Source organism: Aquisphaera insulae (assembly GCF_011064615.1).
In the GTDB taxonomy this organism is placed as follows: Bacteria; Planctomycetota; Planctomycetia; order Isosphaerales; family Isosphaeraceae; genus Aquisphaera; species Aquisphaera insulae.
Map to the genome: position 1 here is coordinate 1 of NZ_JAALJH010000064.1, position 53,965 is coordinate 53,965.

Consider the following 53,965-nt stretch of genomic DNA (forward strand, 5'->3'; position numbering starts at 1 on the left):
CCGAGGGAATGATGTCCGAGAACCATGCCGCCGTCATCATCATCGGTTCAGGCTCATCCGGCCTGACCGCCGCCCTGTACGCCGCGAGGGCCAATCTCTCGCCCCTCGTCTTCGAGGGGAAGGAGCCCGGGGGCCAGCTCACCCTGACCACTTCGGTGGACAACTTCCCGGGCTTCCCCGACGGCATCCAGGGGCCCGAGCTGATGGACCTGATGCGCAAGCAGGCCCAGCGATTCGGGGCCCGGACCCGGTGGGAGACGGCCTCCGCCGTGGACCTCTCCCGGCGACCGTTCCGGGTGCAGACCACCGACGACCCCAGCGGTGATCCGTCCAGCGGCACCCTCCGGGACTACACGGCGGACGCCCTGATCGTCGCCACCGGCGCCTCGGCCCGATGGCTCGGGAATGAGGGCCCCTACCGGGGCAACGGCGTCAGCACCTGCGCCACCTGCGACGGGGCCCTCTATCGCGGCAAGGAGATCGCCGTGGTCGGGGGTGGAGACTCCGCGGTGGAGGAGGCCACCTTCCTGACCCGGTTCGCCTCCAAGGTCACGCTGATCCATCGCCGGGACTCGCTCCGGGCCTCCAAGGTCATGCAGGACCGGCTCGAGAGCAACCCGAAGATCGCCTACGCGTGGAACTCGGAAGTGGACGCGATGCTCGGCGAGAAGTTCCAGAACGTGGACCTCCTGAACGGAGTCCGGCTGAAATCCACCAGGGACGGCTCGACCCGTGACCTGAAGATCGACGGGCTGTTCCTGGCCATCGGCCACACCCCGAACACGGCCGTCTTCAAGGGTCAGCTCGCGACCACGCCGGAGGGCTACCTGCTGACCCGGACCGCGCTGGCGTGGAAGGGGATCGAGGCGCCCGCCGGGCTGCACGAGTCGATGCCGAACTACGGCACGGCGACCAGCGTCGAGGGGGTCTTCGCCTGCGGCGACGTCGTGGACACCCACTATCGCCAGGCGATCACCGCGGCCGGCTCCGGGTGCGCCGCGGCGATGGACTGCGAGAAATGGCTGGAGACCCAGGGCACCGGTCATTGACCCTCGCCCGAGGGAGGCGTCGTCTCGGCGGCCGGACGGGCGGCCTGGTGGCGCGGGATCGCCACGGTGAACCTCGAGCCGGATCCCGGCCGGCTCGCCACCGAGACCTGGCCGCGGATCGATGAGACCAGGTGCTTGACGATCGCCAGTCCCAGCCCGGTGCCCCCCAGCTCGCGGCTCCGGGCCTTGTCCACGCGGTAGAATCGCTCGAAGATCCTGGGCAGGTCGTCGCGGGGGATCCCGATCCCCGTGTCCGTGACCTCCACGGCCACGACGCCGTCCCCCTGCGAGCAGGTCATCTGGACCGCGCCGGACTCCGGCGTGTACTTGATGGCGTTGTCCAGCAGGTTGTCGAAGATCTGGCGGATCGCCTCCTCGTCCGCGACCACGAGCACGTCCGGGCCCACCTCGCCGGGCTGGAAGGTGAGCACCAGGCCCTTGGATTCGGCCCGCCCCCGATGCGCGTCCAGGCAGGCCGCGAGGAGGGGGACCAGCGGGACCGGCCGGTGCTCGTAGAATTCCTGGGCGGACTCCAGCCGGGCCAGGCTCAGCATGTCGAGGATGATCTGGTTGAGCCGATCCGCCTGCTCATCGATCCGCTCGAGGTAGCGGCGGTTCACGTCGTCGTCGTGGAGCGCCCAGTCCAGGAGCGTCTCGGCGTAGGCCTTGATCGAGGCCAGCGGCGTCTTCAGCTCGTGGGAGGCGTTGGCCACGAAGTCCTGGCGCATCCGCTCCAGCCGGCGGAGGTCGGTCACGTCGTGGAAGACCAGCACGGCCCCCGCCGCGGCCCCGCCGTGGAGCGGCGTCCCGCGGACCGACAGGGTCCGCACCATGCCCCGGAGCGCCGGGTCGCGGAACGGGAGGGTGACCTCGCCCTGGAACGCGTCCGGCGGCGAGAGCCGGAAGGTCTCCTCGACCGCCTCCTGGATCTGCGGGCTGCGGATCAGCTCCGGGACCAGGCGGCCCGCGGATCCGCCGTCCAGGCCGAACATGGCGTCCGCGCTGGCGTTGGCCAGGAGGAGCCGGCGCCGCGGGTCCACCGCGATCACGGCCTCCGCCATGGCGCCCAGGACGACGCGGAGCTGTTCGCGATCCCCCTCCAGCCGGTCGAGCCGGCCCTGGATCAGCGGCGAGGCGGTATTGAACGAGCGGACCAGCGGCCCGATCGGCCCCCCCACGTCCACCAGGACGGGCCGAGCCCGTCGGCCCTCGCCCAGCAGCTCCACCCCGCGGCGGACCTCCCTGAGCGCGCGCGACCAATGCCAGGCCATGGCGACGCCCGCCAGGGCCGAAACCAGACCGAAGGCGATCAGGAACCCCGCCATCCCCACCCGGACCCCCGCAACGTCGCCTCGTTCCAGCTCGGTCCCCAGTATCGGCGGACGATCATCCGGGGTCAACCTGCGCCCCGGGCCCGCGATTCGCGCCGCCGGTCGTCACGAGAGCCTGAATTCCGCCGCCTTCAGGCGTTCGATCTCCCCGGGATCCGGGAACGATCGCACCCGGTAACGTTCCGGATAGACGTCGATCGGCTCGATCCGATCGCCGACGATGTCCATCATCCGATCCCACGTCACGGAGGCCACCAGGGTCTTCCCATCGGGCTGACTGGCGTCGGCGAAGCAGACGATATCGGTCCGGGGCAGGAGCGAATCGAGCCCGCGGCCCCAGAGGCACGAGCTGGCCAGACGCCCGCTCTCGCGATCCTGCAAGGCCGAGTAACTTGCGACCGAGATCCCCTCTCCGTTCGCCCTGTACAGGCCCTGGAGCAACTCCTGCTGGTCGTGGTAGTCCCGGGCCATCACGCCCAGGATCAGCGACTGGATGGGCCGATGGGCCGGCGAGTCCTCCGGCGGAAGGTACGGGGTCCAGGTCCCGTATTCGAGGCGGAGCGGGAAGGCGTGCAACGGCCGCGGCCGTTCGAGCGCCCCGGCCGCGGCGGCCACCAGGACCATCTGCCCCGACGGATCCTCGGAACCCGTGAGGATCAGCGTGTCTCGGTTGGGGATCAGGACGACGGGATCGCCCTCGACGTCGTGAGCCCCGATGAGATCGGTCAGGAGGATCCGCGACGCGTCGTAGTTGTCACGCCAGGGGGACATCCAGACGCCCGGGGCCAGGGGCTGGAGCCCCTGGCCGCTCAGCCCGGCCAGGTTGAGCATGGCCAGGTCCATGGCCTCCTCCAGGGTGACGCCCCAGCGATCGAGCTGCTGGCCGTTGATCTGCGACATGGCGTGCGGCAGGTCGTAGACGAGCCCGGCCCCGTAGTGCTCCCCGACCACCCGATACGGCCAGTCGAACTCGGCACTCCCGTCGACCCTCGACTGCAGCTTCATGATCTCGAAGGAGGCCCGGTTCCGGACCCCGGGGAGCAGGTCATGCGAGGCGTCGCCGAAGTCCTCGGGGATCCCCTTGCGGCCCTCGATCCAGCTCCGGAGGAACCGGGAGAGCACCATCGGCCGCTCTGACCTGGGGACGGCCAGATACTCCCGGTAGGTATTCCCGAGGTTGATCAGATACCCCGCGTCGCCGACGGAGACTAGGCGGAACTCGCGGGGGTCGTAGCGGAACTCGAGCGGCTCGCCGGCCTTCCGAAGCCCCGCGGCGATGACCCTGGCGAATTGCCGGCGGCGATAGGGGCCCAGGAATCGATCGAGGATGTCCAAGAGAATCCCACCCCACCTCGGCCTACTCGATCACGCGGATGTGCTGCGTCTTGCCCCGGTCGAGCCAGCTCAGGAACGCGTCCTGCTCGTCCGTCAATTCGACGTCCGTCGTGTTCGCCGTGTCGAGCGGCGAGACGAGCTGGAAGACCCCTTCCATCAGCCACCTCGTGACGTCGACGGACGCGATCCAGAACTCGTCGTCGCGCAGCTCCGGCACGCCGTCACGGTCGGTCGGGGACATGAAATAGACGAGCTGAGATCGCAGCCGCGCCGAGATCGGCAGCGGAGGGATCTCGGGATGGTCGACCGATAGCACCTTCAGTTGCGACATGAGATTCGACCCGCCGTAAATCCTGCCGTCCCGCCTCGTCCCGACGAGTATCGAATTCTCCACGAGCGGCGAAGGGGCGTCAAGCCTGCGAGGGCGGGACGCGCCGCTCCTCGCCCCGGCCGATTCAACGCCGGAGCGTGCAGGGCCTCGGTGGCGAGTCGCGAAGGCAGACGATCTCGACGAGGTCCACGGCCCGGGCCGCCTCCGGGAAAAACGGATCCACCAGCCCTGCCGCCGCCGCCTCGCCCCGCGTCGAGCCCGCGGCCGCCGTCCGACTCTTGAGCAGGACGAGGCGATCCGCCCCCAGCCATGCCGCGATCCGCGCCGCGATCGAGTCCGAGGTGACGTCCCAGCTCGCGGGCAGGGGATCCGGGCTCGTGTCCTCGACGACCTTCAGGAAGGAACTCGCGGACACGATCGCCCGCAGGCCATCGGTCTGGCACTCGACCAGCTCGCGAGGGTGCCGCACCGCCCGGGAATCGGCCACCAGGCTCGCGAGGAGCTCCGCCGTGACGTCCATGGACCGGATCGCCAGCCGGTGGGCCGCCTCGTCCCCGAGCCCATGAACGCGGTCGAGCTCCCTCACCACATCCGCGATCGGGCCGCCGCCCGCGATCAGCACGAACGGCCGACCCGATCCGGGCTGAACGGATCGCTGCTCGTCGAGCCAGAGATTCAACCGGGTCGGCAGCTCCGGCCAGGTCAGCAGGCTGCCTCCGACCTTGACCACCGTGAGGCGAGGGTGGGATGAGCCCTCGGCGCGGCGGCCGGCCGCCTCGGGAGGGCGAGGCTCCGGCCGAGCCCCGGGCGGGCCCTGGATCGCCGACGCGGCCTCCTTCCCGGGCTCAGCCACCAGCCTCTCCCTTCTCCGACTCCTGGAGGCCAGGCTCGCCCTCCGAGAGCCCGAGCAAGGCGCAGGCGCAGGCGGCGGTCGAGCCCGCGGGTCCCCAGATCCCCGCCAGGCCGATCCGGGCGGGCCCGCCCCCGAACGCGGCGACCGCGACGCGATCCGCCAGGAATTCTCCGGAGCCCGCGACGACGACGACCTCCGGCGTGCCGATCGTCGAGGCGCACACATGCCGTGCCGCCTCCGAGAGCCGGCCGACAAGCGACGCCTCCGCCGCCCGGGCCATGCCGAGGGCATCCCCGGACGAGAAACCGTCGCGGTCGTCGCCGACCATCCGGGCGAGGCGATCGCGGGCCGCCTCGACCGTGGCGGGGCGGCCGTCCGCGGTCGCCCGGTCCCCCGGATCGGGGCTGATGTCGCCGGTCGTCAGGAAGACGTCCAGGGTCGTCGCGAACAGCTCGGCGGCCAGCCCGATGGGCCCTTCTTCCCCGAGGGCCAGCTCCGCGGCCAGGGCAGAGAGCGGGGTTCGCCGCACGCCGGCGTAGACGAGCTCCCGGGACCTCAGCCGCTGACGATCGCTCCGGCCACGCACGGCGACCCGGCCCCCGTCCAGCGGGATGAGGTCCGTCGTGGTCGACCCGACGTCGATGAGGATCCCGCGGCGTCCCCCGATCAGCCGGGCCGCCACGGTCGCGAGCGCCAGCCAGTTGGACGCGGCCGCCAGCGTCGGCTCGCGGCGGATCGACTCGATGTCGTGGAACCGGCCGTCGGTCCCCCAGGTCCAGACCGGACGCCCGGCCGCCGCCCGCTCGACGGCCGCGATCACCGCGAGCACCCCTTCGAGCCGGGTCCGGTAGCAATCGCAAAGCTCGGCCGTCATCGTGAGCGCAATCCGGCCGAATCCGGGGAAGGTTCCCGCCAGCGACGAGAGGGCCGCCCCGAGCCCCTCCGGGTTCTTCCAGACCTCGAAGGGGACGGTCCGAACCTGGCCCCCCCCATGGGCCGCCTTCAGGTTGGCCCCCCCGACGTCCAGCGCCAGCCAGGCCGAGTCCACGCCGTCCGAGGGCCTATCCATGCTCGACGCTCCCGGGGACCTCGACCAGGTCGACGCGGCCGCTACCATCGAAGTCCGCGCGGATGCCGCCGGGCAGGGCCGCGGCGAGCGTCCCCGCCGGCATCGGCTCGAAGCCCGGCACGCCGCAGGCGGCCAGCCAGGCCCTCGCCAGGCGCCCGGGGGGGAGGAGCCGGCAGAGCCCCACGATCGACGTCGTCGGCCGTGGGTTCAGCTCGACGATGACCGCCTCCTTGCGCCCGGCCTCCAGGAGGAAGTCCACCCCCACCAGGCCGCGAAGGCCGGGGACGGTCTCGACCAGCCGGCGGAGCGAGGGAGCGGCGGCCGGCGCGGGGACCGGGACCGAGCCGCCGCGGTAGACCAGCCGGCCACGGTCCACGACCACGTCCTGGAGCCCGGTCGCGACGAGCTCGGCCCTCCCCCCGCCGACCAGGAAGGTCGCGCTCATGGGGACTCCCGGGTGATAGTCCTGGAGCAGGGCGAGCGGCATGCTCCGTGCGCCCGGCGGCAGGTCATCGGGCCCCTCGAGCCGATACGTGTCGAGCGAGCCCGCGCCGTCGAGCGGCTTCAGGACCGCGGGGAAGCGGGCCTCGCGGGGCAGGCCCCCGGCCGGCATGACGACCTCGGACGCGGGGCTCGCGAAGCCCCGCTCCTCCAGCCAGTGGGCCATCCTCGCCTTGTCGCCGGCCAGCTCGATCCCTCCCGAAGAGCAGCCCAGGGACCGGATACCTTCCGCCTCCAGGGCCCGTGCCAGCGAGGCGAGCACGCCGCCTGTCTCGGGCGCGATCGCCAGCGTATAATCCGCCTCGCGGGCGAGCGCGAGCCAGGCGTCCGGTGCCGAACCGCGAGTTCTGCTCGTGATCCAGGGGCCGGGGTCGTCCCGCAGCCGCTCGTCGAGCGTCACGACGACCCTCACCGAATCGTCCGCCGCCGCGAACTCCCGGCAGAGCGCCCGCCGCATGGCGGCGCCTTCCCGGGCCAGCGACGCCGGCAGCTCCCGGTTCGCCAGGCCGCCGCCGGTGACCCACTCGTGGATCAGGAGCGTTATTCTCCCCGAGGCGCCCATGCCGTCCCATCCGCTCCGCGTGATACCCGTCCTCGACGTGACGTCCGGTCGCGCCGTGCACGCCGTCGGCGGCGACCGTCCTCATTATGCGGACCTCCGCTCCCGTCTGCATCCCTCCACCGACCCGCTGGCGATCGCAGGGGCCTTTCGCGACACACTCGGGCTGACGGAGCCCTACCTCGCCGACCTCGATGCCATCGCCGGCGGTCCCCCCGACCTGACCCTCTACCGCTCGCTCATCGATCGTGGGCTCCGCCCCTGGATCGATGCCGGGATCCGCGACGAGGCCGACCTGGATGCGATGGCCGATCTCGACGGCGCGACCTTCGTCCTCGGGCTGGAGACCCTGGCCGGACCGGCGGAACTGGGGGTCATCCTCGATCGGGTCGATCCGGCACGAGCGATCCTCAGCCTGGACCTGTTCGACGGGATCCCTCGGTTCGCGCCGGGCTCGAACTGGCCGTCGTCGGACCCGAAGGCCCTCGGCCGGTTCGTCGTCAGCCTGGGCGTCCGACGGCTCCTGCTCCTGGACCTGGCCCGGGTCGGCCGCGGGAACGGGACCGGGACGGAAGGCCTGCTCCGGACGCTCCGCGAGGGCCTGCCCGAAGCGGAGCTTGCCGTCGGCGGCGGGGTCGCGACGATCGACGACGTCCTCGCGCTGGGGATCGCGGGGGCCTCGGCCGTCCTGATCGGCTCCGCACTCCACGACGGACGCATCGACGCCTGTTCCCTGACACGGCTCTCGTCGTGAACCCCGCCTCGGCTTGCCGCGGGCCGTGCCCGCGCCTACGATCTCCGTAGCCTCCCCCAACAGTCTCCCTGCGGGCTCGAAGGATGAAGATCGAAGACCAGGCAACCAACTTCTACGGCTTCCACGCCCGTAGCCTGAGCGGCGACGACGTGGACCTCGCACGCTTCGAGGGCAAGGTCGTCCTGGTCGTCAACACGGCCAGCAAGTGCGGATTCACGCCGCAGTACGCCGGGCTCGAGGAGCTCTACAAGAAGTACGGCGGGGACGGGCTCGTCGTGCTGGGATTCCCGTGCAACCAGTTCGGCAACCAGGAGCCGGGGGACGAGTCGTCCATCGAATCGACCTGTCGGGTCAACTACGGCGTGAGCTTCCCGGTCTTCGCAAAGCTGGACGTGAACGGATCGGCCGCACACCCACTGTTTCGGTGGCTGAAGTCCGCGCTGCCCGGGCTGATGGGGGGCTCCATCAAGTGGAACTTCACCAAGTTCCTGCTCGGCCGCGACGGCAAGCCCCTGAAGCGATTCGCCCCGATCACGCCCCCCGCGAAGCTCGAACCGGACATTCGCAAGGCGCTGGGCCTGGGCTGAGGACGATCGTCTCCAGGTCGGAGTCATGCCCGCCACTCGACCTCCGCCGCCTGGCCGAAGCACTCCTCCACCTCCACGCGGAGCACGCGAGGGACCCCGAGCCCGCGGGCCGCCATCGCCTCACGGAGCCGGCCGGCGACGTAATCGGCCAGCAGCTCCGAGGTGGTGTTGGGGACGGGGAGCAGGACGCACTCGTCGCGCGGGAAGCTCCACATCCGGTCGCGATAGGTCACCCGCACGTTGGGTCCGTCGTCGGCGAGGCGAATATACGGGCTCTCGGTCGGCAGGAGCATCCGGTGGTCCAGTTCGTCCACGATCGCCCGGGTCATGTCCCGGAGCGCGATGAAGTCTACGACGTAATGGTTCTCATCGAGGTCCCCTTCCACCTCGACCGCGACCCGGTAATTGTGGCCGTGGATCCGCTCGCAACAATCGCCGTTGAACGTGATGAAATGCCCCGAGGAGAAGACCAGGTAGTCCTTCGTCACCCGGACCTTGTAGCGCGAGCTCGGCATGGGGATTCACGTCTTTCGGAGGAGAATCGGAGCGTCCGCCCGTTCATGGCCCGGACCAGCCCGCCGGCCCGGGATCGCGAGGCAAGGGGATTGTGCCCTCCCGGAGTGCCGCGAACAAGGCGGCCGTGACGATGTCCGCGGTCGCGCCGGGATTCAGCCGCGAGCCCTCGACCCGCAACGAGGCGTCGAACTCGGCCAGCCGCTTCCGGCCCTGCCCGGTCGACATGCCCCCGGCCGCGAGCACCGCCGACGCGTCCCGAGAAACCCGCGCGGCGATCCGCCGGCTCGTCTTGCGGGCGATGAGCGTGTCCTCATGGCGGGCCAGCATCGTGAGGAAGGTCGCGATGATGGCCGGCTCCAGCGGCCCGCCACTCGCGAGGGTCTCTCGGAGCAAGGGGGCCGCTTCCCGGAGCACCTCGTGGAAGCCGTTTTCATATTGCCTGGCGATCAGGTCGCGGTCGGCGGCCAGCGCCATCACCGCCCGCAGGGTTTCCGTGGGCTCGTCGGCGACGTCCTGGGCCGCGGCGCGTCCGAGTCCGCCCGGCGAGGCCAGGCGGATCGCCCGGTAGACGTCCCGGGCATCCTCAACCGTTGTCGCCGCCAGGACCGCCTCGATCCCTTCCTCCGGCCGAATCCCGTCCGGCACCGCGGCCAGGGGCGCGAGCAGGAGGATGATCCCCAGGTTGGTGTTCGTCCCGACCACCCGACGGGTCGACCGCACCGACGCCAGCACCGTCGCCCCGACCCCCTTCGTCCGAGCGTCGTCTATGGGTGCCGAGATCGCCGCGGCGCTGAGGAGGAAATCCAGGTGGTTCAGGTCGGGGAACGACGCCCCCGGATGGACGTTGCCCGGCTTCCGGGCGCAGACTTCCAGGATGCAGGCGATCTGGGCGAGCTGCCCGATTGATGGCCTCGACACCGCCTCGTCCGATCCTCGGGCGATCTGGGTCATCGCCCCTGGTCCCTCAGCCCCGCGAGGATCCGCGCCGCGACGTCGACGCCCGTCGTCCCCGAGATGGCCTTCCAGCCGGGCACGGCGTTGACCTCCAGGACGACGAGCTCGCCCCGATCCAGGTCCTCCACCAGGTCCACGCCCGCGACCTCGGTGCCCACCGCCTCGGCCGCCGCCAGCGCGAGCGACTTGACCGCGGGATCGAGCGTCGCCGCCTCGGTCCGACCCCCGAGCGAGGCGTTCGTCCTCCACTCGCCCCCGGTCGCGAATCGTCGCATCGCCGCCAGGACGCGCCCCTGGAGGACGAAGACGCGGAGATCATGCCCGGGGTGGCGGATCACCCGCTGGAGGTAGATCACCGAGCCCAGCCGCTCGATGGCATGAAAGGTCCGCCAGGCGAGCTCGCGATCCGAGACGCGGAGAATCCCTCGCCCTTCCGATCCGAAGAGCGGCTTGACCACGACGTCGCTGCCCAGCTCCTCGAACGTTCGAAGGGCCTCGTCGGCGCCTTGCCCCGCCCAGGTCTCCGGGACGGCGAGCCCCCGCGACGCGAGCAAGGCCAGGGCGAGATACTTGTCCACGGCCGCCTCGATCGCGCGGGGCGGGTTCCAGACCGGGACGCCGGCCGCCGCCACGCGGTGGATCGCATCCATCCGAAAGACCACCTGCTCGAGGCTCCCGGGGGGCATCATCCGGACGAGGAGCCCGTTCAGGCCCTCCAGGTCGATGGCCCCGGCCGTCACTCGCGGCCGGTCGCCCCCGACGCGAGCCGAGACCTCGGGGAACGGGCAGATCTCGAGCGCCACGCCGACCTTCTCGGCCGCGCGGAGGAGGTCGCTGATGTGCCAGCCGAACCCCGAGGCCAGGACGGCGAGGACGGGCGTGGGCATGCTCCGGCCGGCTCCGATTCAGGACCAGAAGGAACGGGCGAGGACATCGGCCTCGACCTTGCCGAAGGCGTGAGTCCGCCCGGTCTCGACGTTCTGGAAGACCACCTCCGCGGGGCTGAACAGGAGCGGGTCCACGGCATAGAAGTCGTGCTTGTAGCGGGCGAAGATCGCCGCAAACGGCTCGCCGAAATCGCGCGAGGAGGACGACGGGACCTTGGGGCCGATCTCTTCCAGGCTGGCGTCGTCCCCCGTCACCTGGAGGATCACGCGGCCGCCGTAGAGCACGGCGTCGTTCGTGCGGCCGATCGCCGCCAGGTCGTCCCGGGCCACCGGCGGCAGGGGGGCGGTCCCGAAGGCCGACAGGATCCGATCCATCGGGAAGCCCAGCTCGTGAAGCTTGTGCAGGGCCGTCTCGGCCGCGCGGGCCACGACCTGCACGCCCCCCGCGAGGCTCGCCGTCGGCGCCGCCAGGAGGCTGACGGCCGCCTGTTCGACGCCGCACTCCCGCGCGATCATCGCCAGCACGGATGGGGGCGGGGCCTTGCGGGTCTCGAGCACCCCGACGACCGCGGCTTCCCGCTCTCGGAAACCGATCGCATCGTAGACCGGCTCCTTGCCGCGGACGGCCCGCATCGGCCCGGAGCCCATCGCAAAGAACTTGCCCTCGCCGATCGCCCAGCCGGCATACTGGCTCGCCAGGCAGGCCTGGACCGGATGATCGGTGACGACCTGGACGAGCGGGACGGGACGGCCGGCGAGCTCCCCGGGGACGATCGACACCGCCGCCAGGTCACCCAGGCAGACCCGGGCGAGCTCCAGGCCCGCGAGCAGCCCGCCGCGGGCCTCGATGCCGCAATCGACGTACCGCCCCCCTCCCTCGATCAGGTGCAACACCACCCGGCGCTCCTGGGCATGCGCCAGGACCGCCTCCACGAGCCAGAGGGCCCGCCGGTTCACGGACATCGTCATTGGGTTCACCCGCCAGTCGCTGGAGATCAGCCCCCACGGAGCCCCGCCAGGACTTCCCCGCGGCCTCCAATCAGCACGTCACCATTGTATCGGTCGAGCGAACGGGAGGACACCTCCGGAGGGACCTCGAATCCCCACGCCGCCATCTGCCGCGAATAGATCGCCAGGAAGGGAGCGGAGAATGCCCCCGCGCGCTCGAACGTCGGCGGCAGGACCGACTCCGGCGGCGTGCTCAACCCGGGCAGGACCAGGCTCCCTCGCTTCATCCCGGCGCCGAGCCCTCGGCCGACATCCCCGAGCGCGACCACGGTCCCCGCGATCATCGACCGCCCCAGGCCCTCGCCGGCATCGCCGCGGACCGCGATCAGGCCCCTCCTCATGAGCGAGCCGACGTCGTCGCCGGCGGTCCCGTCCACCAGGATCACCCCGTCACGCATCCCCGTCCGGCTCCCCGGGTAGGCGGCCCCGAGGAAATCACCGGCCGCGCCGCGGATCACGAGCCGTCCCCCGCGCATCTCCGCGCCGGCATACGGACCGGCCGATCCGTGGAGCTCGATCGTCCCCCCCGCCATCTCCGCCCCGAGCTCCGGGCCGGCGTCGCCGCGAACGACCAGATCCCCGGCGGTCATCCCGCGAGCGATCCCTCGGACGCCCCGAAGGTCGCCGACGACCGTGAGCCGGTCGTCGCCCCCGTCGTCCCCCCGGACCTCGAAGAGCTCGCCCAGCTCGGCCGGCCGATTCCCGACCTTCAGCGATACCCGCCGAACCTCGTCGAGTCCCAGGCCGAGGAGGCTGTCGGGCCGGAGTGGGGCCCCGTCCACGGGGAGGCTCGTCGCGGCGAGCCAGGTCAACGTCAGGGACATGCTGTCATCCCCCCTGCCCCGAGTCCCGGAGCACGTCGTGGAGCCGGATGTGGAACGGCCCGAGCTTCCCCCCGTAGTTCCCCGACGTGATCGAGACCACGCCCAGGTCCGCGCGGGCCCCCGCCCGGACCCCGACGGCCGTGGCCTGCTCGACGGCCCGGAGCGTCAGCCCGTCGATGACGATCTCGTAGGCGCAACGAACCTCCTCGGGCAGCTCGCTCGGGACCAGCCCCCGGAGGGTGGGGGCATAGGCCGTGTTGGTGCTGGCCCGGAGCGCCTTGTACTTGCTCCCCACCTTCGAGCCCGACCGGGCGATCCCACCCGGGAACGGCAGGATGACGTCGGCGACCTGCCGCATGGCCGCCGCGGCCGCTTCCGTGGCCCGCAGGACGCCCGCCGGGTCGGTCCCCAGCAGGATCAGGTTGCCGCCGGCCACCCCCTTGACCGTGCCGAAGACGTCCTCGCAGGTGAATTCGCCATCCATCACCGGGATCCGCCAGTAGCGCCGGCCGGCAAGCCGCTTGGAGATCTGCCAGCCGTCGCCGAAGTAGCGGAGGCTCCCGCCGACCCGGATCGACTTCTCGCCCGCGGGGAGGCCGCTGTAACAGGCGGTCGTCGGGCAGGTCATGACGCACTGGCCCACCCGCTTGACCATTGCCTTCTCGAGGGCCTCGCGGCTGAAGGCGAAGGTCAGCACGCTGACCCCGGGCCGGCCGTCGGGCGTCTCCTCGGGGGGCACGATCCGCTCGACGGACGCCTCGGCATCACAGCCGATGACGCTCGTGGCGTACCCGGACATCGTCCGGCCGCCGATCTCCGCCCACGCCGCGGTGTCGGCCGTGACGATCGCGCGGGTGGCGGTCATCGGGAACGCCTCCGCGAACGTGTCCACGATCGTCACACCACCGAGCTCCATCGCCCTCGCCTCCTGGTCTTTCAGCGACCGACCGCCACCGCGCGCGGCCGGCTGACCTCACCTTCCTGGATTCGGAAGTTGGCCGGATGGATCGACGACTCCTCCGCCAGCCCGGCCTCGAGCTCGGACCGGATCCGGGGATCGACCCCGGCCTCGACCAGGAATGTCTCCCCGATCGGCGCCGAGGTCAGGTCGCCGTCGTCCACCACGACGACGCCGGCCTTGATCACGTACCGGGGCATCGCGAACATCCGCCGCCGGTCGTCGTCCGGCGCGTAGATGGTCACGTCCGCGTCGGCCCCCGGGCCGAGATGCCCCTTGGACGTCAGCCCCAGGATCCGCGCCGGTGCCGCCCGGGTCAGAATGGCGATCTCCTCGAGCGTGTACTCGCGCGACAGCTCGGAGAGGGCCGTCCTCCCCTTCAGACTCTCCGGCAGCGTCGCGAAGGTCTCGTCGCGGAGGTTTTTGTCCATCAGCAGCGCGATGAGCCGCGGATAGCTCAGGAACGACCCGCCGTTGGGATGATCGGTCGAGAGCGCGATCCGCCAGGGGTCCTCCACCCGCAGGAACCACTCCAGCCCGATCGCCCACTGGAGAGCATGGACGTAGTTCCGGTCGTCGTAGGTGATCGGCACGATCCCGCAGCCGTCCTCCTGCTCGACGTCCAGGCTCAGCCACTTGCGGCCGGTGAGGTTCGCCAGGTACTGCCCGACGGCGCCGTCGGCGGTCATGCTCGTGGTCTCGCCGAAGAAGACCTGCCCCACGTCCACCGAGAGGTTCGAATGGGTGTTCACATAATCCGCCAGCGGGCCGACCCGGGAGTCGATCCCGGCCGGATCGTCGGCGGAGCCGCCGTAGCTGTGGAACTGGATGTGGGCGAGGTGGCCGCGGCGGCCCTCCAGGGCCTTCATCCCGTCCAGCGTCGTCTCCCAGTTCCCGGGCAGCCCCAGGTTCATCCCGTGGACGTGGACGGGATGCGGCAGGCCGAGCTCGTCGGCCGCCCCCGCCAGGCCGAGGAGGATCTGCCGTGGCGTCACCTCGAACCGGTCGACCTTATCATCCCAGCTCGCGATCCGCATTCCGCCCTGCTTCCACTGCTCCACGCCGCCGGGGTTGACCACCTTCACGCCGTAGCCGCCGGACGCCTCGAGCAGCCAGGCCACCGCCTGGCGGAGACGGTCCGGATCCCCCTCGCGGACCAGGTCCAGCACCGCGTGGCTGTTCCCCATCAGGACGAGCATCAGCTTGTCTACGAGGGGGGTCTCGGCGAAATCGGCGTGGGCCTGCCGGGCGGAGAGCGGCGGGATCGCGGCGTCCACGGCCGTCGTGTAGCCGAGCCCCGCGTACTGGTAGCCGGTCACGAACGAGGTGGGCACGCTGCCGACGGTCCCGGAACGGAAGCCGTCGCGCCGGGGCCAGACCGACTCCGGATCGCGCCGCTCCTCCGGCCGGAGCATCCGGGCGGCGTTCACCTTCGAGCCGGCGATGTGCGAATGGACGTCCACGCCCCCCGGCATCACGACGAACCCCCGCGCGTCGATCGTGCGATCGGCCCGCGCCGCGGGATCTTCCGGAAGCGTCACGACCTTGCCGTCCCGGATCCAGACGTCGCGGACCTCTCCCTTGATGCCGCCGGCCGGATCGACGACGAGCCCGCCCATGATCCGCAGGGTGGACATGGTCAACTCGTCCTCCCGCTGGGAGTGATCGCGGCCAGGATCCGCTCGATCCAGTCCCGCTCGGTCGGAAAGGCCGGCCGGCGGATCGGCCTGAGCGGGAGCGAGACGCCGTCCACGCGAGTGACGCTCCCCCCCTCCTCGATGCCCGGCCGGGACGCCGTCAGCCGGACCGCGGGAGTCGGCCCGTCCGTAACGCCCGGTCCCGCGATCACGATCCGCGACGTCTTTGATGTCCAGCCCTGCCCCAGGCCCTGCGATCCGACGATCAGCGCCACATCGACGGAGCCCGCCGCGATCCGCTCCGCGGCCGTCGCCACGCCGGGGAGCGAGCGGGGATAACCGGCCGACAGGTCCACGCACGAAGGAAAGCCGGCCTGGCGAGCGAGCACCCCTTCCGCCCCGGCGACGTTGCCCGGAGATCCTAGGCTCAGGAGCACGAACCGCGTCCGACTGTTGAGGTCGCGGACCAGCAGGCTCGCGGCCTCGGACCGGGCGGTTGCCCGGGCCGGCGGCGATGCCCGTTCGCCCTCTCCCAGGAAGAACGCCCCGTATCGCGCCGCGGCGAGCTGCCCCGCGAGATCGCGCAGGGCCGACGGGTCGAGGCCGGTCGTCGAGCCGATCCGGTCGTCCCGAAGATCCACCCCGCGGACCAGCGCGCGAAGGGACCAGAGCGTCTCGAGCTCGCGCCCCTCGTCGAGTTCCAGGTACCAGTCGGCCTTAGCGGCGGTCGCCGTGCGATGCGTGTCCACGACGATGAGCCGGCGATCGGCTCGTCCGCCGGGGATGAATCGGCCGCGGGGCTCCGCCGAGTAGCGTTCCAGGTGCCGCGGATGGGTCGTCGCGGGGTCGGATCGCCAGAAGACGACGACATCCGCGCGACTCTTCACCTCGCCGAGCGTCGCCGAGACGCGCCCCACCCGTTGCATCGCCAGGATCCGGGGCATCGAGGCCATCCCGTCGCCGATCTCGACGTAGGCCCCGACCCGGTCCGCGAGGCCGATCGCCGCGGCCACGGTCTGGTTGGTGGATCGATCCAGGCCCAGGACCAGGGGCGATCGTGCGTTCGCCAGCAGCTCCGCGGCCCGCGCCACGGCGACGCGCGGATCGACGGGCGTGCCCTCGATGGCAGCCGGCGGCCCGGCCACCTCGCCCGCAATCGGCCCGCGGAACCAGGCCACGCCGATCGGGCAGGCGCTCCTCGCGTCGAGGACTCGCCCGGACTCGACCGTCAACCCGATGTCGTCGCAGAGGCAGCCGCAGGCGAGGCAGGTCGCGGCCTCGATCGTCGCGGACTCGGGGGTTTCTGCGGCAGGCGGACGGACGGACATCGATCCACTCGATTGGGTTGATCGCGGGTCCCGGGCCGTCGCCCGCCGCGAATCCTCGGCCCCTGATTGTCCCAGGGCACTCCAGCCAAGTCAAAGCGCCGGCCGCTCCAGGAGGTGGAGCTCGAGCAGTCGCGCCACGATGGCCGTCGCCACGACCTCGTTGGCCTCCTCGGTGACGTGGCAGTAATCGACGAAGGACAGGGACTCCCGCTCGGCGAGGACCTCGCTCAGGTCCAGGAAGGCGGCGTCCGCCTTCAACGTCGAGGACGCCCGCAGGCCGCGGTGGACCTCCTGAAAGAGCGGCCGGACCCAGCCGAACTTCTCCGCCTCTTCCGCCTCGAACGGGATCGGCCTGACCCGCGAGAAGACGTCCGGCTGCCAGACCATCAGGGCGCGAAAGCCCTGGGTCTTCCCCAGGGCCTGGACCATCGCCACGTTCGACTCGTAGCCCCGGACCACGCCGGCGGCAAGATCGCGGAGCTTCTCCTCGGGCAGCCCGGTGCGCCCGCTCCCTGCAATCCCCAACCTCGTCCTGATCGAGGAGGCCAGGCGATACAGGGCTGAGCCGGTGGCGAGGTTCGCGATCAGCGCACCGGTCAGCCGGCGCGGGGACTGGAGCAGGTTGAACTCGCGGGACCGGTTGACCTCGTTCGTCGTCACGGTGGGCTCACCTTCGAGCATCGCCGAGGTCGTGTCGTTCACCCCGTCGTAGAAGATCACGACGTCCGGGCGATAGCCGGCCTGGAGCTCGCGGAGGAGCGCGACGACTTCCTGGGTGCTGACGTAACCGATCTCGGCGAGGTTGCGGATCTCGACTTGGATCCCGCGATCGTGCAGCTTCCGCGCGATCCACGACGGGATTGTCTGATCGTCGCGGGAGCCAAAGCCCCAGAGGGACGAACCGCCCAGTAGCAGGATGCGGATGGGCCGCGTCGGATTCGTCGCCGCGGGGGCGTTCCACGTCGCCCGCAACCCTTCGGGATCGATGTGGATCGTCCGGCCGGCGAATGGACGCTGGCGGAAATAGACGTAGGGTTGCCACCGATCCGAGAGCTGATCGAGCTCCCGGTAATGAAGGGGCAGCCAGGTCTCGCTGCCCGCAACGGCCGCGAGCACCCGCGGGTCCGGCGGGACCTGCGGGCGGCCCCGATCCTTGATCCAGAAGCCGGCGCGAAGCGCCAGCTCCAGGGCCGCGATGAGCAGGAGTGTGATCCCCAGGATGAGCCAGGCGGTCCGAAATCCGGCGAGCCCGCGGGCCAGCCATCGCGGCAGGCGTCTCATGATTCTCTCGCCTTGTGTCCCGCAGCGCGGGCCGGGTAGCGTAAACGGATCGACTTTACGACACCGCGGCACGCCGGACCAGCCGGCCGCCGTCGCATCATGCACCACGCCCATGAACCCTCCCGCGAGGCCACTGCGAGGAATCCGGGCCGCCGTCCTGGGGGCGACCTCCGGGATCGGTCGGGCCACCGCCCTGGCGCTGGGGGCCGCCGGCGCGGACGTCCTGGTGCACGGCAACCGCTCGGCCGCCGCGGCGGAGGAGCTGGCCGGATCGCTTCGCGAATCGGGAGTCCGCTCCGAGGTCCTGCTCGCCGACCTGGCGGACCGGGCCGCCTCGGACCGACTGGCCGACCGCGCATGGAAGACCTGGGACGGCCTGGACGCCTGGCTCCAGATCGCCGGCGCCGACGTCCTCACGGGGCCGGCCTCGAGGCTCTCCTTCGACGAGAAGCTCGATCTCCTCTGGTCGGTCGACGTCGTGGCCACGATCCGCCTGGGACGAGACATCGGCGCGAGGATGAAATCCCAGGGCCGCGGCACGATCCTCACCATGGGATGGGACCAGGCGGAGGCCGGCATGGAGGGGGATTCCGGCGAGTTCTTCGCGGCGACCAAGGGGGCGATCATGGCCTTCACGCGGAGCCTGGCGCTCAGCCTCGCCCCGACCGTCCGCGTCAACGCCCTGGCCCCGGGCTGGATCCGGACGGAATGGGGCGAGTCGGCCCCCGATGCCTGGCAGGAGCGAGTCCTCCGCGAGATCCCCCTCAAGCGCTGGGGGACGCCGGAGGACGTCGCCGAGGCCGCCTGCTACCTGATCGGCCCGGGGGCCCGGTTCCTCACCGGCCAGATCATCCGCATCAACGGCGGCGCGGTCCGCTGACGAGTCTCCTTCGAGGATCATCGTGAACGAAGGCCAGACCGACACGCCTCCGAGGATTCTCTTCGTCACCGGCAAGCTCGCCGAGTTCGCGCTCCGGCAGATCCTGGACGACCTGGCGCCTCGGGCCGGCTTCGTCCCCGAGGTCGCCGTCCTGCCGATCACGGTCGCCGCGCTCATGACGCCGCAATGGGTCGCGCGTCACCTGGAGGTGCCATCGGGCGTGTCGCGGGTCATCCTTCCCGGGACATGCGGCGGCGACCTCGCGCCGATCCTCGACCGGGCGGCGGGCGTGGAGGTGGCCCTCGGGCCCGCGGACCTGCGGGCACTCCCCCATTTCTTCGGCCATGGGGGCGACCGGGATGACGACTACGGCGGCTTCGACATCGAGATCCTCGCCGAGATCAACCACGCTCCGCGGCTGGGGCGGGATGAGCTGCTGGAGCAGGCCGCGGCCCTCGCCCGCGATGGTGCCGACCTCATCGACCTCGGCTGCGACCCGGGTGCGCCATGGGAAGGCGTCGCCGACGCCGTGAAGGCGCTCCGGGAGGCGGGACTGCGGGTCTCGATCGATAGCTTCGACCCGTCCGAGGTCTCGGCCGCGGCCGCGGCGGGGGCCGAGCTGGTCCTCAGCGTCAACGGATCGAACCGGGAACACGCCGAGGGCTGGGGCATCGAGGTCGTCGCCATCCCCGACCGGCCCGGGACGCTGGACGGGCTGGAGGAGACCGTGGCGTTCCTCGAGGCGCGAAAGGTGCCCTTCCGCGTCGATCCGATCGTCGAGCCGATCGGCTTCGGCTTCGCCCGATCGCTCGGCCGTTACCTGGAGGTCCGCCGCCGCTGGCCCGACTGGCCGATGATGATGGGGATCGGCAACCTGACGGAGCTGACCGACGTCGACTCCGCGGGGGTCAACACGATCCTGGTCGGGTTCTGCCAGGAGCTGGAGATCCGGAGCGTCCTGACCACATCCGTCATCAACTGGGCAAGGTCCTCGGTCCGCGAGATCGACCTGGCCCGACGCCTGGCCTACCATTCGATCACCCGGAGGACGCTCCCCAAGCACCTGGAGCCGCGGCTGGTCCTGCTCCGCGACCCCCGGTTGGAGCAGGAATACGGGCTCGACAACCTGGAAGAGCTCCAGCGGCGGATTCGCGACCCGAACTGGCGGATCTTCGCCGAGGACGGCCGCCTCTACGCCATGAACAACCGGCAGTTCCTGGTCGGGGACGATCCGTTCGACGTCTTCGAACAGATGGACGGACTGGATCCGTCGCACGCGTTCTACCTCGGCTGCGAGCTGATGAAGGCGAAAACCGCCTTGACGCTCGGCAAGAACTATCGGCAGGATCAAGCCCTGGACTGGGGCTTCCTGACCGTCCCCGAACGGAGCCACCGGAAACGGCGAGTCAAGCGCCCCGAGGCTGGGGAAGAGGAAGCGGGCCCCGATGGCCCCCGGCCTGCCGCAGAGAGCGAGACCCCGGCGTGATTCTCGAAGGCATTGTCACCACCGTGGACGACCGAGGCGAGCTGAACATCGCGCCGATGGGCATCACGCTCGGGCCCTCGCTGGGCCTCGATCGCTTCCAGTTGCGGCCCTATCCGTCGTCGACGACGTTCCGGAACCTGAAGTCGTCCGGCGAAGGGGTCTTCCACATCACCGACGACGTCCTGCTGCTGGCCCAGACGGCCATCGGCCTGGCACCGAGCCCCGCCGCGGCGGTCCGCCCGGCGGAGGCCGTCTCGGGCTGGGTCCTCGTCAATGCCTGCCGCTTCCTCGAGTTCCGCACCGCCTCGCTCGATGAATCCGCGGAGCGAGCCAGGATCGAGGCGGTGACCGTCCGCGAGGGGCGGAACCGGGACTTCCTCGGCTTCAACCGGGCGCGCCACGCCGTCCTCGAGGCCGCGATCCTGGCCACGCGGACGGCGTTCCTGCCGAGGTCGGAGATCCTCGGCGACCTGGACCGATTGGCGGTCCTCGTCGAGAAGACCGGGGGCGACCGGGAGCGGACCGCGTTCCGGATCCTCCGGGATCACGTCGGAGCCGCGGCGGATTCGGCTCCGGCAGGACCGAGCGTGGAGTCCGCATGAGCCTCCTTCGCATCCGGACACCGGGCCGCCTCCACTTCGGCCTCCTTGGCTGGGGGAAGGACGCCTCGCGCCAGTTCGGCGGAGTCGGGCTGATGATCGAGTCGCCGGGCGTCACGCTCGCGGCGGAACGGTCCGCGGAATGGGCCTTCCTCGGCCCGCTCGCGGATCGCGTCGAGACGATCGTCCGGACGATCCGGCGCCGGAGCGAGGAACTGGCCCATCCGCTCGCGCGGATCGGCCCGATGCGGATCGAAGTCCTCGATGCTCCGGCGGAACACGTCGGACTGGGGCTCGGGACCCAGCTCAGCCTGGCCGTGCTCCAGCTTTGCCTCGAAAGCGAAGGGCTTCCGTCACCGGAACCTGCCGAGCTCGCGCGACTCTCGGGGCGCGGGCAACGCTCCGGGATCGGGCTCCACGGATTTCTCCACGGCGGACTGATCGTCGACGGCGGCCGGAGCTCGAACGACCACGCGTCGGCTCCCCCCCTGCTCACCCGGCTGACCTTCCCCGAGGACTGGTCGATCTTGCTGGTCCAGCCCCATGGCCCGATCGGCCGTCATGGCGAGGCGGAGCGGAACGCCTTCTCGCAACTCCCCCCCACGGCCGATCGCCTGACCGATCACCTCTGCCGACTCGTCCTGCTCGGCATCCTCCCCGCGGTGATCGAACGCGATCTTCGTGCCTTCGGCTCCGCGCTCAGCGAATTGCAGCAGGCGGTCGGCCGGGCCTTCGCGACCGCCCAGGGAGGGACCTTCGCGAGCCCTCAGGCTCCGGCCATCATCGAGGAAATCAGCCGCGCCGGACTCGTGGGCGCGGGCCAGACCTCGTGGGGCCCCTCGCTCTACGGCTTCGGCACCATCCCGCCCCAGACCCGAGACGAGATTCGCACGACGCTCTGCCGCAAATTCGGCCTGCCCTCAACGGCGGTCATCTGGACCGCGGCCGCCAATCATGGGGCGGAAATGCGGACTAACCACAGAGGCACGGAGGCACAGAGAGGAGAATGCGAAGGGGAACGTGGAGAGAGCTCAAGATAGGATGGGTCGGGTCAGGAGCCGCGGCAACCGGGCCCGCCGGCGCTCGCTCCGAACCAGATTACCATGTTTTCATGTCTTCTTCTCTTGTCCCGTCCTTCCTCTCCCTTCTTCGCCCATCTTCTCTGTGCCTCTGTGCCTCTGTGCCTCTGTGCCTCTGTGGTTAGTCCGAATTCGAAATGGAGAAGCCGCCCGGGACTCGGGATGAGTCGCGGGCGGCTTCGGGGTGTGGGATCCCGGCGATGACCGACTTTCGCGCGTAAGCACTATCATGGGCCTGGCGGGCTTAACGGCCGTGTTCGGGATGGGAACGGGTGTGGCCCCGCCAGTATGGTCGCCGGGAATGCGTCGCCGCGACGGTCAGGCCGCGGCGACGCTTCCGGAGGTCAGTCACATCACGATATCGAGGAGTCGACACGCGTCATGGGTAGGTGAGCGGGCATGGCTCGCACAAAACAGCTCCGATTTCCACGATCCCATCGGGATGGTGAGTCTCGCCCGGATCGGGCTTCCGCGGGTGCGGGGAACCGATCGGGGTGGTCAAGCTGCTCGGCTGTTAGGACCGGTCGGCTGAGACGATCGCTCGTCGTGCACGCCCGGCCTATCGACCTGGTCGTCTTCCAGGAGCCTGTGCAGAAATTCTGCTGGAAACCTCATCTCGGAGGGGGCTTCGCGCTTAGATGCCTTCAGCGCTTATCCTGTCCCGACCTGGCTACCCGGCGATGCCCTTAGCAGGACAGCCGGCACACCAGAGGTCGGTCCTCCCCAATCCTCTCGTACTAGGGGAGACTCTCCTCAAGTTTCCTGCGCCCACGGCAGATAGGGACCGACCTGTCTCACGACGGTCTGAACCCAGCTCGCGTACCGCTTTCATTGGCGAACAGCCAAACCCTTGGGACCTTCTCCAGCCCCAGGATGCGATGAGCCGACATCGAGGTGCCAAACCTCCCCGCCGCTAGGGACGCTCGGGGGAGATCAGCCTGTTATCCCCGGAGTACCTTTTATCTGTTGAGCGACGGCCTTTCCATCCAGCACCGCCGGATCACTAACGCCGACTTTCGTCCCTGCTCGTCCCATCGGACTCGCAGTCAAGCACCCTTCTACGTTTGCGCTCGCGTTGCCCGATTGCCGACCGGGCCGAGGGTACCATGGCGCTCCTCCGTTACTCTTTGGGAGGAGACCGCCCCAGTCAAACTGCCCGATGAGCACGGTCCCGGTCCGGGCTACGGACCGGTGAGGGCCAACGATCATTCAGGGTGGTATTTCACATTGCGGCTCCCCGACGGCTGGCGCCGCCGGATCGTAGCCTCCCACCTATGCTACACAGAATAAGCATTGGACCAGTGCCAACCTGCAGTAAAGGTTCACGGGGTCTTTCCGTCTAACCGCGGGTACGTGGCATCTTCACCACGACTACAGTTTCACCGGGTCCCTCGTGGAGACAGTGCTCCAGTCGTTACGCCATTCATGCAGGTCGGAACTTACCCGACAAGGAATTTCGCTACCTTAGGACCGTCATAGTTACGGCCGCCGTTTATCGGGGCTTCGGTCGGCAACTTCGCTTGCGCTGATCGCCTCCCTTAACCTACCGACACCGAGCAGGCGTCAGACTCTATACGTCCTCTTGCGAGTTGGCAGAGTCCTGTGTTTTTGATAAACAGTCGCTAGAGCCGATTCTCTGCGGCTCCCCCTTGCGAGGGAGCACCCCTTGTACCGAGGGTACGGGGTCATTTTGCCGAGTTCCTTCACGAGGGTTCTCCCGAACGCCTTCGGATTCTCGCCTGGCACACCTGTGTCGGATTGCGGTACGGGCCGATGGTTCGTCCCCCGCGGGCTTTTCGTGGCCGCATGTCCCTTGGACTTCCAGATCGAATGCTGTCGGCCTTGCGGCACGGAGGTATCTAGCACTCCGATCCAAGCTGATGCGGCGTCACCGCGGGTTCAACCTCCCCATCGGGTGGCGGAATATTAACCGCCTGCCCATCGGCTACGCCCTTGGGCCTCGCCTTAGGTCCCGACTGACCCTGGGCGGATTGACCTTCCCCAGGAAACCTTGTGCTTTCGGCGGACGGGCTTCCCACCCGTCTTGTCGTTACTCGTTCCGGCATGCGCACTCGACGACGCTCCACGGCTCGTTGCCCGTGCCGCTTCGCTGCGGTCGTCGACGCTCTCCTACCAATTGCACAAAAGTGCAAGTCCGCGACTGCGGCACGACGCTTAGTCCCCGTCATTTTCGGCGCGGGATGGCTCGACCGGTAAGCTGTTACGCACTTTTGAAATGGTGGCTGCTTCTAAGCCAACATCCCGGCTGTCACCGCGATCCCACTTCCTTTACCACTGAGCGTCGCTTTGGGGGCCTTGGTCGGCGGTCTGGGTTGTTCCCCTCTCGAGCATGAAGCTTATCCCCCACACTCTGACTCCCGGGGTCCGGCAGGCGGTATTCGGAGTTGGGTTCCGCCGGGTAGCCGGGAAGGCCCCCGAACGGATTCCGTCGCTCTACCCCCGCTTGCTACGTCCCGAGGCTGGCCCTAAAGCCATTTCGGAGAGAACGAGCTATCTCCAGGTTTGATAAGACTTTGACTCCTCCCCACGGGTCCTCCCCCAGTTTTTCAACACTGGTGGGTTCGGTCCTCCACGGCCGGTTAGGGCCGCTTCAACCTGCCCATGGGTAGTTCACCTGGTTTCGCGTCTATCACGCCCGACGTTCGCCCATTTCGGACTCGCTTTCGCTGTGGCTCCCCCCCTGAAGGGGTTAACCGGGCCGGGCACGATAACTCGCCGGATCATTATGCAAAAGGCACGCGGTCAGGCCGGCTTGCGCCAATGCCCTCCCACCGCTTGTAGGCACGGGGTTTCAGGTTCAGTGTCCTCCCCTGATCGGGGTTCTTCCCACCGTTCGGTCGCCCTACTGGGTTCGCTATCGGTCGTCATCGAGTACTTAGCCTTGCGGGATGGTCCCCGCGAATTCAGGCCGGGTTTCCCGTGCCCGACCCTACTTGGGTGCCGGATAGAGGTGGCTCGGCTACGCCTACGGGACTGTCACCCGCTGCGGTGCCATTTTCCAAAGGGCTTCGGCTCGCCTCGCCACTCCCACGTCTCCGGTCCCTCGACCCCGGGCGGTGTCCCGCCCGGTTTGGGCTCTTCCCCGTTCGCTCGCCGCTACTGAGGGAGTCTCGGTTGATTTCCTCTCCTCCAGGTACTGAGATGTTTCAGTTCCCTGGGTCTGCTCGGGCATTCCGGGATGATCGCTCGTTGGGCAGCTCCCCCGGACTTATCGCAGCCTTCCACGCCCGAATCCTGATGACGCCTAGGCATTCCCCCCGTGCCCTTAGGAGCTTGACCACGCCGATCGGGCCTCCGCCTCCCCGGGAAGGGAAAGCGATGCCGCTCGGCGGGCTCACTGCGATCACCGGGCCATGGCCAGCGTCTCGCGACGCGGCCCAGGCTGTCAATCGCATTCGTACGTGCTCACGTACGATTCAATCCTGAAGGGTTCGTGAATTTCTCACGGCCGCCCCGATTCGCATCGGTACGACCATGCTGTGAAACTGTTCTATGGAGTATGCCACTCACCCTCGCGTCCTTACTCGGGCCACGCCGGAGCGCCGCCCTTTCGTCACGCGGGTGTGTGTGTCGAACTCGTCCAGGCCGTGCGGGCTGCCGCTCGGGGATCGCTCCCGTCGCCTCGCCCTCGAACCTGGTCGATTCGTGTGTGACCAACATCCGAATTGTCAAAAAGCTCGGGATCCTCTCGGATCCCGTCCCGGCTCGTCTGGCCGGGGGGCAACGCCATCGTCGATGGCCCTGCCCCGCGCCCAGGCGTCTCATGGATCGCCATGGATCCTGCGACGAACGATCGCACGGCCCGATCCCGGGTCGTGCGACCTTCGACATCCGATCGATTGCGTTGTCAGCGAATCCGAGGGTGCAGTCTCGTGTGACGGACCCCCGCGGGAGGCCGGCGTACCTGCCTCGGCCGTCGCGGGAAAGGGGACGGTGCCGATGAGGTCTTCTCGGGGGCGGCTGAAGCCTGGCTGGCGACAACCGATCGGTCCCGGAGACCGGTTTTCTAAGTATCCTTAGAAAGGAGGTGATCCAACCGCAGGTTCCCCTACGGTTACCTTGTTACGACTTAGTCCCCATCACGGGTTTCATCTTCGGCGCCTGCCTTGCGGCTCCGACGACTTCGGATGCCCCCCGCTTTGGTGGCTTGACGGGCGGTGTGTACAAGGCTCAGGAACACATTCACCGCGGCAGTGCTGATCCGCGATTACTAGCGATTCCAGCTTCATGCGGGCGAGTTGCAGCCCGCAATCCGAACTGAGGGGCGATTTTTGCGATTAGCTCGGCCTTGCGGCCTGGCGACGCTCTGTCCGCCCCATTGTAGCACGTGTGCAGCCCTGGGCATAAGGGCCATGATGACTTGACGTCGTCCCCGCCTTCCTCCGGCTTGACGCCGGCGGTCTGACTAGAGTCCCCGCCTTGACGCGCTGGCAACTAGTCACAGGGGTTTCGCTCGTTACGGGACTTAACCCAACACCTCACGGCACGAGCTGACGACAGCCATGCAGCACCTGTGCAGGTTCCACCTTGCGGCGTCACCGACGTTTCCGCCGGCTAATCCCTGCATGTCAAGCCCAGGATAAGGTTCTTCGCGTAGCCTCGAATTAAGCCACATGCTCCACCGCTTGTGTGAGCCCCCGTCAATTCCTTTGAGTTTCAGCCTTGCGACCATACTCCCCAGGCGGGGCACTTCACGCTTTCGCTACGACAGAGAGCCCATCGGAGAGCCCTCTATCCAGTGCCCATCGTTTACGGCCAGGACTACCGGGGTATCTAATCCCGTTCGCTCCCCTGGCTTTCGCGTCTCAGCGTCAGTAAGCATCCAGGACCTCGCTTTCGCCACGGGCGTTCCTTCCGATCTCAACGCATTTCACCGCTCCACCGGAAGTTCCAGGTCCCCCTATGCTCCTCGAGACGGGTCGTTTCGGCTCCACTTCCCCGGTTGAGCCGGGGGATTTCAGAGGCCGACGTTCCCATCCGCCTACACGCGCTTTAAGCCCAGTGATTCCGAATAACGTTCGCACGGTTCGTCTTACCGCGGCTGCTGGCACGAACTTAGCCCGTGCTTCCTCCAGGGATCGGTCAAGCTTGCGCCTTCCTCCCCCTCGACAGGAGTTTACAACCCGAGGGCCTTCATCCTCCACGCGGCGTCGCTCGGTCAGGCTTGCGCCCATTGCCGAAGATTCTCGACTGCAGCCTCCCGTAGGAGTCTGGGCAGTGTCTCAGTCCCAGTGTGCCGGGCCACGCTCGCACGCCCGGTAGGCATCAGAGCCTTGGTGGGCCATCACCCCGCCAACTAGCTAATACCACGACGGCCCGTCCCGCGACGCCGGAGCTTTGATACAGGGTCGATGCCGATCCTGTATGTCGCTGGGGATTACCCGCAGTTTCCCGCGGCTATACCCAATCTCGGGGTTGGTTACCGTCGCCTTACTCACCCTTGCGCCACTGACCTATTGCTAGGCCCGTTCGACTTGCATGCCTAATCCACGCCGCCAACGTTCATTCTGAGCCAGGATCAAACCCTTCAAAATGGTGCTCGCGAAAGGCGGGTCGTCGTTGCCGACTCTTCGCCGCTCGCTCGCCCTCATCTCCGAAGAGGTTGAGGAAAAAACTGGTCGCATCATTCGGGTGGCGATCTCTCTCGAGATGGCCGACCTTGCTGATGCCGGTCCGTGCTGCCGTCCCCTCGCCTCGCTCCCCGGACCGGGGATCGGGCGACTCGCGGGGCCTTGGCCGTGCACGCCGGCCTCCCTCAAGGGTCCCTCACAAACGCTTGGATGAAAACCATCCTCGCGCTTCTTCAATCTGCATTCTCGTACTTGGCTGACGAATGCAATCGACCGGATTGTCAAAGAGCGTCGCGTCCGCGATGACGGAAGAATCCTACGTCGCGGAGTCACCCGATGTTCGGGGGATTTCACCGACGCTTTCGGCCGGTTCGAGCTGCCCTGAGGCGACTCGACCCGGCCGTTGTTTCGGGCCCCGTTATGGGTGACGCGAAGGCAATATTACCACCGGCCTCGGCCCTCGTCAAATCCCTACCACCGGAAATTCGCGATTTCCTCGCGAGGCCCTCTTTCGGCGGCCGGGCGAGTCGGGAGCGGGTCAGGCAAAGCCCGCGGTGGCGGCCTCGTAGTAGTCCAGGTCGAGGGACCTCGCGGCGATATTCTCGGCGGTGAGGGGGGCCTCGGAGATGACGCCGCGGCTGTAGGTCAGGATGGAGCCGAAGCGCTTGCGGAGGACGAGGTCGGCGGCGGCGAGTCCCAGTCGCGTGGCCAGGACGCGGTCGGCCGTGGTCGGCGCCCCCCCGCGCTGGACGTGCCCCAGGACGAGGGTCCGGGTTTCCACGTGGAGCTGCTTCTCGATGGTCCGGGCGATGAAGGGGCCGATGCCCGCCAGGCGGGGGTTGCTCAGGGATTCGTGGGAGAGGTTGCCGTCGTGTGCGGGCTCCTCCACCCGGGCCCCCTCGGCCACGACGACGAGGGCGGATTTCTTGCCGGCCTGGCGGCGGCGGGCGAGGGAGTCGATCATCCGGCGGAGGTCCACGGGGACTTCGGGGACGAGGATGTAGTCGGCACCGGCCGCGACCCCCGCGTAGCAGGCGATCCACCCGCACCGCCGCCCCATCGTCTCCAGGACCATCACGCGGCGATGGCTCTCCGCGGTGGTCCGGAGGCGGTCGGCGGCCTCGGTGACGATGTTCACGGCGGTGTCGAAGCCGAACGAGAAGTCGGCGGCGGCGAGGTCGTTGTCGATGGTCTTGGGGATGCCGACGACCGGGAGCGCGAAGTCGTTGTGGAGGCGGAGCGCCACGCCGAGGGTGTCGTCGCCGCCGATGACGACCAGGGCGTCGAGGCCGAGGCTCTCGAAGTGGTTGCGGGCGGAGGTCAGGTCGGTGTCGGGGTTCTTGTACGGGTTGGTGCGCGAGGAGCCGATGATGGTCCCCCCCTGGCCGATGATGCCGTCGGTCTCCGTCACGGTCAGGGGCATGGTCATCTTGCGGACCAGCCCGCGCCAGCCCTCGAGGATGCCGGTGCAGCGGCCGCCGGACGCGGCGACCCGGCGGACCACGGCGCGGATCACGGCGTTCAGGCCCGGGCAATCGCCGCCACCGGTCAGGAGTCCGACGTTCATGGGCGCGTCCGCAAAGGGGCGTGAGTCGGCTTGAGGCTCAAGGGGGTGAGCCTATCATGGGGGCCGGCGCGAGGCCAGATGGCCGTCAGGCGTGCTGGGCCGGCCGATCGGCGGCGCGGGGCATGAGGACGCGCTCGACCCAGGTGGTGTCGACCCGGCCGGCGAGGAAATCCGCGTTGCGGAAGATCCTCCGGTGGAGGGGGATCGTGGTCTTCACGCCCTCGATGACGAGCTCGTCGAGGGCACGCCGCATCCGCGAGGCGGCCTCCGCGCGGGTCGGCCCGTGGACGATCAGCTTGCCCACGAGCGAGTCGTAGTTCGGGGGGACGCTGTAGCCGGCCCGGACATGGGAGTCCCAGCGGACGCCCGGCCCGCCGGGGACGTTCAGGGCCGTGATCCGGCCGGGGCTGGGGCGGAAGTCGTTGTCGGGATCCTCGGAGTTGATCCGGCATTCGAAGGAGTGGCCGCGGGTGACGATGTCCTCCTGGCGGAAGGGGAGGGGCTCGCCGGCGGCGATCCGGAGCTGCTGCTGGACGAGGTCGATGCCGGTGACCATCTCGGTGACGGGGTGCTCGACCTGGATCCGGGCGTTGACCTCGATGAAGTAGAAGTTGTCGTCGGGGTCGACGAGGAACTCGCAGGTGCCGGCGTTGACGTAGCCGACGGTCTTCGCCAGGCGGACCGCGGCCTCGCCGATCCGGGCGCGGACCTTGTCCGGCAGGCTGGAGGCGGTGGCCTCCTCGACGAGCTTCTGGTGCCGCCGCTGGAGGGAGCAGTCGCGGTCCCAGCAGTGGACGACGTTGCCATGAGAGTCGGCGAGGATCTGGATCTCGACGTGACGCGGCCGGTCGATGAACTTCTCGAGATAGACGCTCGGGTTCTTGAAGGCGGCGGCGGCCTCGTTGCGGGCCATCTGGAGGGCGCCGGCGAGGCCGGCCTCGTCGCGGCAGACGCGCATCCCCTTGCCGCCGCCGCCGGCGGCGGCCTTGATGAGGACGGGGAAGCCGATGGATCGGGCCAGGCGGAGGGCCTCGTCGTCGTCGCCGACGGCCCCCTCGGAGCCGGGGACGCAGGCGACCTTGGCCTCGGCGGCGATGGCCTTGGCCTCGGTCTTCAGCCCCATCTTGCGGATGGCCTCGTGGGGGGGGCCGATGAACTCGAAGTTGCAGCTCCGGCAGATCTCCGCGAACTGGGGATTCTCGCTGAGGAAGCCGTAGCCGGGGTGGATGGCCTGGACGTCGGCGACCTCGGCGGCGGCGATCAGCCGGGGGATGTTCAGGTAGCTGTCGACGCTCGGGGCCTTGCCGATGCAGATGGCCCGGTCGGCGAGCTCGAGGTAGGGGGCGTCGCGGTCCGCCTGGGAATAGACGGCGACGACCTCGACGCCCAGCTCCTTGCAAGCCCGGATCACCCGGAGGGCGATCTCACCACGATTCGCGACCAGGATGCGCTGGAACATCGAGAACGCTCACCTCTCGTGCTGGGCCCGAACCCGGCCCCGGATGTCGACGGTCGAGTGCGGTCCGCCCCCGCGGGGCAACGGCCCCGTTCACGCGGGATTGACGCGGAAGAGGGGCTGGTCGTATTCGACGGCCTGCCCGTTCTTGACGAGGATCTCGGCGATGGTCCCCGAGACGCCGGCGGGGATGTCCGTGAAGACCTTCATGGCCTCGATGATGCAGACGGTGGATTCCGGGTGGATGGCCGAGCCGACGTTGACGAACGCCGGGGTATCCGGGGCGCTCGACGCGTAGTAGGTCCCGACCATCGGGCTCTTGATCAGGATTCCCGCCGGTGCGGCCGGCGCCGGCGCCGACGTCGCGGCGGGTGGGGGTGGGGCCTGCGGAGGGGCGGGGGCGTAGGCGGGCGGATACGCCACCGCGGCGGGGAGATGCTGGGCATGCGCGGCCGGGGGCGCTTCGTGCCCGCGTCGGCGGAGGCGAACCTGGAGCGGCCCGTCGTGGATGCTCAGGGCCGTGATGTCGTATCGCTTCATCAGCCGGACGAGGTAGTGGATCTTCTGGACGTCCAATGGACCGCTCGAATCGGCAGGGTTTTCCGCCATGAGTTTCATTCACCCCGATGCGCGACCACCGTCCCAGCCGGCCCCGGGTCGCGTCTCGCGGGGCACTCCCTCGCAGCTCCCGGACTCTCGCCGGGATGACAGGGCGGACGAGGCGACCCGCCTTAGAGACAGACCGAATCGAGCCCCCTGGGCAGCCGGGAGAGGACCTCGCAGCCGTCGGCGGTGACCAGCACATCGTCCTCGATGCGGATCCCGCCCCAGTCGGGGAGATAGATCCCCGGCTCGACCGTGACGACCATGCCCGGCTGCAGGACGGTCTCGGACTGCCTTCGCAACCGGGGTGCCTCGTGGATCTCCATGCCCACTCCGTGGCCGAGCCCATGATCAAAAAAACGGCCGAAACCCGCGTCCTCGATGACGGAGCGGGCTTCGGCATCCACATCGTGGGCACGAACGCCGGGCCGGATCGAGCGGATGGCTCGCTCCTGGGCTTCCAGGACGGTTCGATAAACGGTCTCGAATTCTGGAGTGACCTTACCGGTGACTATCATGCGAGTCAAGTCGCTTTTGTACGGCCGGCCGGTCGCCCCCCAGTCGATGAGCACGAACGGGGCGTCGCCGATTTTCGTCCCGGCCGTGGGGCGGGCGTGGGGCAGGGCGGCCCGGAGCCCCACCGCCACGATCGGGGGGAAGCTGGCGCCGGTCGCTCCCAGCCGCCTCATCTCCGCCTCGATCCGGTCGGCGGCCTCCTTCTCGGTCATCTCGGGCGTCAACGCGCCGCGGAGCGACTTGAAGGCCCCCTCGGCGAACTCGATCGCCTCGCGGATGGCGGCGATCTCGGCCTCGTCCTTGATCTGGCGGATGTCCTCCACGAGCTCGGCCGTGGCGCGGAGGGGGGACTCGGGAAGGGCCTCGCGGAGCTTGTCGAACTCGGCGACGCTGAGCGCGGCCGATTCGAAGCCGAGCCGGCGGAACCCCCTCGCCCTGGCGGCCTCGGCGATCGCCTGATCCATGGTCTGGGTGGCGGGCCGGATGATCGCCTCCAGGCCCGGACATTCCTGCTCGAGCTGGGTCGTGAATCGGCCGTCGGAGAGGATCACCTCTCCACCGTCACGCCCCAGGAGGAGCACGGAGGAGTCGCCCGTGAAGCCCGACAGATAGGAGACATTCGTGGGCGAGCTGACCAGCAGCGCGTCGAGATCGCCCTCGACGAGTTTCTTGCGAAGAGCCTCTCGGCGCTGCGGGATGCGTCCCATGGTTCCTCCGGACTGGCGGGCCGCGGGAAGATGCCCCGCGCTTCGACGTAGAGTAACCGGAAGTTCCATATCCGCAAAGGGGTACGGCCGGTCGAATCAGCCAGGCGCGCGAAGTGAGGCGGCCGAAGCCGCCTCACTTTCGGAGTCTCGAGGTCCTTGCGATCGACCATTCCGGTCCAATCGGGGATCACCAGCCGCCGCCAGCGTCTCCTCCGCCGCCCCAGTCTCCGCCGCCGTCCCCGCCGCCCCAGCCGCCACCGTCTCCGCCGCCCCAGCCGCCACCGTCTCCGCCGCCCCAGCCGCCGCCGCCGTCTCCGCCCCCGCCTCCGAACCAGCCGCCACCGGACGAGTTGTCCGGCTCGCTCCAGCCGCCGCCCATGCCGCCGTTATCGTCACCGCCGACGTAGTTGTCTCCGCCGGTGTCGGTGGGATACTGGGGCCCGTCCGGCACGTTCGTGTAAGAGGAGGCGTCGGAGTAGCCGGAGCCGTGCCGACCGGAGAACTGGTCGTAGAGCCAGTTGCCCGCGAGCGCGCCACCGAGGCCGCCGAGCATGTTCGAGAAGAACCCGCCGCCGCCGCCGTATCCGTATCCGGGCCCGCCCATGCCAGGACCGTACCCGGGGCCACCATAGCCGGGGCCGCCATACCCGGGGCCGCCCATCGAGTTGGCCCCGCGGAAGGCGCCGCCCAGGACGCGGAAGAGGAGCAGGACGCCGAAGATTGCCAGGGCGATGAAGAGCAGCGAGCCGATGCCGAATCGGGCCGGCGCGCGATGGTTCGCGGCCGCGCCGGGGACGATTCGCTGCGCCGGAACCGGCGCGGAGTGGCTCGATAGCGACCGGTCGATCCGGCCGACGGCCGCCAGCAGCCCGTCGTCGAACCGCTGTTTCTTGAACTCCGCCACGAGGGCCTGGCCCACGGCCTGCCGCTCCGAACGGGGCAGCATGGACGCGAACCGCTCCTGGACCAGAGGCTCCGAGTAGACCCGATCCTTCTGGGAGATCAGCATGTAGACGCCTTCATGGCCGATCTCTCGGGCGCGGCGGTCCGCCAGCTCCTGCACGGCGCTGCGCTTCGCGGCCTCCGAGGCGTCGGGGCCGACGTTGGGAAGGGCCGCGATCGTCTCGATCACCACCGAGACGCCCGACTGCTTCTCGGCGCGGTTCAGGGCATCGGTCGCCTTCCGGACGGCCGAGGTGCTGAACATCCCGGCCCTGTCTCGGATCTCGGACGCCTCCAGCGAAGAACCCGCGAAGAGCGGCACGACCGCGACGGCCATCGCATACAACCAACCATGTTTCCGCATCTTTTTCCATCCTCGGGCATGCCCGTGGGGTTCGTCGGGGCCGGCGAGTCATCGGTTCGAGCAACGTGAAGGACCTCATTCATACCGGCCATTTCTCTCATCGTACGCCAGATCGTCCGAGATGTTCGAGGAAAAGCCGGCCGTCTCGCCCCGAGCGTCAAAAGGTGGCGACATCCTGGAAGAGGGTCACGGCGACGATCTCATCGCGGCGGACGAGGACGCGGGCCCTGTTGCGACGGATGCCGACGCGGACGGAGTCGTAGACGTAGACTTCGCGGCTCGCCTGGCTGTCCCGGAAGTCGTGGAGGTCGGCGTCGTGCAGCTCGAGGAACTGGGCGTCGCAGCCGACGAGCGTCCCCAGGCAGACGTACGGCGAGACGAAGTCGATGACGACAACTTTCCCCACGAAGGCCCGGATGAGCGGCGAGAGCTCCGAGTGGTCCATGATCCACCCCCATTTCTGATACCTAGCAACTTCGATACCCGGCGGCTTCGCGGGTTCGTCCACGCGGGGCGGTTCGCCTTGACGGATTCCCAGGGCCAGGCTACGGTCCCGCCACCATTTCGGGCAAGGTCACGTCGTGATTTCGAACGCCGGTCCCGTCGACGATAACCGGCGATCAGAGAGGGCCCCACGGCTCATGCTCACAATCATCAGAAAGACGCCGTTCGCATTCGTGATGTTCTCGATGCTCGGCCTCATGGGTCGAGGAGCCTTCGGGCAAGAGCCCGCCGGGGGTCCCGCCTCGGCGAAGGAATCCGCCGCGCCGGCAAGCCCGGCCGCGGGGACCGACCCGAAAGCGGCCCAGGTGGCCCTCCTGGTGGACGGGAAGGTAGTCAGGGGGGTCATCACGGAAGAAGGCAGGAACGTCGTGGTGAGCCAGCCGATCGGCTCCAAGAAGTACCCGAAGAGTCGGATCGAGAAGATCTTCGACACGATGGAGGAGGCGTACGCCTACAAGGTGGCGCAGCTCCCCGAGGAGGACTTCGACGAGCGGATCAAGCTGGCCCGCTGGTGCCTCGTCCAGAACATGGAGCCGAGGGCCCGGGAACAGCTCCGGGCGATCCTGGACCAGAGCCCCGACCACAAGGAGGCGAAGGCCATGATCACGATGCTCGACCAGGCCCAGGCCCGGGCCGGGATGGCCAAGCAGGACCCGGAGATTCAGCAGGCCGGAGCGGTGCAGGTGCAGCCGGGCGAGGCCGGCGCCGGGCGTCCCGATGCGCTCGATCCCTCGGTCCTGGCGCGAGCCCGTCGAGGGATGGGGATCTCCGACATGCCGGTCGTCTTCGACCTGCCCCAGGCCCAGGCCGTGAAGGCGGCCGTCGAATTCAGCAAGTTCGTCCATCCGGTGCTCCAGAAGAGCTGCGCCCGCTGCCACAACAGCGATCGCTACGAGGGTTCCTTCCAGCTCATCGAGTTCAAGACCAAGCTCGATAGCACGCCGGAAGCCCTCCGCTCCAACCTCGACGCGACGCTCAAGCTGATCGATCGGGAGAGCCCGGCCCGGAGCGAGCTCCTCTCCAGCACCCTGCGGGCGCACGGGAGCGGCCCCAACCCGCGGCCGATCTTCCAGGGCTCCAACGACATGTCGTACCGGATCCTGGCCGCCTGGGCGAACAAGCTCCAGGCCAAGCCGGACCGCAATTCGGCCGCGGGCGGGGATGGGGCCGTTGCCGCCGGCCTCGCCGCGCCGGCGGGCGGGGGCGACGCTCAGGGAGAGGGCTTCGCCAGCCAGCGGGGGCGGATCTCGACCGGCCCGGGATCGATCTCGACTCCCCTTAACAAGCCCTTCGTCACCGGCCCGGTGGTCACCAAGTCGTTGCCTCCGCTCCGCGCGGTCCCGGGCCGGGGGATGGTCCTCGATAACGAGAACGACCCCAAGGAATTCCCGGTCCCCTTCGCCATGGGTGGCGCGCCCCCCTCGGCGGCGACGAGGCCCGACGGCCAGGCCGCGGCGGTCCCATCGCGATCCGCGGCCGCCAAACCGTCCGCCTCCTCCCCGGTGAAGGCCCCATCGACGGCGGCCGCCGTCGACGAGGACGCGACGGCGGCCCCGACTCGGGCCCCGAAGGAGGGCGAGGGAGAAGACGCCGAGGCCCCCCCGGCGACGAAGAAGAAGCCGAAGGCTCCCGTCAAGCTCGACCCCTCCCTCCTCCAGAAGGCCCTCCAGATGCGGAACCAGAATCGCGCCCCGAACTGAGTCGCGGAAGGAACTTGCCCGAGCTCCGCCGCGATCGTCGCCGGACGCCAAGATTCACGTCTTCTTCATGCAATTTGCATAAAACAGTCGCGGACGCCGTTCATCATGGTCCCATGCTTTGGCACCGCCAGGGAGTCGCGCGACGCCCCTGAGCGGTGTCCTCTCGTTCCGACGAAGGACCACGATGAACGGCGCCCTCCGCCGCGGCTTCACCCTGATCGAGTTGCTGGTCGTGATCGCGATCATCGCCGTGCTGATCGCCCTGCTGCTGCCCGCCGTCCAGTCGGCCAGAGAGGCCGCGCGCCGGATCCACTGCGTGAACAATCTCAAGCAGCTCGGCCTCGCGGTGATGAACTACGAGAACGCCAACACCGCCCTGCCGCCGCAGCAGACGATGGTCATCGTCGGCAACAATCAGCCCACCTCGTACACGTCGTGGGGCGTCAGCGCCCGGCTCGCTCCGTTCATGGAGATGGGGCCCGTGTTCAGCGCCATGAACTTCAGCCTCAAGTACAGCGACGCGTCGAACACGACGGTGAGCTACCTCCAGATCAAGTATCTGCTCTGTCCGAGCGACGTGACCACGGAACCGGCCGACACCACCAAGCCGTTCGGCGTCTCGAATTACGGGTGGTGCGTCGGCGACTGGTATGTCTTCGGCGGCGGCGGTGCCGTTCCCAACCGGAGCGCCTTCGGGGTGAACGTCAGCCGGAAGCTCGCGGCCTTCACCGACGGCCTGAGCAACACGCTCCTGGCCGCCGAGGTCAGGGCCAAGCAGCCGCTCTACAAGTCGTGTGCCACGCCGTCCGGCCTGAGCCCGACGACCTTTCCGATGGACCTCCCCTCGGGCGCCGCGCTGATCACGCAGAATTACACCAACGGGTGCAAGTCGGATCTTGGTCATGCCAAGTGGTCGATCGGATCGGCCTGCTACGACGGCTTCACCACGGCGATGACGCCGCAGTATCAGGTCAAGGTCGGCGCCACGCAGGTCGACATCGATTTTGACACGAACGACGAGAACAACGGCGGGCCGACCTACGCGGCGATCACCTCGCGGAGCTATCATGCCGGCGGCGTCAACACCCTGTTCGGCGACGGCAGCGTGCATTTCATCAAGTCGAGCGTGAGCCTCCCCACCTGGCGTGGCCTCGGGACCGTCGCCGGCGGCGAGGTCCTCTCCGCCGACTCCTTCTGACCGCCGACCGGAGGCCTCCCGCATGCGACGGCCGATCCTCGCCGCCGCCCTGATCCTGTCCCTCTCCCTCTCATCGGGGTGTGGGACAGGCTCGAATTCCCCGCTGCCCGCCACGCCGACCGTCCCCCTGAAGGGCCGGATCACGTATCGCGGGAAGCCCCTGACGAAGGGCCACGTCACGCTCACGCCGACCGACGGCGGCCGCGACGCGGAGGGCGATCTCCAGCCCGACGGGTCGTTCACCGTCACGACCGCGGGGCTGGGGGAAGGGGCCCTCGTCGGCGTCCACCAGGTCGTGATCAGCGGCACCGACCAGCCGCTCAAGACGAAGGGCGACACGCACGTCCGCGTCACGGCGGACAGGACCGACTACGCGATCGAGATCAAGTAAGGACCGGGGTTCCCCCTGATGCCAGCCACGCGAAGCCTCCTCGTTCTGTCTATCCTCCTGGCCCCGGCGATCGCCGGGGGGGCATGGCGAGACGACCTCGTCGTGCTGACGCCGACGGCCGCGGTCGAGACCGAGCCGGTCCCCTCGGAGGGCGATGCGGCCGACGACCCGGCCATCTGGATCCATCCCGTCGATCCGGCCCGCAGCCTGGTCCTGGGCACGGACAAGAAGGGGGGGCTCCACGCCTATTCCCTGGACGGCCGTTGCCGGCAGGCGATCTCGCCCGACTGCAGGCCGAACAACGTGGACCTCCTGTACGGGTTCGACCTCGGGGGGAAGAAGGTGGACCTCGCGGTGGCGACGATCGGCAAGGGATCGAAGGCCACGGGCGTGAAGGTCTGGACGATCGACCCGGGCGAGGGGCGCCTCGCCGAGCTTGGGGCGAATGAGACGTTCCGGACGTTCGGCGGCGGGATACCCTACGGGATCTGCACCTATCGGAGCCCGAAGGACGGGGCGGCCTACGTCCTCGTCACCGATCGGGAGGGCGCATTCGAGCAGTATCGCCTGGCGGGCTCCTCCTCGGACGGCTCGAAGATCGAGGCGACCCGCGTCCGGGCATTCCGGGTCGGCTCCCAGGCCGAGGGGATCGTCGCCGATCGCCAGACCGGGCGGCTCTACATCGGCGAGGAGGATGTCGGCATCTGGGAATACGGGGCCGAGCCGGGCGACGGCGAGGCCCGCCGCATCGTGGCTCGCGTCGGCGAAAACGGCCTGAAGGCGGACGTCGAGGGCCTGGCGATCTACTACGCCCGCGACGGCAAGGGCTACCTGCTGGCCTCCAGCCAGGGGAACAGCACGGTCATCGCCTACGAGCGATCGGGCGATCACGCCTACGTGGCGACGATCGACCCCAAGCCCGGCACGACCGAGGACATCGACGAGACCGACGGCCTGGATGTGACCAACGAGCGGACGAGCTCCCGATTCCCCAACGGCTTCCTCGTCGTCCAGGACGGCAAGTGCAGCGGCCACCAGAACTTCAAGGTCTTCGCCTGGGATGAGGTCGCCGGCGGTCGGCTGATCGTGGACACGTTGCCACACGCTCGCTGAGCTGCGCCGGGATAGACTTCCCCGTGGCGGCATCCTTCGCCGTCTGGGATCATCGTCCGAGGCCGTGGGGTCTCCTCGGCCGCCAGAGATCGGACGAGGCTGAAGCCATGACGCTGCGATGGGGTATCCTCGGCTGTGCCCGGATTAGCCGACGCGGGCTCATCCCGGGGATCAAGGGCTCGAAGTCGGGCGCGCTGACCGCGATCGCCAGCCGCGAGCTGGAAAAAGCTCGGGCCTGGGGAGACGAGTTCGGCATCCCTCGCGTCCACGGCGACTACGCGGCCCTCCTCGCCGACCCCGAACTCGACGCCGTCTACATCCCGCTCCCCAACGAGCTTCATGCCCCGTGGGTGAAGGCCGCCGCCGACGCCGGCAAGCACGTGCTCTGCGAGAAGCCGCTCGCGCTGAATGCCGAAGAAGCTGCCTCGATGGTCGCGCATTGCCGCGACCGGGGCGTGATCCTCATGGAAGCCTTCATGTGGCGACACCAGCCGAGGACGCTCACGCTCCGCGACCGGATCGCGCAGGGGCTGATCGGCGACCTGCGGCTGATTCGCGCGTCATTCTCGTTCCCGATCGAGGGGGACGACTGGAGACTCGACACGGCCCGGGGCGGCGGCTCGCTCTGGGACGTCGGCTGCTATGGAGTCAGCACCGCGCGGCTGTTCGCGGCGAGCGAGCCGGACTCGATCCGGGCCCGGGCGCATTTCGGGCCGTCGGGCGTGGACATGAGCCTGGCCGCGTCGCTGAGCTTCCCGGGCGGCGTGCTCGCCTCGATCGATTGCAGCTTCGAGCAGCCCTTTCGCTGCACCTACGAGATCGTCGGCACGAGGGGCGTGATCGAGGTCCCGGACGCGTATCTGCCCCCGAGCGGTTCGCCGCCCATGGCCGTGCTGCGGACGATCGGCTCCGGCTCTGATTCCGATGCCAACGGCGATCGGACCACGGTCCTCGAGTTCCCGGCCGCCGACCAGTACGCGGCGATGGTGGACGCCTTCGCCGCGTCCGTTGCCGCCGGCAGGCTGCAAGAACCGGCGGAGGACGGCCTGGCGCAGATGAAGGCCCTGGATGCGATCCTCGCCGCGGCGAAGGGCTGAGGCGACTCGACGACGGATTCAGCGGAACATCTGCCCGCGTCCGCGGGCCTCGAAGGCATTCGGGATGTGATCAATCCGGGGGGGGCGATTGCCCTCGGGCCAGACGATGGCCACGATGTCGAACCGGCTTCTTTGTTCGAGGAGCCCGTGCTTCTTGAGGAAGTGGAGCGCGGCCAGGGTGATCCGCCGCTCCTTCTCCGGCGTGACGGCCTCCGCGGGGGTGCCGGTCCGGCGCGACTTGACCTCGACGAAGACGATGATATCGCCATCGAGCGCGACGAGGTCGATCTCGCCGTGGTCGGTCCGATAGCCGCGGACGAGGATCTTCATCCCGCGGCGGCGGAGGAAGCGGGCGGCCTCCTTCTCGCCGCGGTCGCCGAAGACGCGGTTCCAGAGCGATCGGGCGATCGAGTCTCTCACGGTGCGTCTCGGGCTGGTGACACGGTCGCGGCCGCCGAGTCGCCTCGATCACGGCCCATAGCCCAGGTGGCCCTCGATCTCGCGGGCCTCCTTGCTCCATGCCCCGGCGGAATTGCCGGTCGAGAAGAACGGCTTGGGATGCTTGGCGTCGGCGTCCACGGCCTGGATGCTCTTCGGGCTGGTGGGGTCCGCCTCCTCGTCCGAAACCGTCTTCGGAGCTTGATCCGGCTTCCGCAGGATCTGACTCATACGATCGCAGCCGGCGAGCGTCGAGACAGGGATCCCCATCAGCATCAGGCGGAGCAGGGAGCGACGGAACATCACGCACCATCCTTGTACGTTCGTGTCGAACGAACCCCCGCGCACTCCATCGTAGCACGCGGGCTTCTCGATGAAACGAGGCGGCCACCCCGGGCGGGGGCGGGATCATCCGGAAGAAATGCGGCGAGACCCTACCACGGGCCGCGACGTCCGTCCATGCCGCTTTGGGAATCGCAACGGCTCGCGCCCAGGACCGAAGGCTCGATTCGCCCAGGGTTGCCGGTCGTTTCGCTCCCCGCCTATCCTGGTCGGATGCAGTCGAGTGAACGGCTGGACGATGCGGAGGGAGCGAAATGAAGGGTATGCGTCGGCTGGTGGCGTGGGCGATCCTCGGGGCTCTTGCGGTGCCGGGGTCGGCGTCGGCCTGCACGAACATCGTGGTCGGGCGGAAGGCGACGAAGGACGGCTCGGTCCTGATCACCTACACGTCGGATATCGCCATCATGCCGAGGCTCCTCCGCGTGCCCGGCGGGTCGCACGCGGCGGGCGAGACGGTCGAGGTGAAGGGATGGGAATCCGACGATGTCCGCGGCCGGATCCCCCAGGCCGCGATCACCTACACGGTCCTCGGCCTGGTCAACGAGCACCAGGTCTCGATGGGCGAGACCACGACGGGCGGTCGCCGCGAGCTTCGCGACCGCAAGGGCCTCCTCGACTATGACGCCCTGATGCTCCTGGTCCTCGAGCGCGCGAAGACGGCCCGCGAGGCGATCGGCCTGGTGGACTCGCTCTGCCGCGAGCACGGCTATGGCAGCTCGGCCGAGACCTTCTCCATCGCCGACAGGAACGAGGCCTGGATCATGGAGCTGATCAACAAGGGGCCGGACCGGAAGGGGATCGTCTGGGTCGCCGCCCGCGTCCCGGACGACGGCCTGACCGTCCATGCGAACATGAGCCGGATCACCACGTTCCCTCTCGATGATCCCGAGAACTGGCTCTTCGCGAAGGACGTGATCTCGTTCGCCGTCGAGAAGGGGTACTACGACCCGAAGTCCGGCAAGCCGTTCTCCTATCGCGATGCCTACCACCCCGACCACGGGCCGTCGGCCCGTCGCGCCTGCGCCGGGCGGGTCTGGAGCGTCTACCGCCGCGCCGCCCCGTCCCGGAGCTTCTCCGACGCCTGGTTCCGCGGCGAGGCCGGTGCCGAGGATTACCCGCTCTTCATCAGGCCCGACCGGCCCCTTTCCGTGGGCGACGTGATGGCCCTGATGCGAGACCATTTCGAGGGGACGCCCTATGACATGACCAAGGGGGCCGACGCCGGACCCTTCGGCAGCCCGCTGCGGCTCCGCCCGCTGGTCTTCAGGGTGGACGGCAAGGAGTACATGTGGGAGCGGCCGATCTCCGCGCCTCACGCCGGCTTCACGATCATCAACCAGACCCGCGCGGGGCTGCCGGACCTCGTCGGCGGCCTGACCTGGTTCACGCCCGACGACGCCTCGACGTCGTGCTTCACGCCCTTCTATACGAGCATGGAGAGCCTGCCTGCGGCCTACTCGGCCGGCGATTACCGGACGTTCTCCTGGCAGTCGGCGTTCTGGGTCATGAACGTGGTTTCGAATGTGACGTATGATCGCTGGTCGCACATCATCCCGGATGTCCGCGTCGCGCAGTCGGAGCAGGAGGCCACGCTCCTGAAGATCCAGCCGGCCATCGAGGAGGCCGCCGCCAAGCTCGCCGCGACCGACCCGGCGCTCGCCCGCTCGTTCCTGACCAACTACGGCCGGTCGACCGCGGAGGCCGTCTTCCAGCGCTGGCGATCGCTCGCCGAGTCCCTCTTCGCCAAGCACGTCGACGGCTACATCAAGGACGCCGACGGCGAGGCCCAGGAGGCCGGCTATTCGGAGTCCTGGCTCCGTCACGTGGTCGAGTCGCACCCCGGGAGATTCTCGCCGCCGGGGAAGATCGGGCTGACGGACTACTGATCGAGACTCCGCGGGCGGGGCCCGGGGCTCGCAAACGTCATTTCAACTCGAAGGCCACCTTCTCGATCGTTCCGGTGAACGGGTACTCGCCCTTGGATCGATAGCCGGCATTCACCGGCGAGATCGAGTCGCGGCCGACCTCGAAGGGTTCGACCCCGTGGCGAAACATCGCCTTGCCGGTCGTGCCCTCCGCGACGAGGGTGCCGTTGACGAACAGCTTGACGGCGGCCCCGTTGCTGATCGTGGTCCCCTTCGGAGTCCCCCTGGACGCGTAGTCCAGCTTCACGCTGACCTTGCCAGCCGGCAGGGTATCGTGGGCCACCACGTCGTAGGACTCGAAGTCGGCGAAGTTGTAGTGGTAGGCGAGCTTGCCCCCCTTGACGTAGAAGGTCCACCCGCCGGAGACCCCGCCGGCGCACGCGATGACCCCCTCGCAGCCCTGCTCGGGGATCGTGAGCTCGGCGGTGATCGTGTGCGAGTTGGGGTAGATCAGGGGACCAATCGGCTCGGGCAGCCGGACCTGGTTTCCGTAGTAGACCCAGCTCGACCTGGGCTCGCCGGCGACCCGGTTCCGGGAGTCGAGCCGCTCGGCCATCCTCGAGTCGAGCGGGAAGACGTTGTACCTCGACGCCTCTTCCTGGAAGAGGGCCTTGAGCTCCGTCAGCTTCTCCGGGCGGTTCGCGGCGAGGTCCTCGGCCTCGGAGAAGTCCGACTCGATGTGGTAGAGCTCCCAGGGGGCCTGGAGGAAATCAGCCGAGCGGCCGGCGATGTTCCAGGGGACGCCGAATCGGCTGCACGCGATCCAGCCGTCGTGGTAGATCGCCCGATTCACCATCATCTCGAAGTACTGCGTCTTCCTCCTCCCCGCGGCGCCGGCATCTTCGAAGGAGTAGCGCATGCTGATGCCCTCGATCGGCTTCTGCGCGATGCCGTTGACCGTCGTCGGTTCCGGGATGCCGCAGCAGTCGAGGATCGTCGGGACGACGTCGATCACGTGGTGGAACTGCGTCCGCCGCTCGCCCTTCGACGCGATCCCCTTCGGCCAGCGGACGATCATCGGGTTGCGGGTGCCGCCGAAGTGGGACGCCACCTGCTTGGTCCACTGGAACGGCGCGGCCATCGCCCATGCCCAGCCGACCGGGACGTGCGGCTCGCTCTCCGGCCCGCCGATCAGGTCGATCCGCTTGACGATGCTGGCCAGGCCGGGATTGAACCCGACCAGGCTGGCCACCTCATTGAAGGTCCCCTCGAGGCCGCCCTCGGCGCTGGGGCCGTTGTCGCCGACGATGCACATCACCAGCGTGTTGTCGAGGTCTCCGGACTGGCTGAGGCTCTCGATCAGCCGGCCGATCTGGTGGTCGGTGTAGGCCATGTAGGCGGCGTAATTCTCCATGAGCGCGAGGTAGACCCGCCTCGCGTCGGCCGGTTGATCCTCCCAGGCGGGGATCTCCCGCGGCCGTCGGGTGAGCTTCGCATCGGCCGGGATGATGCCGATCTGCTTCTGCCGTTCGAAGGTCAACTCGCGCTGCCTGTCCCAGCCATGGTCGAACTTGCCGGCGAACCTCGCCCGCCAGTCCGCCGGGGCGTGGTGCGGGGCGTGCACTCCGGCGGCGCTGTAGTACACGAACCAGGGCCTGTCGGGGCTGGCGGCCCGGGTGTTGTGCGTCCAGGCGATGGCCTCGTCGGTCATGTCCGCGGAGAAGTGGTATCCCTGCTCCGGGCTCCTCGGGGCGTTGACGGCGGTCGTGTTCCGGTAGAGGACCGGGTAGTACTGGCTCGTCTCCCCCTGGTTGAATCCGTAGAAGTAGTCGAACCCCTGGCCGGTGGGCCAGCGATCGAAGGGCCCTGCCGGGCTGATTTCCGGCTCCGGGGTGTTGTGGGCCTTGCCGAACATGGCCGTGGCATAGCCATTGCCCCGGAGCGTCTCCGCGACCACCGCGGTGCTCCGGGGGATGATCCCGGTGTAGCCGGGATATCCGGTGCCCATCTCGATGATGACGCCCGTCCCGCAACTGTGATGATTGCGCCCCGTGAGCAACGCGGCCCTCGTCGGCGAGCAGAGGGCGGTCGTGTGGAAACGGGTGTAGGTCAGGCCGGTCCGGGCCAGCCCGTCCAGGTGCGGCGTGGGGACCGGCCCGCCGAACGTCCCGCACATGCCGAAGCCCACGTCATCCAGCAAGATCACCAGCACGTTCGGGGCCCCCTTCGGCGCCCGCGTGGGCTGTGGGTAGCTCGGCGTCGAGTCCTTCACCGTTTCGCCGATCCGGCCGCCGAACGCGGGATCAGGCCCGGGAATCCGGCTCCCGCCGGTGGCCTTCGGCGGGTCGTCCTCTCGAATGGCGTCGGCGACGGATCCCGTCGCGGGCATGCCGATGAGAGACACGACGACGATCGGGAGCGATGCCAAGGCCGGGATGGTTCGGGCTCTCATTTCGCGAGATTCCTGTCAGAGAGGCCTGAAGCGAGGGGGGACGTGATCTCGATGAGGCGCTGTTCCGCGTGCCGCGCCCGCACATCTCAAGTTTCGCCAGGTCGAGTCGCCGGGCGTCGGAGGATGTCAGGATGGTACAATCTCGATCGCCGACAGCCCGCCCGGGCCATCCAGCACGGTACATCCAGATCCAACGAGCTCTCCATGCACCTCCGCGGCGTCCGGCCTGCCTTCGCGATGACCCCGGCACTCGGCGCGATTTCGATCTTCCTTATATGCGCTTCTTCGCCCGGATGCCAGGACCCGTCGAGGCTTCCTCCGCGAGCAGCCGGCCGGTCGGAAGTCCCGTCCGGCGCGGGGGCTACGCCGGGTGCCGAGTTCGCGGACTCGCCGATTCGCTTCCGTGACTCGACGGCCGGCTCCGGGATCGCGTTCCGGCACACCAGCGGCAACAGCCCGGAGAAGCACTTCCCCACGAGCAACGGGTCGGGCGTCGCCATGCTCGACTACGACGGCGACGGCCTGCTCGACCTCTATTTCGCCTCGACGCGAGGGTTCCCGCTGGATGCCCCCGGCCCGTCGATGGGGAACAGGCTGTACCGGAATCGCGGCGACGGGACCTTCGAGGACGTCACGGCGAGGGCCGGCGTCGGCTACAACGGCTTCTGCCCGGGCGTCGCGGCCGGGGACGTGAACAACGACGGATTCCCGGACCTATACCTCTGCAACTATGGGGCGAACGTCCTTTACGTCAATCGGGGCGACGGCACGTTCCGCGCGGTGGAGAGATCCGGCGCCGAGTGCAACGCCTGGTCCTCCTCGGCGGCCTTCCTCGACTACGACGGCGACGGCCGGCTGGACCTGTACGTCGCCTGCTACGGGCGCTGGTCCTACGACGAGCCGCACGAGTACTGCGGCGACAGGGCCAGGTCCATCCGCATGTTCTGCCCGCCCGCGATGATCCCGCCGGATCGCCACTTCCTCCTTCGAAATCGCGGGGACGGGACCTTCGAGGACGCGACCGAACGCGCCGGGATCCTCCGAAAGGACGGCCGGGGGCTGGGCGTCGTGGCGGCGGACGTGAACCGGGACGGGCGGATCGACCTCTACGTCGCCAACGACGGATGCCCGCATTTCCTCTTCCTGAACCGAGGCGACGGCACGTTCGAGGACGTCACCGCGACCTCGGGCGCGGCCAGCAATGCCGCCGGCCGCTACCAGGGAGGGATGGGCGTCGATGTGGAGGACCTGGACGGCGACGGCCTGCCCGAGCTGTTCGTCACCAACTACGCCAACGAGTACAACACGCTCCACCGCACGACCGACGGGCATGGCTACCAGGACATCAGCGAGGCGGCCGGGATCGTCAAGGACAGCATGGTGGAGGTCGGCTGGGGGTGCAGCCTCTCGGATCTCGACAACGACGGCTGGCCCGACATGATGGTCGTCAACGGGCACACGGACGAGAACCTGGCGGAACTCGGCCGCGAGGGGGTGTACGAGCAACCGACGCGCATCTGGCGGAATCGCGGCGACGGCCGGTTCGACCTCGTCGCCGATCCCGGCCCGTTCTTCCGCGTCGGCCACGTGGGCCGAGGCGCGGCGTTCGGCGACCTGGACAACGACGGCGACATCGACGTGGTCTTCAGCCGGATGGACAACCTGCCGGCCGTCCTGCTCAACGAGTCGCCCCCCCGGGGCTGGATCCGCCTGGAGCTGGTGGGAACGGCCTCGAACCGCCAGGCGATCGGCGCGGCGGTCGAGGTGGTGCTCGACGGCCGGACGCTCCATCGCCAGGTCAAGGGGGGCGGCAGCTACGCCTCGGCGAACGACCCACGGCTGCTCATCGGAGTCGGCCCGGTTGAGCGCATCAACCGCGTCGAGATCCGCTGGCCGAGCGGCCGGCGATCCACCCTGGAGAGGCCGGAGCTGAGCCGGACGCACCGGATCGTCGAGCCTGTCCCCCCGGGGAGCAAGCCGGGTCCGGATCCGCCCGGGAGTCCGCGGGACGGTCGTTCCTGACGCCTCGGCCTCCGGGCTCAGGCCCGGCGATTCGACGCGGGATTCGTCAGGTCGATGCCCCATTCGTCGCGGACGAGATCGGGGACCACGCCGAAGGTCGCCCGCCCATCCGCCCACTTCAGGATCTCGGGATCCCGGGCGGCCTCGGTGCCCAGCCACTCCGGGTCGGGTTCGATGCCGACCGGGCCGAGGTCCAGCCGGTCGGAGTCCCAGCAGATCCGAATGGTGGCGAACGGGTGGACCGCGACGACATTCGCCCCGGTGTTCCACAATCCTGAGGCTCGCCGCCTGACCGCCACCCGCACGCGGATCAGAGCGAGGCCGAGGGGACCGGCTCCACCTTGGCCCCTTCGGGCAGGTCGTCCCCGGGGCGGATCACGACGGTCTCTCCCGGAGAGACGCCGGAGACCACCTCCACGGTGTTTCCGAAGTCGCGGCCGACCGTGACGAAATGGTAGCGGAGCGCCCCTTCCGCGTCCAGCGTGGCGAGCTTGGTGCCCTCGGCCCGGGAGATGATCGCGGCGCCGGGCACCTGGACGACGTTGGACGGGGCCTCCAGCCGGAAGCGGACCTGGAGGTACATCCCGGGCAAGAGGGCGTCATCCGGGTTGGGCACCTCGGCCTCGACGCGGAGGGTCCGCGTCTTCGGGTCCACCCGGCCCGTCGTGCGGACGACCTTGCCGGGGAACTCGCGGCCGGGTGATTCGCGGCGGAAGACCGGAGCCTCGAGGCCGGCATGGATGGCCGTCGCGTACGTCTGGGGGACGTCGGCAATCACGCGGAGGATGTCGTTCCGGGCGACGTGGAAGAGCTCCGCGGCGTTCGCGTCGTCGGCCACGATCAGCGCCCCCGAGTCGTAGTTCCTGGCCGTGATGACGCCGTCGAACGGGGCGACGACCTTCTGAAACGCCTGGAGATCCTCCAGCCGCTTCACGTCCGCGGCGTTGGCCTCGATCACGGCCTCGGAGACCTTGGTCGTGGCGGACGCGACCTTGAAGGCGGCTTCCGCGTCGTCGTACTCCTGGTGAGAGACGGCCGCGTTGCCGTGGAGCCGTCGCGTACGCATGAGGGTGATCTGGGCCAGCCGTTCGCTGGCGCGGTCTCGTTCGAGCGTGGCCTTGGACTGGTTCAGCGTCGCCCGGGCGCGGAGGAGCTGGCTGTCCACTTCCGGGGTCTCGATCTCGGCGAGGAGCTGCCCTTCCTTGACGCGGTCGCCGATGTCCACGAGCCGGCGCTTGAGGTAGCCGCTGGTCCGGGCGTAGACCGCGGTCTGGTAGAGCGGCGACGCGGTCGCGGGGAGGATCTGATCGACGGTCCCGGAGGCCCTCGCCGCGACGACCGTGAGCACGCGCGGCTTCTCGTTGCGGACGACATGCTGCACGGCGTCGCGCTCGATTCTCTGGTGCTCCCGCCCCTGGATGGCCGCCCAGGAGAGCCCCCCCATCGAGACGGCCAGGAACGCTCCGATGCCGAACAGACGCGTCAGCGGCGGCCGCTGCGGCGGGGGCTCGTCGCCCTGCTTCTCGTGGGCCATCGAACGGACCGCGACGGTTGTGGATTCGGTCGGGGGCTCCGGGCGATGCGGCTCGAGGCAAGACCCCTCGGGAGGCTTCGGCGGACGGTCTTCCATCATGGCCGTGTTGTTCATGCGTGGGCTCCCGCGAGATCGCGTTCAGGGGTCGTCAGGGTCGTGTCCGTCGACTCATCGTCGTCGTCGTTGGCGACGGCGGAGCGGTCGCGGCGACGGAGGATGCTGTAGACGATCGGGACGAAGAAGAGGGTGTAGCCGGTCGCGACCAGGAGGCCGCCGATGACCGCTCGGCCCAGCGGTGCGTTCTGCTCGCCGCCGTCGCCGAGGCCGAGCGACATGGGCAGCATGCCGACGATCATGGCGAAGGCGGTCATGACCACGGGCCGCAGCCGGGTGGCGCCGGCGTCCATGGCCGCCTGGTAGGCGGTGCGGCCCTCGGCGCGGCGGTCATTGGCGAAGGTAACCATCAGGATGCTGTTGGCCGTGGCCACGCCGACGGTCATGATCCCGCCCATCAGGGCCGGCACGCTGATCGTCGTCCCCGTCCCAAACAGGGCCCAGAGGATGCCGGCCGCCGCGCCCGGCAGGGCCGTGAGGATGATGAACGGATCCAGCCACGACTGGAAGTTCACGACCATCAGCAGGTAGACCAGCAGCACCGCGAACGCCAGCCCGAAGCCCAGGCCGATGAACGACTCGTGCATGCTCTCCACCTGGCCGCGGACGAAGATCTGGCTCCCCTTCGGCAGCGTCCGGCGAGCGCCCTCGATGATCCGCGAGACGTCGGTCGAGGCGCCGCCGAGGTCGCGGTCCTGGACGTTGGCGCAGACTTCATAGACGGGCTGGACGTTGTAATGAGTGATGAGGCCCGGAGACTCCGCCCGCCGCAGGCTCGCGATGTTGGCCAGGAGCTGGGGCGCCGCTCCGCCGCCGGGGAAGGTCACCGGCGTGTTCATGAGGGCGTCCACGGAATCGATCTCGCGCTGGGGCGTCTGCACGGCGACCCGGTAGTTCACGCCGTTCTTCGGGTTCACCCAGAAATTCGGCGACACGATGTTCGACGAGCTGAGCGTCACGAGCATCGCGCGGGCCGCCTCTTGCTGGGTCACGCTCAGCCCGGAGGCGAGCACGCGGTCCACGTCCACGCGAAGGTCCGGCGAGTCGGTCACCTGGCGGATCCGGACGTCCACCAGGCCGGGGACGCGGGCCAACTCGTCGCGCAGCTTCTTGGCGACCTCGATGTTCTCTGCCCTCCGGATGCCGACCACCTGGACGTCGATCGGCGCCGGCTTTCCGAAGGTGAGGACCTGGCCGGTGATGTCCGCCGGCAGGAAGTCGAAGTGGCAGCCGGGGAACTTCCGGCCGAGCTCGCGTCGGAGCGTCCGCACGAAGTCGGCCGTCGGCCTGTGGTCCTCGTTCAGGGCCACCAGGATCTCCCCGTCGGACACGCTCACCAGCTCGTTGCTGATGTACGCGGTGTTGGTGAAGAACGGCGAGATCCCCATGTTGTCCAGGATCATCTCCCGCTCGTGCGCGGGGATGACCTCGCGGATGACGTCCTCCACCTGGCCGAAGATCCGCTCGGTCTCCTCGATCCGCGTCCCGGACGGGGCACGAACGTGCAGCCTGATCTGCCCCGCATCCACGGTCGGGAAGAAGTCGCGGCCGATCAGGGGAACCAGCGCGAACGATCCGAACGCGAACGCGAGCATCCCCCCCGCGGTCGCGATTCGGTGTGACATCGCGAAGGCCAGCAGCCCGCGATAGCCCTGGCGGAAGACCTCGAACCGCCGCTCGAAGCCCGCGTGAAGCCGGCCGAAGAAGCCCGAGGAGGCATGATGACCCCCCCGAGCCAGTTGCTTCGCCTCGCCCTTCAGCAGGTAGAGGACCATCGTCGGCACGAGGGTCCGCGAGAGCATGTAGCTGGCCATCATGGCGAGGATCACCGCCAGCGCCAGCGGGATGAACAGGTACGCGGCCGGCCCCGTCAGGAAGACGACCGGCACGAAGACGATGCAGATCGCCAGGGTGCTGACGAAGGCCGGCGCCGCGATCTGCTCGGCACCGTCGAGGATCGCCCGGCGGATCGGCTTCTTCATGGCCATGTTCCGGTGGACGTTCTCGATCTCCACCGTCGCGTCGTCCACCAGGATGCCCACCGCGAGCGCCAGGCCGCCCAGGGTCATCACGTTGAGCGTGTAGCCGAAGGCCCAGAGCGCCAGGATCGAGCAGAGGATCGACAGGGGGATCGATGTGACCACGATGAGCGTGGATCGCCACGAGCCCAGGAAGATCAGGATCAGGAGCCCGGTCAGGCCCGCGGCGATGGCCCCTTCCTTGAGCACGCCGCCGACGGCCTCGCGGACGAAGACCGACTGGTCGAAGAGGATCTCCAGGTGGACCTCGGGGGGCAACTGCGCCTGGATGTTCGGGAGCGCCGCGCGGACCCGCTCGACGACGTCCAGCGTGCTGGCCCCTTCGCCCTTGAGGATCGGCATGAGCACGGCGCGGCGGCCGTCCTGGCGGACCACGTTGGTCTGCACGGCGTACCCGTCACGCACGTAGGCGACGTCCCGGAGATAGACCGGCACGCCGTCGCGGGACTTCACCGGGATCTCGTTGAACGCCTCCACGACCTCCGGGCTGCTGTTGACCCGGATGTTATATTCCGTCTCGCCGATCTTCGCCGTCCCGGACGGGAGGATCAGGTTCTGGGTGTTGAGCGCGGCGCTGACTTCCGCCGCGGAGAGGCCCAGGGCATAGAGCTTGTCCGGGTCGATATCCACCATCACCTGCCGCGGCTTGCCGCCGTAGGGCTGCGGCACGCGTGCACCCTGCACGGTCCCCAGCCGCTGGATGATGAAGTTCGCGGCGAAGTCATAGATCTGCGCCTCCGTCAGCGTCTCGCTGGAGACCGCAATCTGGACGATGGGGACGCTCGTGGCGCTGTAGCGGACGATGAACGGCGGCGTGGTCCCCGGCGGCATGTTGTTGAGGATCGTCTGGCAGGTTGCCGTCACCTGCGCGACGCCGGCCTCCACCTTGGCCCCCTGCTGGAAGAAGATCCGGAGCACGCCCACCCCGCTCATGGACTGGCTCTCGATGTGCTCGATATCATTGACGGAAGCGGTCAGCACGCGCTCGGTGACGAGGATGAACCGACGCTCAACCTCCTCCGGCGCCATGCCCGAATACATGTAAACAACCGTGACGACCGGGATGTCGATGTTCGGGAAGTTGTCGACCGGCATCCGCACGATCGCGACGAGGCCGACCACCGCGATCAGGATCGATGCCACGACGAAGGTGTACGTGCGGTCGAGTGCCAGACGAACAATCCACATGCCTTCACCTCATTACGCCCCGGCGATCCCGGCCCGGAAGACCTCGGCCGGCCTGCGAGCAGGATGACTCCGGGGTGCACGCGAATTATTGATTATTGATAATCGAAGTCAAGGGAGCTAGAATTGACAAGAGCAGGGGGTGTGCGATGGCGGTCGTGAAGAAGAACTGCATCCGCAACCAGGTCCGGCGCGCGCTCGCGGAGCGGATCTTGAACGGCTACTACCAGCCCGGGGACAGGCTGGTTGAGCTGCAGATCGCGCGCGAATTCGGCGTCAGCCAGGGTACGGTGCGGGAGGCGTTCCTGGAGCTGGAGGGCTCGCGCCTGGTCGAGTGCGGCTCGTACCGGGGGACGCGGGTCCGGTCGATTTGCATGCGTGAAGTGCGCGAAGCGTACCTGGCCCGGGGGATGATCGAGCAGGAGGCCGCGCCGGCGGCGGCGAGGAAGTTCATGGGGGACGTCGAGTTCCTGCGGAAGGAGGACGCGGAGATCCTGCGGGCCTTCGCCGCCGGGGATCTCGTCATGGTCTCCAAGCGGAACGCCCTGCTGCACCGGGCGATCATCGAGGCCGCGGGCAACTCGGTGCTGCTCCGCCTCTGGGATTCGCTCTCCTTCGAGACGCTGACCCTCGTGCGCGTGACGCGGCCGGACGGGATCGAGTGCCTCCGGGCGACGCTCGACGATCACGCGCGGATCATCGACGCGCTCGAGGCGGGCGACGGCGAGCTCGCCGGGCGGCTCCTCCGCGAGCATTCGACGGCGATCCTGCCGCGCGACGAGGGGCCGTGCGAGGACGATGCCCCGGCGGCCCGCGAGCCGGAGCCTCGGCCGGCGAAGCAGGCCGCCGGCGGGCCGAAGCGAAAGATCGGAGCATGACCGTGGTGGGCGAGGAAGCGAATGGGAGCGGCCCCGCGCCGGCGATCGCGGTGCGGGGCGTGGGCGTGGTCCGCGACGGCCGCTGGATCCTGAAGGATGTGGACTGGACGGTCCCCTCCGGGGCCTGCGTGGCCCTCCTCGGCCCCAACGGCAGCGGCAAGAGCTCGATGGCCCGCGTCGTGGCCGGCTACCTCTGGCCGACCGAAGGGGAGGTCCGCGTGCTCGGCGAGCTCTTCGGCGAGGTGAACCTGCAGGAGCTGCGCGAGTCGCTCCGCCTCGTCCAGCCGCACGGCCAGGCCGAGCCCCCGCCGGAGATGACCGCGCTTCAGGTCGCGCTCACCGGGGCGTTCGGCACGGTCGGCCTCTATCGCGAGGTCTCGCCGGAGCTTCGCAGAGAGGCCGAGCGGCTGCTCGGCGTGGTCGGCCTGCGGGCCGTGATGGACCATGCCTATCAGACGCTGAGCAACGGCGAGCGGATCCGCTGCCTGATCGCCCGGGCACTCGTCTGCAAGCCGCGGCTGCTCTTGCTGGATGAGCCGACCGCAGGGCTCGACCTGCTGGCCCGCGAGCAGGTCCTCGCCACGATCCAGTCGCTCCACCAGGCCGGCGACGACCCGCCGACGATCGTGCTGATCACCCACCATCTGGAGGAGCTGCCGCCGGCCGTCTCGCACGTGACGATCCTCGACGAGGGCCGGGTCGCCGCCGACGGCCCCCCCGCCGAGGTCCTCCGCGGGGAGCTCCTCTCGAAGGTCTACCGCTGCCCGCTCGAGGTCACCCACCACGACGGCCGCTTCTACACGCGCGTGAGCCCCGGCGCCTGGGAGGGGCTGCTGGCACCGGGCTGACGGAGGACGGCCGCCCCGGGCCGGGCCCAGCGGCGATCAGTCCTCGATCTGGAAGGTCTTGAGGGCCTGCTCGAACGTCTTGTCGAGATCCGCACCGCCCTCGGCCAGCGCGGAACACGTCACGACATACTTCTTCTCGCCGCGACCGAAGAGATAGAACGTCTGGCGGAGGTGCATCTTGTTTTGAGCGCTCTCGCTGACCAGCCGCACGCCCTGCAATCCGGACTTCGTCTTGAACTCGCGCTGCTCCTTCAGCTTGAATTCGGGCAGGGCCTTCTCCAGGGTTGCCAGGGAAGCCTTCGCGTATTGCTCCATGGATCCGCCGAATGGCTCGTCGATCACGTTGATGTTGGGTGCGAAACCATCCTTCGGCGGCCCGTGGACGATCTGGTACTTCGCGCCGGGGAAGCTTCGCGTGGTCCACTTCGGCGGGGGGACGAAGGAGAACTTCCCCGCCTCATCCTTCAGTCGCCTGGACTCGTCGGCCTGCTGCGCGGCGGCCCAGGGGGAGGACGAAGCGACGGAGACGACGCAGACCAGCATGAGGATGGACTTCATGAGCTCACCCGATCCCCGGCAATGAGAGGGAATGCCAATCGACCGAACGATCCCGCGACGGCAAGATCGGGTCGATCATACTCCCGGCGATCCCCTCCGAGGAAGTGTTTGCTCGCGTCCGGCGTGGAGAGCCGG

44 protein-coding genes and 3 rRNA genes are annotated in these 53,965 nt (G+C 68.9%); 16 read left to right on the plus strand and 31 right to left on the minus strand.

Annotation, left to right across the window (positions count from 1 at the left end; all coding sequences use genetic code 11):
* The first annotated feature begins 11 nt into the window (after positions 1-11).
* Positions 12-1,049 carry a thioredoxin-disulfide reductase gene (gene trxB, locus G6O54_RS26155; RefSeq protein WP_165229879.1) on the plus strand — a complete coding sequence of 346 codons (1,038 nt, stop codon included), beginning with the start codon at positions 12-14 and terminating at the stop codon, positions 1,047-1,049.
* Here trxB and G6O54_RS26160 read toward each other — a convergent pair.
* From G6O54_RS26160 to G6O54_RS26185, 6 genes are all read right to left on the minus strand, one after another.
* Positions 1,043-2,374: a sensor histidine kinase gene (locus tag G6O54_RS26160; protein WP_439650279.1), complete on the minus strand. Its 1,332-nt coding sequence runs from the start codon at positions 2,372-2,374 to the stop codon at positions 1,043-1,045. The two genes, trxB and G6O54_RS26160, sit on opposite strands and share 7 nt — an antisense overlap.
* Positions 2,375-2,485: 111 nt before the next feature.
* Positions 2,486-3,715 carry a hypothetical protein gene (locus G6O54_RS26165; protein WP_165229882.1) on the minus strand — a complete coding sequence of 410 codons (1,230 nt, stop codon included), beginning with the start codon at positions 3,713-3,715 and terminating at the stop codon, positions 2,486-2,488.
* 22 nt (positions 3,716-3,737) lie between these two features.
* Complete coding sequence (locus G6O54_RS26170; protein ID WP_165229885.1) at positions 3,738-4,046, minus strand: hypothetical protein; 309 nt, start codon at positions 4,044-4,046, stop codon at positions 3,738-3,740.
* Between the two features lie 124 nt (positions 4,047-4,170).
* Positions 4,171-4,899: an amino acid kinase family protein gene (locus tag G6O54_RS26175; RefSeq protein WP_165229888.1), complete on the minus strand. Its 729-nt coding sequence runs from the start codon at positions 4,897-4,899 to the stop codon at positions 4,171-4,173.
* Positions 4,892-5,968, minus strand: coding sequence for a hydantoinase/oxoprolinase family protein (locus G6O54_RS26180; protein WP_165229891.1), 1,077 nt, complete (start codon positions 5,966-5,968; stop codon positions 4,892-4,894). Before G6O54_RS26180 ends, G6O54_RS26175 begins: the two co-directional genes overlap by 8 nt.
* Positions 5,961-7,031: an ATP-grasp domain-containing protein gene (locus G6O54_RS26185; protein ID WP_165229895.1), complete on the minus strand. Its 1,071-nt coding sequence runs from the start codon at positions 7,029-7,031 to the stop codon at positions 5,961-5,963. The genes G6O54_RS26180 and G6O54_RS26185 overlap by 8 nt, the downstream gene beginning before the upstream one ends.
* Here G6O54_RS26185 and G6O54_RS26190 point away from each other — a divergent pair.
* A complete protein-coding gene (locus G6O54_RS26190; protein WP_165229898.1) occupies positions 7,030-7,782 on the plus strand; it encodes a HisA/HisF-related TIM barrel protein in 753 nt (250 codons plus the stop codon). The genes G6O54_RS26185 and G6O54_RS26190 overlap by 2 nt on opposite strands.
* Before the next feature lie 83 nt (positions 7,783-7,865).
* A complete protein-coding gene (locus G6O54_RS26195; protein ID WP_165229901.1) occupies positions 7,866-8,369 on the plus strand; it encodes a glutathione peroxidase in 504 nt (167 codons plus the stop codon).
* 23 nt (positions 8,370-8,392) lie between these two features.
* On the opposite strand, the gene G6O54_RS26200 is transcribed toward G6O54_RS26195, so the two are convergent.
* The 9 genes from G6O54_RS26200 to G6O54_RS26240 form a co-directional block, all read right to left on the minus strand.
* The gene (locus G6O54_RS26200) at positions 8,393-8,884 is read right to left on the minus strand and encodes a 6-pyruvoyl trahydropterin synthase family protein (RefSeq protein ID WP_165229904.1); all 492 of its coding nucleotides are present in this window, start codon (positions 8,882-8,884) and stop codon (positions 8,393-8,395) included.
* A 43-nt stretch (positions 8,885-8,927) separates the two neighbouring features.
* Positions 8,928-9,803, minus strand: a complete 876-nt coding sequence (locus tag G6O54_RS26205) for a triphosphoribosyl-dephospho-CoA synthase (protein ID WP_250847096.1) — start codon at positions 9,801-9,803, stop codon at positions 8,928-8,930.
* A 29-nt stretch (positions 9,804-9,832) separates the two neighbouring features.
* Entirely contained in the window at positions 9,833-10,726 is an 894-nt protein-coding gene (locus G6O54_RS26210) for an ATP-grasp domain-containing protein (RefSeq protein WP_165229910.1), read from the minus strand.
* Positions 10,727-10,744: 18 nt separating this feature from the next.
* A complete protein-coding gene (mch, locus tag G6O54_RS26215; protein WP_250847097.1) occupies positions 10,745-11,695 on the minus strand; it encodes a methenyltetrahydromethanopterin cyclohydrolase in 951 nt (316 codons plus the stop codon).
* 26 nt (positions 11,696-11,721) lie between these two features.
* On the minus strand, positions 11,722-12,558 hold the full coding sequence (locus tag G6O54_RS26220; RefSeq protein ID WP_165229913.1) for a formylmethanofuran dehydrogenase subunit C: 837 nt from the start codon (positions 12,556-12,558) through the stop codon (positions 11,722-11,724).
* A 4-nt stretch (positions 12,559-12,562) separates the two neighbouring features.
* On the minus strand, positions 12,563-13,474 hold the full coding sequence (gene fhcD / locus G6O54_RS26225) for a formylmethanofuran--tetrahydromethanopterin N-formyltransferase (protein WP_165229916.1): 912 nt from the start codon (positions 13,472-13,474) through the stop codon (positions 12,563-12,565).
* Between the two features lie 20 nt (positions 13,475-13,494).
* Positions 13,495-15,153: a formylmethanofuran dehydrogenase subunit A gene (locus tag G6O54_RS26230; RefSeq protein WP_165229919.1), complete on the minus strand. Its 1,659-nt coding sequence runs from the start codon at positions 15,151-15,153 to the stop codon at positions 13,495-13,497.
* Positions 15,154-15,155: 2 nt separating this feature from the next.
* A complete protein-coding gene (locus G6O54_RS26235) occupies positions 15,156-16,481 on the minus strand; it encodes a formylmethanofuran dehydrogenase subunit B (RefSeq protein ID WP_165229922.1) in 1,326 nt (441 codons plus the stop codon).
* Positions 16,482-16,571: 90 nt separating this feature from the next.
* Complete coding sequence (locus G6O54_RS26240; protein WP_165229925.1) at positions 16,572-17,762, minus strand: SGNH/GDSL hydrolase family protein; 1,191 nt, start codon at positions 17,760-17,762, stop codon at positions 16,572-16,574.
* Between the two features lie 112 nt (positions 17,763-17,874).
* Between G6O54_RS26240 and G6O54_RS26245 the strand changes: the two genes are divergently transcribed.
* The 4 genes from G6O54_RS26245 to G6O54_RS26260 are packed head-to-tail and all read left to right on the plus strand — an operon-like array spanning position 17,875 to position 21,767.
* A complete protein-coding gene (locus G6O54_RS26245; protein WP_165229928.1) occupies positions 17,875-18,642 on the plus strand; it encodes an SDR family NAD(P)-dependent oxidoreductase in 768 nt (255 codons plus the stop codon).
* Positions 18,643-18,664: 22 nt separating this feature from the next.
* On the plus strand, positions 18,665-20,128 hold the full coding sequence (locus tag G6O54_RS26250) for a DUF6513 domain-containing protein (RefSeq protein WP_250847098.1): 1,464 nt from the start codon (positions 18,665-18,667) through the stop codon (positions 20,126-20,128).
* The gene (locus G6O54_RS26255) at positions 20,125-20,730 is read left to right on the plus strand and encodes a DUF447 domain-containing protein (RefSeq protein ID WP_165229931.1); all 606 of its coding nucleotides are present in this window, start codon (positions 20,125-20,127) and stop codon (positions 20,728-20,730) included. Before G6O54_RS26250 ends, G6O54_RS26255 begins: the two co-directional genes overlap by 4 nt.
* Positions 20,727-21,767, plus strand: a complete 1,041-nt coding sequence (locus G6O54_RS26260; RefSeq protein ID WP_165229934.1) for a beta-ribofuranosylaminobenzene 5'-phosphate synthase family protein — start codon at positions 20,727-20,729, stop codon at positions 21,765-21,767. Before G6O54_RS26255 ends, G6O54_RS26260 begins: the two co-directional genes overlap by 4 nt.
* 231 nt (positions 21,768-21,998) lie before the next feature.
* Here the strand turns inward: G6O54_RS26260 and rrf are convergent.
* The 9 genes from rrf to G6O54_RS26305 all read right to left on the minus strand — a co-directional run bounded on the left by rrf (position 21,999) and on the right by G6O54_RS26305 (position 33,997).
* Positions 21,999-22,106 (minus strand): 5S ribosomal RNA (gene rrf, locus G6O54_RS26265).
* A gap of 194 nt (positions 22,107-22,300) precedes the next feature.
* A 23S ribosomal RNA gene (locus tag G6O54_RS26270) occupies positions 22,301-25,106 on the minus strand.
* Positions 25,107-25,847: 741 nt separating this feature from the next.
* A 16S ribosomal RNA gene (locus G6O54_RS26275) occupies positions 25,848-27,361 on the minus strand.
* The 16S, 23S and 5S rRNA genes sit together here, the layout of an rRNA operon.
* Positions 27,362-27,935: 574 nt before the next feature.
* Complete coding sequence (locus G6O54_RS26280; protein WP_165229937.1) at positions 27,936-28,964, minus strand: 6-phosphofructokinase; 1,029 nt, start codon at positions 28,962-28,964, stop codon at positions 27,936-27,938.
* 85 nt (positions 28,965-29,049) lie between these two features.
* Positions 29,050-30,423, minus strand: coding sequence for an acetyl-CoA carboxylase biotin carboxylase subunit (gene accC / locus G6O54_RS26285; protein ID WP_165229940.1), 1,374 nt, complete (start codon positions 30,421-30,423; stop codon positions 29,050-29,052).
* 90 nt (positions 30,424-30,513) lie between these two features.
* Positions 30,514-30,996, minus strand: a complete 483-nt coding sequence (accB, locus tag G6O54_RS26290; protein WP_250847099.1) for an acetyl-CoA carboxylase biotin carboxyl carrier protein — start codon at positions 30,994-30,996, stop codon at positions 30,514-30,516.
* A gap of 155 nt (positions 30,997-31,151) precedes the next feature.
* Positions 31,152-32,246 carry a M24 family metallopeptidase gene (locus tag G6O54_RS26295; RefSeq protein WP_165229946.1) on the minus strand — a complete coding sequence of 365 codons (1,095 nt, stop codon included), beginning with the start codon at positions 32,244-32,246 and terminating at the stop codon, positions 31,152-31,154.
* A gap of 187 nt (positions 32,247-32,433) precedes the next feature.
* Positions 32,434-33,552: a TPM domain-containing protein gene (locus tag G6O54_RS38430; RefSeq protein WP_165229949.1), complete on the minus strand. Its 1,119-nt coding sequence runs from the start codon at positions 33,550-33,552 to the stop codon at positions 32,434-32,436.
* Positions 33,553-33,709: 157 nt separating this feature from the next.
* Complete coding sequence (locus G6O54_RS26305; RefSeq protein ID WP_165229952.1) at positions 33,710-33,997, minus strand: hypothetical protein; 288 nt, start codon at positions 33,995-33,997, stop codon at positions 33,710-33,712.
* 196 nt (positions 33,998-34,193) lie between these two features.
* Here G6O54_RS26305 and G6O54_RS26310 point away from each other — a divergent pair, with 196 nt between their 5' ends.
* From G6O54_RS26310 to G6O54_RS26330, 5 genes are all read left to right on the plus strand, one after another.
* Entirely contained in the window at positions 34,194-35,756 is a 1,563-nt protein-coding gene (locus G6O54_RS26310) for a hypothetical protein (RefSeq protein WP_165229955.1), read from the plus strand.
* Positions 35,757-35,940: 184 nt separating this feature from the next.
* On the plus strand, positions 35,941-36,954 hold the full coding sequence (locus G6O54_RS26315; RefSeq protein WP_165229958.1) for a DUF1559 domain-containing protein: 1,014 nt from the start codon (positions 35,941-35,943) through the stop codon (positions 36,952-36,954).
* Positions 36,955-36,976: 22 nt separating this feature from the next.
* Positions 36,977-37,345, plus strand: coding sequence for a hypothetical protein (locus G6O54_RS26320; protein ID WP_165229961.1), 369 nt, complete (start codon positions 36,977-36,979; stop codon positions 37,343-37,345).
* Positions 37,346-37,363: 18 nt separating this feature from the next.
* Entirely contained in the window at positions 37,364-38,458 is a 1,095-nt protein-coding gene (locus tag G6O54_RS26325; protein ID WP_165229964.1) for a phytase, read from the plus strand.
* Positions 38,459-38,565: 107 nt separating this feature from the next.
* Positions 38,566-39,555, plus strand: coding sequence for a Gfo/Idh/MocA family protein (locus G6O54_RS26330; protein WP_165229967.1), 990 nt, complete (start codon positions 38,566-38,568; stop codon positions 39,553-39,555).
* An 18-nt stretch (positions 39,556-39,573) separates the two neighbouring features.
* On the opposite strand, the gene G6O54_RS26335 is transcribed toward G6O54_RS26330, so the two are convergent.
* Together G6O54_RS26335 and G6O54_RS26340 are read right to left on the minus strand one after the other, a co-directional pair.
* A complete protein-coding gene (locus G6O54_RS26335; protein WP_165229970.1) occupies positions 39,574-39,975 on the minus strand; it encodes a YraN family protein in 402 nt (133 codons plus the stop codon).
* A 48-nt stretch (positions 39,976-40,023) separates the two neighbouring features.
* Complete coding sequence (locus G6O54_RS26340; RefSeq protein WP_165229973.1) at positions 40,024-40,296, minus strand: hypothetical protein; 273 nt, start codon at positions 40,294-40,296, stop codon at positions 40,024-40,026.
* A gap of 293 nt (positions 40,297-40,589) precedes the next feature.
* Here G6O54_RS26340 and G6O54_RS26345 point away from each other — a divergent pair, with 293 nt between their 5' ends.
* The gene (locus G6O54_RS26345) at positions 40,590-42,221 is read left to right on the plus strand and encodes a dipeptidase (RefSeq protein WP_165229976.1); all 1,632 of its coding nucleotides are present in this window, start codon (positions 40,590-40,592) and stop codon (positions 42,219-42,221) included.
* 37 nt (positions 42,222-42,258) lie between these two features.
* Here the strand turns inward: G6O54_RS26345 and G6O54_RS26350 are convergent, their stop codons facing one another.
* Complete coding sequence (locus G6O54_RS26350; protein WP_165229979.1) at positions 42,259-44,652, minus strand: arylsulfatase; 2,394 nt, start codon at positions 44,650-44,652, stop codon at positions 42,259-42,261.
* 204 nt (positions 44,653-44,856) lie between these two features.
* On the opposite strand from G6O54_RS26350, the gene G6O54_RS26355 reads away from it, so the two are divergent.
* Complete coding sequence (locus G6O54_RS26355) at positions 44,857-46,674, plus strand: CRTAC1 family protein (RefSeq protein WP_165229982.1); 1,818 nt, start codon at positions 44,857-44,859, stop codon at positions 46,672-46,674.
* Between the two features lie 17 nt (positions 46,675-46,691).
* Here G6O54_RS26355 and G6O54_RS26360 read toward each other — a convergent pair whose 3' ends face one another.
* From G6O54_RS26360 to G6O54_RS26370, 3 genes are read right to left on the minus strand one after another with little or no spacing between them, the layout of a single operon-like run.
* Positions 46,692-46,946: a hypothetical protein gene (locus tag G6O54_RS26360; RefSeq protein ID WP_165229984.1), complete on the minus strand. Its 255-nt coding sequence runs from the start codon at positions 46,944-46,946 to the stop codon at positions 46,692-46,694.
* A 38-nt stretch (positions 46,947-46,984) separates the two neighbouring features.
* On the minus strand, positions 46,985-48,322 hold the full coding sequence (locus G6O54_RS26365) for an efflux RND transporter periplasmic adaptor subunit (protein WP_205679046.1): 1,338 nt from the start codon (positions 48,320-48,322) through the stop codon (positions 46,985-46,987).
* Positions 48,319-51,549 (minus strand): efflux RND transporter permease subunit, encoded by a 3,231-nt coding sequence (locus tag G6O54_RS26370; protein ID WP_165229987.1) that lies wholly within the window; start codon positions 51,547-51,549, stop codon positions 48,319-48,321. Before G6O54_RS26370 ends, G6O54_RS26365 begins: the two co-directional genes overlap by 4 nt.
* A gap of 146 nt (positions 51,550-51,695) precedes the next feature.
* On the opposite strand from G6O54_RS26370, the gene G6O54_RS26375 reads away from it, so the two are divergent.
* Together G6O54_RS26375 and G6O54_RS26380 are read left to right on the plus strand one after the other, a co-directional pair.
* The gene (locus G6O54_RS26375; RefSeq protein WP_165229990.1) at positions 51,696-52,424 is read left to right on the plus strand and encodes a GntR family transcriptional regulator; all 729 of its coding nucleotides are present in this window, start codon (positions 51,696-51,698) and stop codon (positions 52,422-52,424) included.
* Positions 52,421-53,272, plus strand: coding sequence for an ABC transporter ATP-binding protein (locus G6O54_RS26380; protein ID WP_165229993.1), 852 nt, complete (start codon positions 52,421-52,423; stop codon positions 53,270-53,272). The genes G6O54_RS26375 and G6O54_RS26380 overlap by 4 nt, the downstream gene beginning before the upstream one ends.
* A gap of 36 nt (positions 53,273-53,308) precedes the next feature.
* Here G6O54_RS26380 and G6O54_RS26385 read toward each other — a convergent pair whose 3' ends face one another.
* The gene (locus G6O54_RS26385) at positions 53,309-53,830 is read right to left on the minus strand and encodes a DcrB/PsbP domain-containing protein (RefSeq protein WP_165229996.1); all 522 of its coding nucleotides are present in this window, start codon (positions 53,828-53,830) and stop codon (positions 53,309-53,311) included.
* Between the last annotated feature and the right edge of the window lie 135 nt (positions 53,831-53,965).

Bases quoted from the DNA above. Each gene is read 5' to 3' on its own strand.
- G6O54_RS26325 (WP_165229964.1), top strand. From the start codon at position 37,364: ATGCCAGCCACGCGAAGCCTCCTCGTTCTGTCTATCCTCCTGGCCCCG.
- G6O54_RS26235 (WP_165229922.1), bottom strand. From the start codon at position 16,481: ATGTCCGTCCGTCCGCCTGCCGCAGAAACCCCCGAGTCCGCGACGATC.
- G6O54_RS26310 (WP_165229955.1), top strand. From the start codon at position 34,194: ATGCTCACAATCATCAGAAAGACGCCGTTCGCATTCGTGATGTTCTCG.
- fhcD (WP_165229916.1), bottom strand. From the start codon at position 13,474: ATGGAGCTCGGTGGTGTGACGATCGTGGACACGTTCGCGGAGGCGTTC.
- G6O54_RS26180 (WP_165229891.1), bottom strand. From the start codon at position 5,968: ATGGATAGGCCCTCGGACGGCGTGGACTCGGCCTGGCTGGCGCTGGAC.
- G6O54_RS26190 (WP_165229898.1), top strand. From the start codon at position 7,030: ATGCCGTCCCATCCGCTCCGCGTGATACCCGTCCTCGACGTGACGTCC.
- G6O54_RS26320 (WP_165229961.1), top strand. From the start codon at position 36,977: ATGCGACGGCCGATCCTCGCCGCCGCCCTGATCCTGTCCCTCTCCCTC.
- G6O54_RS38430 (WP_165229949.1), bottom strand. From the start codon at position 33,552: ATGCGGAAACATGGTTGGTTGTATGCGATGGCCGTCGCGGTCGTGCCG.
- G6O54_RS26200 (WP_165229904.1), bottom strand. From the start codon at position 8,884: ATGCCGAGCTCGCGCTACAAGGTCCGGGTGACGAAGGACTACCTGGTC.
- G6O54_RS26245 (WP_165229928.1), top strand. From the start codon at position 17,875: ATGAACCCTCCCGCGAGGCCACTGCGAGGAATCCGGGCCGCCGTCCTG.
- G6O54_RS26330 (WP_165229967.1), top strand. From the start codon at position 38,566: ATGACGCTGCGATGGGGTATCCTCGGCTGTGCCCGGATTAGCCGACGC.
- G6O54_RS26170 (WP_165229885.1), bottom strand. From the start codon at position 4,046: ATGTCGCAACTGAAGGTGCTATCGGTCGACCATCCCGAGATCCCTCCG.
- G6O54_RS26365 (WP_205679046.1), bottom strand. From the start codon at position 48,322: ATGAACAACACGGCCATGATGGAAGACCGTCCGCCGAAGCCTCCCGAG.
- mch (WP_250847097.1), bottom strand. From the start codon at position 11,695: ATGACGATGTCCGTGAACCGGCGGGCCCTCTGGCTCGTGGAGGCGGTC.
- G6O54_RS26220 (WP_165229913.1), bottom strand. From the start codon at position 12,558: ATGTCCCTGACGTTGACCTGGCTCGCCGCGACGAGCCTCCCCGTGGAC.
- accC (WP_165229940.1), bottom strand. From the start codon at position 30,423: ATGTTCCAGCGCATCCTGGTCGCGAATCGTGGTGAGATCGCCCTCCGG.
- trxB (WP_165229879.1), top strand. From the start codon at position 12: ATGTCCGAGAACCATGCCGCCGTCATCATCATCGGTTCAGGCTCATCC.
- G6O54_RS26185 (WP_165229895.1), bottom strand. From the start codon at position 7,031: ATGGGCGCCTCGGGGAGAATAACGCTCCTGATCCACGAGTGGGTCACC.
- G6O54_RS26385 (WP_165229996.1), bottom strand. From the start codon at position 53,830: ATGAAGTCCATCCTCATGCTGGTCTGCGTCGTCTCCGTCGCTTCGTCC.
- G6O54_RS26315 (WP_165229958.1), top strand. From the start codon at position 35,941: ATGAACGGCGCCCTCCGCCGCGGCTTCACCCTGATCGAGTTGCTGGTC.
- G6O54_RS26355 (WP_165229982.1), top strand. From the start codon at position 44,857: ATGCACCTCCGCGGCGTCCGGCCTGCCTTCGCGATGACCCCGGCACTC.
- G6O54_RS26280 (WP_165229937.1), bottom strand. From the start codon at position 28,964: ATGAACGTCGGACTCCTGACCGGTGGCGGCGATTGCCCGGGCCTGAAC.
- G6O54_RS26370 (WP_165229987.1), bottom strand. From the start codon at position 51,549: ATGTGGATTGTTCGTCTGGCACTCGACCGCACGTACACCTTCGTCGTG.
- G6O54_RS26240 (WP_165229925.1), bottom strand. From the start codon at position 17,762: ATGAGACGCCTGCCGCGATGGCTGGCCCGCGGGCTCGCCGGATTTCGG.
- G6O54_RS26260 (WP_165229934.1), top strand. From the start codon at position 20,727: ATGAGCCTCCTTCGCATCCGGACACCGGGCCGCCTCCACTTCGGCCTC.
- G6O54_RS26340 (WP_165229973.1), bottom strand. From the start codon at position 40,296: ATGTTCCGTCGCTCCCTGCTCCGCCTGATGCTGATGGGGATCCCTGTC.
- G6O54_RS26210 (WP_165229910.1), bottom strand. From the start codon at position 10,726: ATGCCCACGCCCGTCCTCGCCGTCCTGGCCTCGGGGTTCGGCTGGCAC.
- G6O54_RS26295 (WP_165229946.1), bottom strand. From the start codon at position 32,246: ATGGGACGCATCCCGCAGCGCCGAGAGGCTCTTCGCAAGAAACTCGTC.
- G6O54_RS26195 (WP_165229901.1), top strand. From the start codon at position 7,866: ATGAAGATCGAAGACCAGGCAACCAACTTCTACGGCTTCCACGCCCGT.
- G6O54_RS26305 (WP_165229952.1), bottom strand. From the start codon at position 33,997: ATGGACCACTCGGAGCTCTCGCCGCTCATCCGGGCCTTCGTGGGGAAA.
- G6O54_RS26350 (WP_165229979.1), bottom strand. From the start codon at position 44,652: ATGAGAGCCCGAACCATCCCGGCCTTGGCATCGCTCCCGATCGTCGTC.
- G6O54_RS26375 (WP_165229990.1), top strand. From the start codon at position 51,696: ATGGCGGTCGTGAAGAAGAACTGCATCCGCAACCAGGTCCGGCGCGCG.
- G6O54_RS26230 (WP_165229919.1), bottom strand. From the start codon at position 15,153: ATGTCCACCCTGCGGATCATGGGCGGGCTCGTCGTCGATCCGGCCGGC.
- G6O54_RS26380 (WP_165229993.1), top strand. From the start codon at position 52,421: ATGACCGTGGTGGGCGAGGAAGCGAATGGGAGCGGCCCCGCGCCGGCG.
- G6O54_RS26345 (WP_165229976.1), top strand. From the start codon at position 40,590: ATGAAGGGTATGCGTCGGCTGGTGGCGTGGGCGATCCTCGGGGCTCTT.
- G6O54_RS26160 (WP_439650279.1), bottom strand. From the start codon at position 2,374: ATGGCGGGGTTCCTGATCGCCTTCGGTCTGGTTTCGGCCCTGGCGGGC.